This is a genomic window from Bradyrhizobium iriomotense (genome assembly GCF_018130765.1).
GTDB lineage: Bacteria > Pseudomonadota > Alphaproteobacteria > Rhizobiales > Xanthobacteraceae > Bradyrhizobium > Bradyrhizobium iriomotense_A.
Window position 1 is genome coordinate 57672 of the sequence record NZ_JAFCJZ010000016.1, and the last position, 57671, is coordinate 115342.

A 57671-nucleotide genomic window follows, 5' to 3' on the forward strand; every position below is an offset into this window, starting at 1 on the left:
GGGGCGGGGGCGTCATGGTCGCGCGGGCAGGACGGGGCGAAGGGGCCACGATCGTGGCGCTGCGGATCGAAAAGGTCCCCACAGACCCTGCGAAACTGGCTGAGGCGCTGGTTGCATGCGACGGGATCGTCGCCGTGCAGATCGGCACGACCGACGAGGCGCGGACATCGGTGCGGACGGCCGAAAAGGGCATGCGGAAGCAGGAGGGCTTCTTCGCTGGGCTGCTGCTGATCGAGGCGCTCGACGTGCCCTCGTTACAGGGCGCCTTGCGCCAGGTGCGCGTGATTGCACCTGAGGTCCTGAGCCGGGCGAGCGAGCCGGAAGTCTACAAGAGCCTGTTCGCGCTCGACGCCCGCATCGCGTCGATGAGCGCGCGAGAACCCTGCGATCCCAACTGCTGAATGATTACGGGCCGTTTAACCAAAACATGCAGAAGCTGTGGGACGATCTCCAGGTGAATGATGGGCAAGTCCAGATCTAGTCATATCGGCTCGGTGGAGAGCGAGCCTGGATCCAAAAGCCCGTACGCAATTGCAGGACGAGCCGTGTTGTAAAAATCGCGATGACGATTTCGACCCGAGATCATCGCTTCTTAGGCTTCCTTTCGCATAGAAATGCGCCTTCCGATGCCCTCGGGGTATCTTGTGCGTCGATGTCCTTCCGCAATGATCCGGAGGTCGGACTGCATTTCTGCAGGGAACGCGACAACTCTGCGTAACGTTAGATCGACGTGAAGCGACATGTTCTCCGATGTCGCCGACAGCCATCCGTGGTGGGCATGTTGGAGCAGTCTGAATGTGTGGAGACGTTTCTCATCTGCGGCCAAAAGGAAAATTGAGACCCGCACAGGATCGTTAGCGTGAAGCTCCCGCAGATAGCGAATGTGACATTCGGCTGTAAACGTCGAATGCCTCGTCGTTTCGACATAGCGCGGACCTAAGCCGAATTGGAGCCAGAACTCATCAGCGGCGCGATCCAGTAGGACATGGTAGTACGCCATGTTGAGATGGCCGTTGTAGTCGACCCAACTTGGGTCCACGATCATTTCGGAGGAAATGAAGGGGGCTCTGGAATTCATTTCGAAAGAGTCCTCGATCGGCGCGGCTAACGGTTGTCTACCCGCGCGACTTGATATTGGCGCCGAGCGAAAGGGACTTGGCCAGCGCGCCTGCAGCTGTGCGCAAGGCCTGCAGTCGCAGAGCCATCTTCTTATCCGTGACGCGTTCGGTCGGACCACTGATTGCCACGGAGTAAAAGACGCTGCCGCCGGGCAATATGATCGGGCATGCGAGCGCGGCAGATCCTTCATAGATCTCGCCGACGCATGTTGCGTAGCCTTGTTCGCGAACTGTCGCGAATTCCTTCTCGATCCAGCGCCTGTTGTTGTGTGTCAAGGAGGTAGGCGTCGGTAACTCGTGGGAAAGAGCTTCCGCGATCAACTCCTTTGATTGATATGCCATGATCGCCTTGCCGGAAGCTGCAGCGTTGACAGGCATTTCGAGGCCCTCGGCGACAAGCTGTCGCCATTTTACATCCGGGGCCTGCGACACCACGACGAAAACGCGAGCGCCCACGAGGCGAGCCAGGAAGCACGCTTCAGAGGTTGCCTCAGACAGTGTGCGAAGATGCGGGCCGGCGAGCGAAGCGAGCCATCCTTCTTCGGCGCTTGCATGAAGCAATCGTGTGATGCGCTCTCCCAATTGGTAGGTCCGCCCTCCGTCGCCTTCCTGAGCGAGATTGGAGCGAACGAGCCCCTTCAGAAGGCGATGCGCCGTTGTCTTGGGAAGATCAAGGAGAGACGAAACGTCGGCAAGCGTGATTGCTCCGGAGAAGGAGGCGATCAACTCGAGAACGTCGAAGTAACGCGTTAGCGGTCCAGGAGAGTCGTCTTTTTCAACCATCGGTTTGATCGCGAGGAGTGAGGTCAGCCTTCGTCTGACTTAGGCGAGTTCGATTTCGGTCGCAACAGTGATCAACCTATCGACAGGGACCCGCGGACCGTAGCCGCTTTGCGCCGCTGCGGTGCGGGAGTTTTGGGCCATCTGCGCACGAGCCTTGCCTCGCTATGCGGCTTGACTCGCAAATGAGATTGAGTCTATCGTTTCGATATTCGGGAAAAAGTTCCGGAAACCGGAACAGGCGCGCAGGAGGACTTAGGATGCAGATCACTCGAAAGGCCTTTCTAAAATCGATCGCCGCGCTGTGCGTTGCGCCGATGGCCGGCGTTCCCGCCAGAGCCGAAGGGGGTGGTGAAATCCTGGTGGGTGCGACAGTTCCAATGACGGGCCCGCTGTCGCTGACCGGCCTTCAGTATCTAAATTCCCTGCGGCTGGCGGAAGAGAACATCAACAAGACCGGCGGGATCAATGGGCGCAAGCTCAAGATCGTGTTTGAGGACACGCAGGGTTCGAACAGCACGGCCGTCAACGCATATGTGAAGCTTGCGCAAGAGACGAAGCCTGCGTTCTTTTTCTTATCAAGCTATTCGACGCAGAACCTCGCGGTGTCGCCGGAGGTGAAGAAGGTTCAGGTGCCGGCGATGTATGCCGGGGGGGCGGATGCAATCGCGGAAGGCGGCAACGACTGGATGTTCCGTCTTCGGCCCACGGACAGTGTGGCCGCGGCCGGAATGGTCGCGTGCGTGACGACTGTCCTGAAAGCCAGGAAGGTCGGTATTCTCTACATCCAGAACGATTTCGGACAAGGAGGCGCCGCGAGCGCGGTGAAGGCGCTCGAGGCGCAGAGTGTCGTCGTCGTCGGCAGGGAAGCCTACGGCCAGACCGACAAGGACTTCTCCGCGCAGATCATCAATCTGCGCAACAAGGGGGCCGAGGCCGTTCTGTTGTTCAATTATCCACAGGATGGGGCGCTGGTGCTCCGGCAATACAAGGCGTTGGGGATGAAGGCGCCCTTGGTCGGCTCCTCGTCACTTTACGTGACTGCCACGATGCAACTGCTGTCTCCGGCGGATCTCGAAAATACGTTCTGTGTCCTCGATACCCTGGTCGATCCCGCCATGAGTCCAAGGATGAAGGACTTCATCGAGCAGTATCGTGCAAAGTTCGGCAACGATCCGGATCCCTATGGGCTGGCCTACTATGACGGCGCCTTCCTGATGGCCGATGCGATGCGCCAGGCAGGCCTAGATCCCGCAGCGCTCCAAAAGTGGCTGCTGACGCAGAAGAGCTGGGACGGAATTGGTCACAACTACGCCTACGACAGCAAGGGCAACGGTGTCCACGAAGTGGTGATCGTCAAGACGAAGGCCGGGAGCAAGGCGCTCGAGCTCGTCAAGAAGGTCACGCTAAGCTGAACTTGGTGCGGTCACGGAGCAATCGGAGCGCTCATGGCGGATTTCTTCCAACTTGCGATTAATGGCTTTGCGATTGGCGGCGTCTACGCTCTTGCCGCCATTGGCTTCGTGATCGTGTACGAGGCGACGGGGGTCGTGAACTTCGCCGCCGGGCAGTTCGTGATGTTTGGTACGTTTGCCGGCGTCGCTGCTTTGGTGAATGCTCAGCTGCCATGGCCCATAGCGTATGCAGCGGCGTTGTTCGCCATGGCAGCGTTTGGCGTGCTGTTCTTTCTGCTCGTTTATTGGCCGCTCAAGCTTAGTCCCGCAGTAACTGTGATCATCGGAACGGTCGCCATCAGCATCACGATGCAGAACGCCGCCCTGCTCGTGTTCGGATCCTGGCCGGTGCGGATCCCGTCACCACTCGAGGGGATGACGGTCGAGGTCGGTGGGGCTGTGGTCTCGGTGCACGCGTTGCTGACCATGGCGATAACGGCGCTGCTGGTCGGCGGTCTGTGGTTCCTATTGCATCGCACCAGCTTCGGGATCGGAATGCGGGCGGTGGCCCAGGACGTTCAGGCCGCGCGGCTGATGGGACTGAAGGTTGGTCGCGTTCTCGCGATGTCATGGGTTCTCGGCGCGTTGCTGGCCGGTGCCGCCGGCTTGTTGCTCGGGCCAATGTGGTTCGCCGATGTAAACATGGGCGACCCCGTGGCACTGAAGGCGTTTGCCGCCACGATTATCGGTGGATTCGGTAGCTTGCCGGGCGCGGTGGTTGGAGGCATCTTCGTCGGTTTGAGCGAAGTGCTGGGTGCCTCGTACATTTCGTCGGCTTACAAGGACCTCATCTCGTTCGGCATCATGATCGGATTCCTGTTCGTTCGTCCGCAAGGGATGTTCGGCGAGAAAATCCAGGATCGGGGGTGATCGATGCGCATTCTTCGATCATTTGGCCTGGCGCTCTGCATTCTGGCGGCCGGCGGCGTCCTGTCTCTCGTCCTGCCGGAGTATCACCTGCGGCTGCTCAATCTGTCGGTCGTTGCCTCGATCGCCGTCATCGGTCTTAACATCGCCTTTGGCTATGTGGGGCTCATCTCGCTGGGGCACGCCGCGTTCGTCGGGCTCGGTGCCTACATCATGGCGATCTCAACGACGCGCCTTGGCCTTTCGCCGTGGCTTGCGATGCCGGCCGCCGTCGCGGCGACCGCTGCATTTGCGGTCGCGATCGGGTTGCCGCTCCTGCGCCTCAAGGGGCACTATCTTGCGCTCGCGACGCTTGGGCTCAACGTTTCCTTCGTTATCGTTGCCTCGAACTGGCTCGAGATGACCGGCGGCACCAATGGTATCGCGCAAATCCCATCGTTTTCCATCCTCCATCACGCCATCTCGGACGAGCGGTCATTTCTGTGGCTGGCGCTGGTCAGTCTTACGCTGGTGGTCGTCGTGGCGACTCTGCTGCACCATTCGCGCTACGGACGCGCTCTCATCTCGGTGAGAGATGACGAGCTCGCCGCCGAGATGACCGGCATCGACACCACGAGGCTGAAAATCATGGGATTTGCGTTCTCGGCTGCCTACGCCGCCTTCGCCGGCTGCTTGTTCGCAAGCCACGTCCGGTTCATTTCGCCCGAAGATTTCTCCTATGCGCACTCCATAAACTATCTGGCGATGCTCATTGTCGGAGGGGAGGGCACCATCGTCGGCGCCATCCTGGGTTCCGTGCTGCTGACGTTCCTGCCGGAGTGGTTGCGGTTCCTCGGCAACGCCTATCTTGCGTTGTTCGGACTTCTCGTCTTTCTCGTTCTTGTGTTCCTTCCGACTGGAATCGTCGGTCTTCGCAAGTTCGTTCGAGGGCCGTCGCGGGTCGACCGCTCCGTGCAGGCCGCTGCGGAGGTGCGGCCATGACCATCCTCGACGCACGTAACATAAGCAAACGATATGGCGGCCTGGCTGCATTGACGGATGTCGACATGACGGTGTCGGCCGGAGAGTTTGTGGCGATAATCGGCCCTAACGGGGCCGGCAAGTCCACACTGCTCAATGTGTTCACTGGCCTGGTCGTGCCCGATTCCGGCGCGGTGCTTCTCGCAGGCAACGATGTCACGCGACACGCGACCAACAGGCGGATCAAGGCGGGGTTGGGCAGGACATTCCAGCACGGACGGACGTTTCCGCGGCTCACGGTGCTCGAGAACGTCATGGTCGGCGCCGCGATCTGTCCGACTCTCGGCGAGAGGGCGCTGCGCGAAAGCGCGTTGCAGATCATCGAGCAGATGGGCCTTGCGGATATTGCCGACAACGCAATCAGGACGCTGTCCTACGGGCATCGCCGCATGGTGGAGCTTGCCCGCGCTGTCGCTTGCAACCCGAAAGTATTGCTTTTGGACGAGCCTGCAGCCGGTCTGAATTCGGCCGAAGTCGCGCAGCTGGTCAAGCGCCTCGCTCACCTGCGTGAGAAGCATCAACTGGCGGTTGTTCTGATCGAGCACAACATGGGAATGGTCATGCGATTGGCCGAACGCATTGTGGTGCTGAATTTTGGTTCGAAGATCGCGGAGGGAGCGCCTGCGGAAATCCAGGCCAATCCTGCGGTGCTTTCGGCCTATCTCGGCGAGGGATACGCTCATGCTCGCGTGTAACAACCTAACCATCGCTCACGGCGACGTCGTTGCCGTTTCCGGCGTCAACCTGCAGGTTGGAGCTGGAGAGACGGTCGCACTTATTGGCGCAAACGGCGCCGGGAAGACGACGCTGCTGCATACCATCTCAGGCCTGAACAAGGCACGCAGCGGCGACATTCAGCTCGACGGCACGTCGATCCTGCGACTGTCGAGCGACCGTCGCGTGGCGCTTGGTATTGCTCAGGCGCCGGAGGGGCGGCGCATCTTCCCGGGGTTGACGGTCGAGGAAAACCTCGTCGTCGCGACGGCTAACTGGAAAAAGATACGGCAGTCGTGTGCGGACGATCTTGACCGCGTCTTCCAGCTCTTCCCGCGCCTAAAGGAACGCCGAACTCAGCTCGGTTGGTCGCTGTCCGGCGGGGAACAGCAGATGCTTGCGATCGGGCGCGCGTTGATGGCGCGTCCTCGGCTCTTGCTGCTGGACGAGCCGTCGCTGGGTTTGGCGCCACGGCTCGCCGAGGAAGTTTATGAGCGCGTCAAAGTGATCGCAAGTGCAGGCCTTACGATCCTTGTGGTCGAGCAGAACACTGTCCTGGCGCTCGCTGTGGCTGATCGTGCCTATGTGCTGGAGGCCGGACGGGTCGTTCTGGACGGTAGCGCGGCAGAACTTCGGAACGACTCCCGCGTTCGCGAGGCCTATTTAGGGCGCTGAGAGGCGACGAGTGCTTCGTGAACACCGACAACGACGACACCACGATCAAGCCCACACCCAACGTCATCAACACGCCCGCAAGGTCAGCGATGAAGCCAACTGTCGATCCCATCACCAGATCCGTAGTTCAGCACCGTCTCACCTCGATAGTCACTGAGATGGGCGAAGCGATGCTGCGGACCTCCTATTCGCAGATTCTCAACTCCAGTCGGGACTTCTCGATCGCCATCTGCGACACAAGCGCCCGGCTGGTCGCGCAAGCGGATCATATCCCCATTCACGTCGGGGCGTTGCCTTGGGCGACACGAGCCGTCGAGGAGCGATTCAATGACATCGCACCGGGCGACGTCGTCCTTCTGAACGACCCCTATCATGGCGGGAGTCATTTGCAGGACATGACGATCCTTGTCCCGATCTTCGATCAGGGGCGGCGATTGTTCTGGACGATCGTGCGCGCCCATTTGAGCGATGTCGGTGGTGCCACTTATGGTGGTTACAACCCGCACGCCAGCGAGATTTGGCAGGAAGGAATCCGTGTCCCGCCGATCAAGATCCACGAGGCCGGAAAACGCCGCGACGACATCATCGATATGCTGGCGCTCAACGTGCGCAATCCACGCGATTTCCACGGCGACTTCGCTGCGATGATCGGCGCCGCCCATCTCGGAGAGCGCCGGTTGGCGCGCTTGTTCGAAGAGCTCGGCTCCGCCGTTGTCGAGGAGGCGATCGAGATGATCCTCGATTCTGCCGAACGGCGGACGCGCCAGATCGTATCGAATTGGAAGGACGGGATCTTCCGCGGTGAAGCGTTCCTCGATGATGATGGCCGCGGCCGCGAGAACATCAGGATCGTGGCGAAGGTGACAAAGAAGGGGTCCGATATAGCGATTGATTTGTCGGAGTCGGATCCGCAGACGTCAAGCTTCGTCAACTCCTCACACGCGAATATGCAAGCCGCGGTCGTGATGGCGTTTGCCTATCTGATTGACGCCGACATTCCGAAAAACGCGGGGGCGCTCCGCCCGCTAAAAGTGACCGCCAGGAAAGGAACGGTGGTTTGGTCCGATCCCGGGTTGCCGGTGAGCTTCTGCACGAGTCATCCGTCAAATGAAATTATCGAAGCGATCGTAAAGGCAATGTCCCGGTGCTGTCCGGATCGCGCCATGGGAGGCTGGGGCCGTCGCTTCCGAATCGCGATCCAGGGCGAGAATCCGCGAACGGGGCGCCAATTCATTTGGCATATGTTTCAGGCCCGCCCGGGTGGTGGTGCTTCGTCGGCTGGTGACGGGTGGTCTTCGATCGGCGAATGGCATTCGGTCGGCGGCATCAAGTTTGGCAGCGTCGAGGTCGCAGAGGCACGGTTCCCGCTCCTCTTCCGTCACCACGAATTTCTCGCAAATTCCGGTGGCGACGGTCAATTTCGCGGTGGCCTCGGTGTAGCGCTCGACCTTGAAGTCAGGACTGAGAAGCCGGCTATCGCCAACACGGCTGGCGAAGGTGTCCGCCATGGATCTTGCGGCCTTCTCGGCGGGAGCGATGGCGCTCCGCATCGTTACAGCTTGGTTTCTCCCGGCCGCCCGCCGCGAGAGTTGAAAACGAAAGATGTCGGCATCGAGGTGTTGCCAGGCGACTGGTTCGAGGTGCGTTCGGCCGGAGGCGGCGGATGGGGGCCCCCTGAACAGCGGTCGGAACAGGCGCGACGAGAAGATCGCCGACTGGGCTTTGTGAACTAACTTTCAGCAGCAAGCAGGTTCAATATCATGTTGACCATCGGAATCGATGTCGGCGGCACGTTTACCGACCTCGTGGCCATCGACGACACTGGCCGGACGATCTTCGCTAAATCGCCTTCGACACCGCAGGACCAATCTGTCGGCGTCATGGTTGGGCTCGAAGAGTTGGCGCGGCGGCTCGGCCTGTCGCGCGAAGCGATGCTCGGCAAGACAGAGCGGATTGTCCACGGGACAACCGTTGCAACCAACGCGCTTCTGGAGCGAAAGGGCGCCAAGGTGGCGCTCCTCACAACGGAAGGCCATCGCGACGTCATCGAGATGCGTGAGGGCCTGAAGGGCGACCGTTATAATCTCAGGTCCTCGCCACCGGCGCCCCTGGTGCCGCGCGACCTGCGCTTTGGCGTGCGGGAGCGGATTGGACCCCAGGGCGAGGTCATTGTACCGCTCGATGAGAACGCGTTGGATGAAGCGGTGAAGGCCATCCGTGCCTCCGGCGCGACGTCGGTCGCGCTGTGCTTCCTGCATTCCTATAGCAATCCAGCGCATGAAATCGCGGCAGCTGAGCGTCTCGCGCGCGAGCTACCGGAAGTCGATGTCTCACGATCCTCCGACGTGCTTCCGCAGATCAAGGAGTTCGAGCGGGTATCGACGACCATCGTCAATGCCTACGTCGGTCCGGCTGTTCGACATTACCTGACTGGTCTCGAGCAGCGGCTGGGAGCGGCGGGTTTCACAGGCAGCTTGTTCATTATCCTTTCGCATGGCGGCATGGCGCCGGTGGAAGAGGCTTGGCGCCTTGCTGCAGCGACCGTCTTGTCCGGTCCGGCGGGCGGTATCTCCGGCAGCCGGCGCTGCGCCGAACTCCTTGGAGTGCCCGATCTCGTGCCGTTCGATATGGGAGGCACCAGCACGGATATTTCTCTCATCGCGGACGGTCGCGCCTCGCTCTCGGCGGATGGCGGGCTCGCCGATCAGCGGATCGCACTGCGCAGCCTCGACATCGCCAGCATCGCGGCCGGCGGTGGATCGATCGCAAGCATCGATGCGAGCGGGGCTTTCCGCGTGGGCCCGGAAAGCGCGGGCTCGGTGCCCGGTCCAGCGTGCTATGGCAACGGCGGCAGCTCACCGACGGTAACTGATGCCAATCTGATTCTGGGTTATCTGGATGCGACGAGCTTCATGGGAGGACGTCGGCCACTTGACCAGCGTGCGGCAGAGGCTGCTATCGACCGGCTCGCCGATAAACTTGGACTAACGCGCGAAAAGGCGGCGGCCGGCGTTTTTCGCCTGGTTAATCTCGCGATGGCTGACGGCATCCGCCTCATGACGCTCAAGCGCGGCGTGGATCCTCGTCACTTCGCGCTGCTCAGCTTCGGGGGGGCTGCCGGCATTCACGCCGCGGAAGTCGCCCGGGAACTGGAGATGTCGCGCATTATCGTTCCGACCGAAGCATCGGTGTTGTCTGCATGGGGCATGTTGACCAGCGACTTGCGTTACGAAATGAGTCGTACGCACTACCAATCGGATGACAAGTCGCCTGAAGCGCAGGTGCGTAATATGTACGCCGCCCTCGAGAAGCAGGCAACCGATCGGCTTCGCGCATGGTTCGCTGGTCCAATCGAGATCGAGCGGTCCGCCGAGATGCGATATGGCGAACAAGTCTTCGAGGTCGATGTGCCACTGACGGACGTCGATCTGAACGGATCCGATTTGATCGAGCAGATCGAGGGCCGTTTCCACCGCGCACATGAGGACCTCTATACCTATTCGTTGCGGGATGAAGAGGTGGTGCTGGTAAACGGACGAGCCGCGGCCGTCGGAATCGTGGCGAGAGCGGAGGACAGGATCGAGCCCGTCACCTCCGCGCCGGCGGCGGCCCACAAGCGGCGTAAGGCCTTTTTCAACAATGCGTGGACAGAGGTCGACGTCTATGCGGCCGAGAAGTTGAATCCAGGAAACGTGATCCACGGGCCGGCCATCATCGAAGCCGAGACCACGACCGTCATCGTCAATGTCGGCGACCGGGCCACCGTCAACGCACGTCGCTGGCTCGACATCAAGGTCGCAACGGTCCAGCACGCGGAGAAGGAGCTCGCGCTATCCGCTTGAGCTGGATGACCGGCTCCGCGGCAGCTGTTCCTAGGAAATGACTATGAACTTCTCTCGTCCCACAATTGTCACTTGCGCTGTGACCGGCAATCTGACCCTGCCGAGCCAGAGCCCGTACTTGCCGGTCACACCCGCGCAAATTGCGGCGTCCTGTATCGAGGCCGCCCACGCTGGCGCCGCCATCGTGCACATTCATGTGCGTAACCCGAAGACCAGTGCGCCATCGATGGAGCTGGATCTTTACCGACAGGTCGTCGAGCGCATCAAGGACAGCGGTACCGACGTGCTCGTGAACCTCACGACCGGGCCTGGCCAGCGCTTCGTTCCGGGCAGCGAAGACCCGGCGGTTGCCGGTCCCGGAACATCCCTGATGCGGGGCGAGGCGAGGGTGGTCCACGTGGAGGCGCTGCAGCCGGAGATCTGCACCCTCGATCTCAACACTATGTACTCTTTCGGCTCGGTCGTCATCAACACGCCAGACTCCCTGCGCGTGATGGCGGCTCGCATTCGTGCAGCCGGTACCGCGCCCGAGCTTGAGATATTCAATCCCGGAGACGTGATCCTGGCGCGTGATTTGGCCGCAGAAGGCGTGTTGCCCGAGCGGAATTTCCTGCAATTCGTGCTCGGGGTGAAATACGCGACGCCGGCGAACGCCGAGATGCTGTCCGCTCTTGTCCGCATGCTGCCCGCGGGCTGGGAGTGGAGCGCCTTTGGCGTTGGCCGCATGTCATTCCCCACTGTTGCATTGTCGGTGCTGCTGGGCGGCCACGTGCGCGTCGGTATGGAAGATAATCTCCAGATCGAGAAAGGGGTACTCGCACGCACCAACGCGGAACTCGTCGGCAAGGCGGTCCGCATCGTTGCGGATCTCGGCTCTCGCGCGGCCTCTCCCAAGGAAGCGCGCGAGATCCTGTCGCTCCACAAATCCGGAAACTAGTTTGAGGTAGCCGTCCGCCCCCGACGATGGGCGTCGGCCTAAACTGCAAAGGCGATATGCATGACCACGATCGAGAGCCACGTGTCGGCGAATCAAATGCAGCGGAGTTCGAGTACGATTGTCCCCATCGAGGCGCTTCGCTCGGAATGGCTCGCCGAGTACGATCGCAAGCATGCGAAGTCTTCGGCGGCAAACCGCAAGGCCTCGGCTTCCATCGCTGCGACCCAGCGAACGCGCTTCAATTCGGGCATGCCGTTTCCCGTGTACGTCGCCGAGGGAGCCGGTGCCTGGTTCACGGACATCGATGGGAATCGCTTCCTAGACTGCAACGCAGGTTGGAATGCGTCATTGTTTGGTCGCGGCAATCCCGCGATCACGGCAGCCATCGCCGATGCCGGTGCCCGTCTAGGCGCTCCCGGCGGTGCAATGCACCCGAGCCTGGTCCGCGATGAGTTCGCAGCGATGGTCTGCAGCCGAATCCCAGGTGCTGAACGCGTCGTCTTCGCGCCATCCGGCTCCGAGGCGAACACCTATGCGCTACGGCTGGCACGCAGTGCCACGGGGCGCCAGAAGGTTCTCCGGGTGCGCGGCGGATTCCACGGGCAGAACGACCATCTGCTGCAAGGAGGGTCATCGCTGCGGGGACTGCCGGCCGGGCTCGCGGCGTGGCAGATCGATATGCCGTACAACGACACCGATCAATCGGTCAGGCTGATCGAACAGCATGCTTCGGAATTGGCTGCCGTCATCGTCGAGCCGATGATGACCATTCCGGGCGCCGTCCATCAACGCAACGGATACCTTCAGGAAATCCGGACCGCAGCTCTAAACAATGGGGTGCCGTTCATTCTCGATGAGATCATTACCGGAAACCGCTTTGCTGTTGGTGGCGCGGCGGAGTTGCTCGAACTCTCTCCGGCGCCGGACCTAACGGTAATCGGCAAAATGCTCGGCGGTGGCCTTCCCGTCGCCGCAGTGGTCGGGCGGGCGGAACTCGTTGAGCAGCCGATCAGCGCCTCGAACACGCACGCGCAAAATCCCGTCGCTCTGGCCGCATCGGTTGCCAACATGAAGCTGGCAACCCCGGAGGTCTTCGCGCGCGTGTGTGCGCAAGGAGCGCGCCTGCGTGACGGACTTCGCAAGGCCGTGGAGGATCTGCGGATCCCTGTGCAGGTGACGGGCGAAGGTCCGTGCGTCGGCATCCACTTCACGGACGAGGATGTCGTTGACGCCGACACCGCCGAGCGCGGCAACCAGGATCTGTGGCGCTTGATGTGCCTAGGAGTGACCAATCGCGGCCTGGCGATTACGTCGCGCACGTTAGGCCCGATCGCGCCGTACACAGGCGAGGACGTGGAGCACGTCATCGGCGTCTTCACAGGTACCTTGCGCCAGATCGATCAGGCAGCGGCCGTTTGACGCCAACAAAGAACGAGGTTGTCCGATATGAATGAAGAATCTCACACACAGATCGTCAGCGAGGAGTTGCCAGTGCCGCGTGGTCACTTCAGTCACGCGGTGCGGGCTGGCAACACCGTCTATGTTTCGGGCCTGCTGCCCTTCGACGACGCAGGCGCCGTCGTCGCTCCAGGACAGATCGGGCCGCAGGCCGATCGGATCTTTGAGATCCTGGCGCGCGTCCTGCGCTCGGCCGGAGCCGGCTGCGCGGACGTTGTGCAGATGACGTCCTATGTCACCGATATAGCCAAACGTGCGGAGGTTAATGATGCCCGGGCACGGGTGTTTGGGGCAACGAGGCCGGCGAGCACGCTCGTCGAGGTGTCGGCGCTTGCCGCGCCTGGAGCGCTGATCGAAATCGACGCGATTGCGGTGATTCCCGGTTGAGGTTTGGCCACGCCCGCCGGCGATCTTGCGGCTGGCGTCGACGCGGTTCGTTCGACAATCAGAAAGGCAATTCGAGGAGGACTCATGAATCCGTCGCTTCAGCTCGATCCGAAAACCGCGGAACGTGATATCGAGGCCGCGCTGACTGCAGCACGCGCTAGCTATCTCCGCGCCAACGCCAAAAGCCGGGAGGCGTTCGAGCGGGCGGCCGAGTATCTGCCGGGAGGGACAACCCGTACCGGTCTTTTCAACTCACCGTTTCCCATTTTCGTCGCGCGCGGCCATGATGCCTACATCTGGGATCTCGACGGCAAGCGCTACGTCGATGCCCTCAGCGAGTTTACGGCGGGTCTGCTCGGACATTCCAATCCGGTGGTGCTGCGGACCATGCGTCAGGCGCTGGACGATGGTCTCAGCCTTGGTGGACAGATTGAGGACGAGGCACGCTTTGCCCGGCAGATCGTTGAGCGCTTCCCGTCGATCGAAAAGGTTCGGTTTGCGAATTCCGGAACGGAAGCCAACGTCTCGGCGATCGCCACCGCGCTACATTACACCGGCAGGTCCAGGGTCATGGTGTTTGAAGGCGCCTACCACGGCGGCAGCCTGAACTTTCCGATCAACGGTCCTTCGCCACTGAATACGCGCCTCGATGTCGTCCAAGTGCCATACAACGATGCCGAAGCCGTCCGCGTGGCCATTCGGCGGGAGGGCGATAAGCTGGGTGCCGTGATCGTCGAGCCGATGCTGGGCGCGGGAGGCAGCATTCCGGCCGACCGTGAGTTTCTGGTCGCGGTGAAGGAGGAAGCGGCTAGGGCTGGCGCCATTCTGATCTTCGACGAGATCCAGACTTCGCGCCTGGCACCAAATGGAATGCAAGGATACTGGGGCATCACGCCTGACATTACCACGCTCGGAAAATACCTGGCCGGCGGCCTGTCGATCGGCGCATTTGGCGGGCGAGAGGATATCATGGCATTGTTCGATCCGCGCAAGCCATCGTCGCTCGTTCTTTCCGGCACATTCAACAACAACAGCCTCGGTATGCGGGTCGGCGCAGCCGTGCTGTCGGAGGTTGCGACGGCGGCGGCAATCGAGCGATTGTCGGCGCGGGGCGATAAACTAAGGCAGCAGTTGAACGCTAAGCTGGAGGACGCTCGGATTGCAGCACAATTCACCGGCTTTGGCTCGATCCTTGCGATTCACTTCGTGCAAGGTTTGCTCAGAGATGCGCGTGATGCCGCAGCATCCGATTCCAAATTGCGCGAGCTGTTCTATCTCCATATGTTGGAGGAGGGCATCTGGATCGCCCGGCGCGGCATGATGGCGCTGTCGTTAGCGCTTTCGGAGATCGACTTAGATCAGATCGTCTCGGCTGTCGAAGGATTTACGGAGCGCTGGGGGCACCTTCTGCCGAAGCGTTGAACCTAGGTCGACGGGTGAGAACTCCAATCGAAATACTGCGGCGAGCCACAGTACTTGTCCGCACGCGGAGGGTGTGATGTCAACGATCAAGATGCGCGACATTCCCGTGCAGAAGAACTCTGCGCCGGAAACCAATGCGCAGAGGGCAGCGCGATACTACAATTCTGGCACGGCATTTCAGATAGAGCAGAGTGCTGTACCACCAGCTACGTTCGTCGACGAAGCTAAGCGAGCGCTCGATCCCGATGCTCTTACAGCAGTTATCTGTTGCGATAGCTCGTCTGCACTGGGACTAAAGGCTCCGGCTACCGCACCGAATGTTCTGGCGCGCTATGTCGTAATTCGGCCTGGAGAGCAATTGGAACTCGCGGCCGAAGCGTCAACTATGATTTTCTACTGCATCACTGGCTCTGGACAGATCGGAGATCAGGAAGCGATCCTTGAGTGGCAGACAGGGGATGTCTTTCTGATGCCTGGAGGTAAGGCGATCTGTCTGCGCTCTCGGGGTGATCGTAATACCGTCCTATGGGTGGTCGGTGACGATCCGCTTGTCCGCTTTATGGATCTGAACGCAAAGGCGCCGACGAACTCATCGATTTCTCCTGTTCATTATCCAGCAAAGGATATCAGGCGCCAAATCGACCTGATCTATTCGGCGCAGCAAGAACCGGATACGGCCGGGCGAGCGGTCATCTTTTCGAGCGATAATCATGACAAGAGCCGGAATATCGCTCCCGTGCTTACACTCGCCTTGAATACCCTTGATCCAGACACGGAGACACGACCGCACAGGCACAATTCTGTAGCCGTGATGCTCGTTTTAGAAGGGGAGAGCTGCCGCAGTTCCGTGGATGGAAACATTAAAGAATGGTCCAAACTCTCTACTACAGTCACTCCGCCGTTTGCTTGGCACTCGCATCACAACAATGGGAAAGTTCGCGCGGAGCTGTTGATCGTTCAAGATGGCGGCATGTTCACACACTCGAGAGTGAATGGGTTCAGCTTCGCCTAAGCGCGGCTCATGCAAGTTCTCGTAGGAGTGCAGGCATCGGCCTTGAATGCTAAAAGTGGCAGGGGATCCACGCCGGGACTCGGGGCGCGGTCCCCGCTCTAGAGCACGGCGGCCGATCCATGGTTGCTTTCCCGGTGGACCACATTTCCGAAGTGAGATGCTGGCGCTATCCTTCATTCAGATCCAGTCTTTGCATATCCATCGGGCCGCTTTCACGTTTTGGCAGTAGCCTGCCGCAGGTTCGGCTCCCTGATGTTGCGAGCTCACAGGATGCCGTTCATTTCCTTTGTGAAGGGCTTCGGTGCAGTTATGAAATTCTGTAACCTTCAGGCTGCTCGTCGAACACACTCAATAGGTCAGTTCCAGGCACGAAATGTTGGCGTGGGGTTGCCAAAGAGCGAATATGCGCTGTGGCGCATACCTTTTCGGCATACGCTCAAATGAGACAGATGTGAGGATAAACGCGACGTTTGTCTTCAAGGGGGTCGCCGTGAACAAAGGGATTGTCGTTGCCGAACAGCCGGATGCGGTGGAGGTTGGTGCTCGCATCTTGATGGCCGGTGGCAACGCTGTAGATGCTGCTGTCGCATGCGCTTTTGCACAAGGCGTGGTCGACCAGATGAACGGCGGCGTGGCCGGGTACGGATGTGCCCAGGTTTATTTTCCGGCACGCGGCATTCATGACGGCTTGAGTTTTCTTTTTCAGGCGCCTGCTGCGGTTGTTCCAGGCATGTGGAGCCATTTGCTGGAACGCGAGACCCCGGATGGATTCGGATTCGTGTTGAAGGGATACGTCAACGATTTCGGCTATCAATCGATCGCGGTGCCCGGCGCTGTCAAGGGCTGGTACGATCTGCAGCGGCGCTATGGGGTTCTGCCATGGGGTGATGTCGTCGAGCCTGCACTGCGTCTCGCCGTAGGCGGATATCGCATCACGCCAGCCGTTCGCGAGCAATGGTTCGTCGTCGATGACGCCGGCCGGGCGGACAACATTCATCGTCTGCGTCAGACGCGAGCCTATGCGCACCTGTTCTTTGCGCCTGATGGCTCCGCGCTGAAAACGGGTACCGTCGTGCGCAATGCCGACTACGGTGCGACCCTCGCGACCATTGCCCGCGATGGCGCAGCCGGCTTCCATGCGGGACGCGTCGCAGATGCGATCTCACAGGATATGGAAAGAAACGGCGGCTTGTTGGGCCGAGTTGATCTCGAGACCTATGAGGCCGAGCCTGTGACCCCGTTGTGGGGCGATTACCGTGGTCACAAAATAAGTGTGCTGCCGCCGCCCACCAGCGGAGCGATGCTCTTGCGCATGCTGCGCACGCTCGAGCATTTCGATCTTCGAAGCATGGGACACAATACGCCGGACTATATCGCGACGGTCGCTGAAGTCATGAAGCGCGCACAACTCGCCAAAGAGACGCTGATCGGAGATCCGCGGCACGACAACATCGATCCGGCCGCGATCTTCGATCCGGCGATTTGCCGCCAGGAAGCGGATGAGATCAAGCGCGGGGAACGTGTTCACATTGAGCGGGTGGGGGATCGCGAGACCAAGACCACGACCCATGTCTCGGTGATGGATAGGGATGGAAATGCCGTCACCATGACCCACTCGCTTGGGGCCCAATCGGGCGTCCTGACCCCCGGCCTAGGCTTCATGTATAACGGCGCTATCGGAATGTTCGATCCTCGGCCGGGTAATTCCCGTTCGCTCGAACCCCATCGGCGCCGTGTGACATCCATGACCCCCGCCATGGTATTCGCCGGAAACCGATTGCGGATGCTGCTTGGTGCGCCCGGCGGCTCGCATATTCCGATGGGAATTCTCCAGGTCATCCTCAATGTTCTCGACCATGGCATGTCGATCTCCGACGCAGTCGCGGCGCCGAGATTTTCGGCGCCCGGCGAGGTAATTGATCTGAGTGCCCGGATTCCCTCCTATATTTGCGATGCGGTAGCCGCCCGGGGTTACCAGATTGCCAGATCGGCGCAGAGTTTCACCGTCGCCAAGGTTCACGCCATTCTTTACGGCGATGGGGAATCCCAGGGCGCGGCAGATCCCGGCGGCGGCGGGATGGCGCTCGCGGTGTAGGCCGCTCCGGCGCTCCGCAGGACAGCCGTGCGCTCGCCTGCAAGCTCGTCCATCGCTTATTCCGATAGACCGTGCCCTGTAATTTGAATTTCCAAAGGCCGATACCCCTCCATAAGCTTGCTCATTGTGTGAAACCCGCCGGTCCCCAGTCAGGAGCGCACCATGGATAGTTCTCGCCGTTTTGCCCCGCATGCGTCATTCGGAAGTCTCACCCGACGTGAGGCTCTACTCGGGGCAACGGCTGCGCTGATCGGGGCCGCGATTCCGGCCGAGGCGGCCTCGACCAAAACCATCCGGGCGGTCATGCACGCGCCGCTGCGCCTGATCGACCCGATTACGACGACGGCCTACATCTCTCGCGATCATGGTTACATGATCTACGACACGCTGGTTGCCGCTGACGAGAACTTTCAACCTCAGCCGCAGATGGCAGAGTGGGTGATCTCTGACGACAAGCTCGTCTATACCTTCAAGCTTCGCGAGGGTTTGGCTTGGCACGACGGTCCGCCTGTGACCGCAGAAGACTGCGTCGCCTCTCTCAAGCGCTGGTGGCAGCGCGATACCATGGGGCAGCTGTTGGCGAGCTATACGACGTCGCTGGATGCCTCCGATCCTCGGACCATCGTCCTGAAGTTGAAGCAGCCCGCTGGCTTTGTGCTTGATGCTCTCGGCAAGCCTTCATCGAACGTTCCCTTCATGATGCCAAAGCGGGTGGCCGACACGCCGGCGACCCAGCCGATCACGGAGACCATCGGGTCAGGACCCTTCAAATTTCTGAAGGAAGAGTTCCAGCCCGGAGTCCGTGCAGTCTACGTCAAGAACGAGAAGTATGTGCCGCGCAAGGAGAAGCCGAGTTGGACCTCCGGTGGCAAGGTCGTAAAGGTCGACCGCGTGGAGTGGGTCGTCATGCCGGATGCTCAGACCGCCATCAATGCTCTGGCGAACGGCGAGATCGACTACATCGACGAGCCGCAGGTTGATCTGCTTAAATTATTCGAGGGCAGCAATGATGTTGTCGTCAAGAATAACAACAAGTTCGGTCTCCAGGTCCTCGCGCGCATGAACTTCCTTGCGCCGCCGTTCACCAACGAGAAGATCCGGCGAGCGGCAATGCTCGCGTTCAAGCAGGAGAATTTTCTCGCTGCCATGGTGGGAGATCCTTCCGGCTATAAGGTGTGCGGGGCAATGTTCGTGTGCGGCACGACACTGGCTACCGACATAGGCTCCGAGTCGCTGGTCAAGGGCGACGGAATGGTTGAGGCTCGCAGGCTCCTCAAGGAGGCGAACTATGACGGGAAGCCAATCAGGATCATTCAGCCTACCGACGTGAACACGCAGAAGGCGCAGCCTATCGTTGGGGCGCAAGCCCTGAAGGACGCTGGCTTCAATGTCGAGCTCCTGCCGATGGACTGGCAGACCGCCGTGGCGACGCGCAGCAATGCCAAGCTGGCCCAGGAAGGCGGCTGGCACATGTACTTTACTGCGCTCGGCGGCGCCGAAATGTCCAATCCGCTGACGAGCGCGCCCTTAAATGCAATAGGCGCGGCTGGCTACCCCGGCTGGCCCGACGACAAGGAAATTCAGGCGCTCCGGATTCGTTTCGCAGAAGCGGGGAGTCTGGACGAGCGCAAGAAGGTCGCGGCCGAATTGCAGAAGCTCGCTTACGAGCACGTGATCTACGTCCCGTTAGGCCAGATTGCGACGCCGGCGGCATGGAGCGCCAAGTTGACCGGTGTCCTGGATGGGCCGGCCGTGCCCTACTTCTGGAACATGGACAAGTCCTGATGGAGACATCGCCCTTGGTTGATCCAAGCGGCTTCCTCTGCACCGGAAATGGCGGGCATGCGTTAACGCCTCGCAACGAAGGCTCTCATGTTTGGTTTCATTCTGCGACGCATCTTTGCCTCGATCCCCGTCATGTTCGTCGTCACGGTGACGATCTTCATGCTGCTTCGGCTGACGCCCGGTGATCCCGCCTCCGTGATCGCTGGCGACAATGCGACCGCGGAGCAACTCGCTCGCATCCGCACGCAGCTTGGGCTCGACCAGCCGCTGCAGCAGCAATTCTTCGATTGGATGTGGCGTCTCGTTCATGGAGACTTCGGCACCTCGATCATCTCCGGTACCCCGGTTACGACGCTGATAGCCGATCGGATCGAGCCGACCCTCAGCCTCGCGCTCGCGACCATCACGCTATCGGTCATCGTTGCAGTACCGCTGGGTGCTCTGGCAGCGGCACGGCATGGGACTTGGGTGGATCGGGCGGTCATCGCGCTTTCGGTCCTCGGCTTCTCGATTCCGGTCTTCGTCATCGGCTATGGATTGATCCAGATTTTCGCCATCGAGCTCCGCTGGCTTCCGGTTCAGGGTTTTCGCAGCATTCGGGATGGTCTGGCGGAATTCGGTACGCGCATGATCATGCCAACGCTTGCGCTCACCTTTCTCTATGTGGCGCTGATTGCCCGTATCACACGGACGAGTTTGCTCGAGGTGCTTGGCGAAGACTACATCCGCACGGCGCGCGCGAAGGGAATCTCCGAGCGCACCGTATTCATGCGCCATGCGCTTCGAAATGCCGCTGTACCGATCATAACGGTGATCGGCATCGGCTTTGCACTCCTGGTCAGCGGCGTCGTAGTGACCGAGAGCGTGTTCAATCTGCCTGGTGTCGGTCGATTGACGATCGACGCTGTCCTCGCGCGCGACTATCCGGTGGTGCAGGCCGTTATTCTCCTGTCGAGCCTGCTCTACGTGATGATCAACCTGGCCATCGACGTGATCTACGTACTGGTCGACCCACGGATCCGATATTGATGAGCCTCAATTCCCATCTCGAACCGGTCGAGCCGAGGCGCTTCAGCCCCTTCTATCTTGCGCCTGCGCTCGCGCAAGCTCCGCTGGTGGCACTATCCGGTACGATCCTGATCGCGATCCTGGTCATGGCGCTGCTGGCGCCCTGGCTCGCGCCGCACGACCCCGGGCTGCTCAGCCCACTGATGCGGCTGAAGCAGGCGAGCGCCCAATATCCGCTCGGAAACGACGCTTACGGCCGCGATCTGCTCTCGAGGGTCCTTTACGGCGCGCGCGTGTCGCTCGGCATCGGTATGGGCGCCGCACTTTGCAGCGTCGCGATCGGGCTCACCATCGGTCTTCTTGCCGGATTTATCAGATGGCTCGATTCCATCGTGATGCGCGTGGTGGATGGCTTCATGGCGATCCCCAACGTATTGCTTGCGATCACCATCGTCACTCTGTCGGGGGCAAGCCTGACGACGGTGTTGATCGCAATTACCGTGCCGGAAATTCCGCGTATCATAAGGCTCGTACGTGCGGTCGTATTGACGGTGCGCGAAGAGCCTTACGTAGAGGCTGCGATCGCTCTTGGCACTTCGACCCCGCGTATCTTGTGGCGGCATCTCATGCCGAATACGTTCGCCCCCCTGATCGTCCAGGGTAGCTATGTATGTGCATCCGCCATTCTGACCGAGGCCGTGCTTTCCTTCCTCGGCACGGGCATCAATCCGGTTACCCCCAGTTGGGGAAACATCATGGCTGATGGGCGGAGTTATTTCCGCCTGAGGCCGGAGCTCATCTTCTGGCCGGGCGTGTGTCTGTCGCTGACGATCCTGTCGATCAACATTCTCGGAGATGCGTTGCGCGACAAGCTCGACCCTCGTCTCATCAAGCGCGGGGAAGGACGGTGAACGACTTGTCGCTACTTTCTTTGCGGAACTTGTCTGTGGTCGATGCACCGGGCCGGGCGGTTGTCGGCAATATTTCGATTGACGTTCGCCCCGGTGAAACGATGTGTCTGGTTGGCGAATCTGGATCGGGAAAATCGGTCACTTCGCTTGCCGTCATGGGGCTGCTTCCGCGCGGCGCGCTGCGGCCGGCGGGAGGCGAAATCCTGCTGGCCGGAGAGAATCTGCTCGCAGCCAGCGAAACTCGCCTGCGCGCATTGCGCGCGACCAGCATGGCGATGATCTTCCAGGAGCCGATGACGGCGCTTAATCCGATCGAGCGGGTCGGCGACCAGATTGACGAGGTGCTGCGAGCTCATACCTCCCTGGGGAAGCGCGAAAGGCGTTCCCGCATGCTGAGCATGCTGGAGGAGGTCCATCTGCCGGACGTCGAACGCATTTGCCGGTCCTTTCCACATGAGATGTCCGGCGGTCAACGACAGCGCATCATGATCGCGATGGCGCTAATTCTGCGGCCGCGGCTGCTCATTGCCGATGAGCCGACCACCGCGCTCGATGTGACCACGCAGAAGCAAATCATCGCTCTGATACGAGAATTGCGGGAAAATCACGGGACTGCCGTTCTCTTCATCACCCATGACATGGGCGTCGTCCGGGAGATCGCCGACCGCGTCACGGTCATGCGAAACGGGGCGATCGTCGAGAGCGGGTCGGTCGAGGACGTATTGGCGACGCCGCGAGAGGAATATACCCGCCGCCTCCTTGGCGCAGTCCCAAGCCTCGTGCCGCGCCGCCCCCGTCCCGAAAATGACGCTAAAGTCCTGCTGCAGGTCCAGGGCCTTGGCAAGCGTTACGGAATCCGTTCGATGTGGGGAGCCTCGCGCGAGGTCGTGGCGGCTCGTGAGATCGAGTTCTCGTTGCGCGCCGGACGTACGCTGGGAATCGTCGGCGAGTCGGGCTCGGGAAAGTCGACGGTGGCGCGATGCGCGATCAGGTTGACGAACCCCAGCGAGGGCGCGATCCACCTCGATGGACAATCGGTGACGGGCGGATCTCCGCGCGATCTCAAGCTGCTGCGCCGTCGTGTGCAGATGGTTTTCCAAGATCCATACCGGTCGCTGAACCCGCGAATCCGCGTCGGGGAATCCATCGTCGAGGGGCCGACGAATTACGGTGTTCCTCACGCAGAAGCCATGACCGAAGCTCGTCGGCTCCTGGAACTGGTTGGACTTCCGGGTGACGCGGTCAAGCGGTATCCGCACCAGTTTTCCGGTGGACAGCGCCAGCGCATCGCGATCGCGCGGGCGCTGGCGATGAAGCCGGAGGTCCTCGTCGCCGATGAGGCGGTCTCGGCACTCGACGTCTCGGTTCAGGCCCAGGTGCTCGAGCTATTGCGCGACGTCCAACAGCGATTTGGACTCGGAATCCTCTTCATCACGCATGACCTGCGGGTAGCGGCCCAGATTTGTGACGACATCATCGTGATGAAGAGTGGCTGCATCGTCGAACAGGGCTCGGCAACTGCGGTGCTCGGCAAACCTCAGGCTGAATACACCCGCCTGCTGTTCGAGGCCGCGCCTGGCCGGAATTGGGATTTCGCGAACTGTTGCCCGCTGGAGCCGGAGTCGACGCTCTCGATCGCGGCGGAATGACCGCGATCATTCAATAACTGCTTCCAATCCAAGACAAGGATGCTTTGTGTCTCGTTCGTATCGCATTTCAGTTACTCCCGGGGATGGTATCGGCAATGAGGTCATGCCCGAGGGCGTGAGTGTGCTCGAACGCGCGGCGACCCTCTTTGGCTTCACCCTGAAGCTGGACTGGTGCGATTTCGCGTCATGCGACTACTATCTCAAGCATGGCACGATGCTGCCCGACGATTGGAAAGAAAGAATCGGAGGTTCTGACGCGATATTCTTCGGCGCGGTTGGATGGCCCTCGAAGGTCCCCGACCACATATCGCTGTGGGAATCGCTCCTCAAGTTCCGGCGCGAGTTCGATCAGTATGTGAATTTGCGACCGGTCCGCCTGATGCCCGGCGTGCCCTGTCCGCTGGTCGGCCGGAAACCCGGCGACATCGACTTCTGGGTCGTCCGCGAGAACACCGAGGGTGAATATTCCAGCGTCGGCGGATGCATGTTCCCGGGAACGGACCGTGAGATCGTGATGCAGGAAACGGTCATGAGCCGCCACGGTGTTGACCGCGTGCTGAAGTTTGCCTTCGAACTCGCGTCCCGGACGTCTCGGCGGCATCTGACGTCGGCGACCAAGTCGAACGGAATCTCGATCACGATGCCATACTGGGACGAGCGGGTTCGGGCGATGGCTAGTCAATATCCTGGCGTGCGCTGGGACCAATACCATATCGATATTCTGACCGCGCACTTTGTTCTCAATCCGAACCGCTTCAACGTCGTGGTGGCGTCAAATCTGTTCGGCGATATCCTGTCCGACCTCGGGCCAGCCTGCACCGGCACGATAGGCATCGCGCCGTCCGCCAATCTCAATCCCGAACGGAGATATCCGTCGGTGTTCGAGCCCGTCCACGGTTCGGCGCCGGATATTTTCGGTCAGAATATCGCCAATCCGATCGGACAGATCTGGTCGGGTGCCATGTTGCTGGAGCACCTCGGTGAGACAAAAGCCGCCCAATCTATCGTTGCGGCGATCGAGCGGATACTGGCCGAGCCGTCGCTCAGGACACGCGATCTCGGCGGCGACGCCAGCACGCAGGAGTGTGGCAAGGCCATTTGCGAGGCCCTGGAACGCTGATCGTCAGGATGCCGCGGCCAGGCCATCCAGCATCAGGTACTTCAATTCGGTGTATTCCTCGATGCCATGACGCGATCCCTCGCGTCCGAGCCCACTTTGCTTGACGCCTCCGAAGGGAGCGACCTCGTTCGAGATGGCACCGGTATTGATTCCGATCATGCCGTATTCGAGGGCTTCGCAAACGCGGAAGATTCGGCCCACGTCGCGCGAGTAGAGATATGCCGCGAGGCCGGAAGTCGTGTCATTCGCGGCGGCGATCGCCTCGGCCTCGGTCGCGAAACGGATGACCCCGGCAACGGGGCCAAACGTTTCCTCTTGCGTTATACGCATCCCGGCTCTCACGCCGGCAAGTACGGTCGGTTCGTAGAACGTGCCTCCGAGATCGTGTCTTCGTCCGCCAATCACCACCCGTGCGCCGGACCTCACCGCATCGGCGATGTGCTCTTCCACCTTGTTGACTGCGTCCATTGTGATGAGCGGCCCCTGGATGACGTCACCGTCGAGACCATTGCCGACCTTCATCTGTCCGACGCGTTCCGCCAGCCGGGACAGAAATGCATCGTGAATACCGGACTGCGCATAGATCCGGTTCGCACAAACGCAGGTCTGTCCCATATTGCGGAACTTGGAGACGATAGCTCCCTCGACGGCGGCATCGAGGTCGGCATCGTCGAAAACGATGAAGGGTGAATTGCCGCCCAGCTCGAGCCCGACTTTCTTCACCGTCGAGGCGCATTGACGCATCAACAGCTTGCCCACCTCCGTGGATCCCGTGAAGCTGACCAGTCGAACGGCGGGGTGGCTCGTCAATACGCCACCGATCTCGACAGCGTCGCCGGTGATGATGTTGAGCACACCCGGGGGAAGCCCGGCTCGCTCGGCGAGCTTTGCAAGTGCGAGTGCCGAAAGAGGGGTCTCGGGTGCCGGCTTTACCACCGCGGTGCACCCGGCCGCCAGCGCAGGTGCGACCTTCCGTGTAATCATCGCTGCAGGAAAGTTCCAAGGCGTGATCGCTGCGATGACGCCCACTGGCTGCCGGACAACCATGATGCGAGAGTCTGGGCGCGGCGAGGGAATAGTCTCGCCGTAGATGCGTTTGGCCTCCTCGGCGAAGAATTCGATGAAGGATGCGGCGTAGTCGATTTCGCCACGCGCTTCTGACAGCGGCTTGCCCTGCTCGAGTGTCATAAGCAGCGCAAGGTCCTCGCGGGCGGCGATGATGAGCTCGAACCAGCCTCGAAGTAGTGCGGAACGACCTTTTGCGGTGGTGCGTGACCAGGCCGGGAAGGCCTCTGCCGCGCAGACAATCGCCGTGTTGGCCTCTGCAGCTCCAAAACGTGGAATGTGGGCAATGACTGTTCCGGTTGCCGGATTGGTGACCGGATCGACGGCATCGCCGCACCACTTCCCCGCGACGAAGCAGCGGTCTGCGAGGAGCGTCGGATCACGCAAGGCAATATTGGAGGTCATGATTCCGCCGACGATTGGAGGACCTCACCCATGGCGGCGAGAAAGATGTCGGCGTCCTCACGCGAAAAGGGCAGCGGCGGGCGGATTTTCAGGACATGACCATCGAGGCCGGACGCACTGATCAGAATATTCTTCCTTCGCAGGTCATTGACGAGGCGCATTGCGACTTCCGGAGCGGGAGTCTTGCTTTCCCGATCGCGGACGAAATCCGCGCCGATGAAGAGGCCGGCACCGCGAACGTCGCCGATGCAATCGTGCTCACGCGCCAACTGGCGTAGCCCGGCCTTGATGTAGTTGCCGACGTCGAGCGCGTTGCGCTGCAGCTTCTCCTCTGCGATCACGTCAAGCACCGCGAGGCCGGCTGCGCAAGAGACCGGATTACCGCCAAATGTGTTGAAATAGCGTGCCTTGGAAGCGAAGTCGTTCAAAACCTCAGGACGTGCGACGACGCCGGCGAGCGGAATGCCGTTGCCCATCGGCTTACCCATGATGACGATGTCGGGTACCACCTTGTGGCGCTGGAAGCCCCACATGGCATCACCGGTTCGCGCAAAGCCGGGCTGCACCTCGTCCGCAATGAATACGCCCCCGGCGCGCCGGATCACGTCAACCGCGGGAGCGAGGAAACCTGCGGGATCAGACAGAATACCATCACTGGAGAAGATGGTATCGGTCACCAGAGCGGCCGGTTTGATGCCGTGCCGCCTGAGATCGTCGACAGCGCGCTGCACGTGATCCGCAAAGATCTCGCCGACCTGAGGGCCCAACCGGTAAGAGTCCGGTGCTGGCACGGTTCGGACATGCTGGCCAAGCGGGACGCCCTCCCCGAGAGAGGGAGAAAACTCTGAAACCGCGGCGGTAATGCCGTGATAGGCGTTCTCCGTCACGATGATGCCGGCGCCTCCGGTGAAGCTCTTGGCGACCCTTACCGCGAGATCCGAAGATTCGCTTCCCGTGCAGGTGAACATCACATTGGCGAGTTCATTGGGAAAGGTGGCGATAAGGCGCTCGGCATAGGTGATCACGACCTCATAGAGGTAGCGCGTATGTGTGTTCAGCGTCGCCGCCTGGCGGGCGATCGCCTCAACGACGCGCGGATGACAGTGACCGACCGCCGGCACGTTGTTGTAGACGTCGAGATACTTCGTCCCGTCTGCGCCGTGGAGCCATACGCCTTCGGCGCGGATGACATGGACCGGGTCTTCGTAGAACAGCTTGTAAGACGGTCCGAGGACGCGCTTGCGGCGTTCCAGCAGCGCAGCGACGTCGTCGGCCAATTTGGCGGTTCGGGCCGGATCGAACGCATTGACCATCAATGGACGTGACATGGTTTCACCTGGTTCTGTTGGTGCGTAGCATCCGCTGCGCGGTTCCCGGAGAGATGTGGGCGAGGCGGTCGAGGCCGTCCCACGCCGCACCGTTGTTCTTGAGGATATACGTGCTGTTTTCCGGATAGCGCTCCGCACGCCAGCCGGTGATCAGAACCGTAACGAGCAGCCGCGTGGCGATCAGATCGGGTAGCAGTTCGATCTCTTCGGGATACAGCGGCGTGATTTCCTGGTAAGCCTCGACAAATTCACTGGGGCCTTGAAGCGGATCCGGACCGGCGGCAATGTGATAGGCCGCGCCGATCGCGACGTCGTTGACGAGCTGAGTGCGAATGATGTCACCGAAATCGAGTATTCCCGAAACCTTGTCTGTGTCTGCGGCGTCGACCAGGACATTGTGTGTATTGAGGTCGTTGTGCACGACCTGAGTACGAAGTCCACTCATGCATGGCTTGGCTATCGTTCGGAAGCGCTCGAGGGCAATCTGCGCGAGCTTTGCCTTCTCGCCGTCCCGAACATATGTAAGCAACGGCTGTAGCCGATCCGCGTTGGCGATATCCCAGGCGAGCTCGTAGCTGTCGGACGGATGGCGGAAGTCCGCAAGCGCGCGGGCAAGCCGCGCGAGCGTCTGGCCAAGCCCATGGCGCTGGTTCGTCGTTCCGACAGTTTCTGACAGCGGGCGCCCCTGAAGAAAGCTGAAAAGGCGCACGGTACGCAGCGGGCTCTCGCCGATCGCAAGGCGCAGTTCGACTGCGCCGTTTCGCGCGGTACGGATGCGCTGGACCGGAAGACCTGGATCAACCTGTCCGATCCATTGCAAAGCCGCCGTTTGCAAATTGGTGACTTCCGGAGGTTCGGCGGGGTTCGTGAATTTGAGGAGATATTCGGCCCCGGCAGCATCGCGGAGGCGGAACATCCGATCCCGTTCGCTTGCCAGTTTCTTCGCTGTCGTCTCGAGACCGTAGTGCTGCCGCGCGATCTCGGTGGCCTGCTCGTCGGAGACGTCAGGGGATGGCGTGGACAAAATTGAGGACAGGATGGGGTCGGTGAAGATCCCCATTCGGTCGATGCTCACGATGAGACTCCAAATGCGACCCCGTCGTGCCCCGGGTCGGCGCCGCCGTCGAGGCGGCCGTCGACCAATCTGATGCCGTGGACGGCCGCGAACCCAAAGCCATACGGCGAACGGATGATCTCACAGCCGTCGCCTTCCAGCTCCCTTGTCACATGCCGCGAGATGCGGTTGGAGACATCGATGGCGTCGCTGGTCGACGAAAATCTGGGAGCGCTGACGGCCTCCGTCATGGTCATCCCGAAGTCGATCACATTGAGGATAGCCTGGAGCACACCCATGGCGATCTGCGTTGCACCGGGAGCACCGATTACGAGGTAAGGGCGTTCGCCACGGAATAGGATGCTGGGGCAGATCGAACTGAATCGCGACTTGCCCGGTGCAATGGAGTTAGCATGCCCCGGCCGCGGGTCGAATACCGCCATGCAGCCGTTGTACATGAAGCCGAGGCCGTCGGTGATGACGCCCGACGGCTGGCCCAGCGAGTGAGTCATCGACACGCAACACCCGTCCTTGTCGACTACCGACAGGTGGGTCGTGTCCTTGGTCGGGAAACCGCCACGCAGGCGGGTCACGGTAGACCGCTTGCCAGATCGGATGTCCTCGGCAATCGTCGATGCGTAGTCCTTGCTCAGTAGCCTGTCGAACGGGACCTGCACGAAGTCGGGATCGCCAACGAAGCGGTCCTTGTCGGAAGTCGCACGCTTCATCGTTTCGCTGACCACACGAAGGTATGCCGCCGTGTTGTGACCGAGCGAGGCGAGGTCGAAATTCTCAAGGATGTTCAGCATCTCGACCAGCATGAGTCCGCCACCTGGCGGATGGTTGGTCGAAATCTTGTATCCACGGTAGTCGCCCCAGATCGGTTGGGCCAATTTCGGCTGGAAGGCTGCGAGATCACCAAGCGCAATCAGTCCCCCCTTGGCCTTCATGTCATCGGCGATCGCGTGCGCAATCTCGCCCTTGTAGAAGACGTCCGCCCCGTCTCGAGCAATCAGCCGCAGGACTTGCCCAAGATCCCGGTTTACGACCTTGTCGCCGACGCGCTTCGGCGCGCCGTCCGCTCGGCAATAGAGATCTCGACCGGTCTTGCTGAAGGCAATGCGGGCATGATTGGGAGCGCGACCCATTTCACCCTCGTCCGACCAGAACCAGTGCACGTGCGGCCGCACGGTCCAGCCGCTCTCGGCATAAGCGATGGCCGGTTGAATGATCTCAGACCAGGGCAGTCGTCCGTGGGCGCGGTGCGCCGCCTCGTAGGCGCGTAGCGAGGCCGGGACTGCGACCGAGCCGTAGCCGAGGTCGTTGACCTGCCCTTTCAGAACAAATCCAAAGCCGTCACGCGTCTCGTCGATGATCAGGTCGCTCCACATGTCTGGCCGTGCCGCTGCGGGCGCTGGCGCGTGGAAGTCGAAATAGCCGTGATGCTTGCCTGGAGCATAGACTGCCATGCTGCCGAAGCCGGCGATGCCACACATCAGGGGATCGACGACCCCCTGCACGAAGGCACAAGCGATCGCAGCATCGACGGCATTGCCGCCGATGCGCAAGATATCTGCTCCGGCATCCGCCGCTTCGGGTTGCGGCGCGGCGATCATGGCGTTGATCTTTGACAATTTAGGCTCGCTCTGTTCGAGGTGATGCAGCTCGATCCTCGGCTGCCCCATTAGGGTTCATTTCACAGGAAGCTGAATCTTATAGAGATGATGATCGAAAAAGCGACCGTCGGATCGTGCGGTGAAGTTGCCCGTTACGATACCGCTCGCCCCCTCGAACCGGCCGCCACCGCCGATAATCGTCCACGAGATCGAGCCGGCGGCCGCACCTCCGGCCAAGTCGATGCTGCGGCCTGGATGTCGTGTTTCGACGATCAGATGACTGTGGATGCCCGGAAAATCGACGCGTCCCGCCTCCCAGAACTGACCGTCCTGGGCGAACACCATCGTATCGAAACTCGCCTGTCCGAGGACGTGTTCGATCTTTGCCTCCGGGGAGAGCCCTTCATTCTTCACGTCGAGGATAGTCCCGGTTGCTTTCGACCTCACAAACCCTTTGGCATCCGGCACCGGAGCGCCTTCGCCCTCAAAATGAACTAGCACGGTCAGGATATTCATGCTGCGTCGCCTCGCCAGAATTGCTGCCACGACACAACATAGGCGGCGGACAATGCTGACAGGGTATGAAAGCACGGCAAATATCAGCTCGGATTCGCTGAATTGGCCGATAATATCAGCGAATTCCACTGGCCGATTTGACTAGGTTGGGCCGCAAGGATATCGGAACCAACAAGGTTCATCATGATGCAAGCATACGACGTTGCGATTATCGGCGCCGGCCACAATGGGCTGGTTTGTGCAAACTATCTGGCACGAGCCGGGTTGAAAGTCGTGGTGGTGGAAGCCAGGCCGATTATCGGCGGCGCCTGTACCACGGAAGAGCTCATCCCCGGCGGCCGCTTCTCATCGTGTTCCTACATCCAGATGATGTTGCGCCACGAGGTTGTCGAGGATCTCGAGCTGAAGAAATACGGTCTCGTTTCGGTCGCACCCGAGATGCAGGAGATGGCGCTCTGGAGCGACGGTGATCACGTCATGCTTTGGCAGGAGATCGACCGGACGCTGCGCTCGATTGAAGCGCACAGCAAGGACGATGGCCCGAATTTCATGCGTTTCGCGACGCGGCTGCGCCGTTTTGGCGACATTACGCAGTCGGCGCTGCTTAGCGACCCGCCGACCGCCGACAGCCTGCGTCACGCGTTCAGCGAGGCCGGCGAAAGCGAGCTGTTCGAGGAGTTCATCCTGCTCTCTGCGGAGGAACTGCTCTCACGCTACATCAAGTCGGATCGTCTCCGCGGCTTCATGATGTTCATGGGCATGGTCTCGACATGGGGCAGTCCGACGACGCCGGGTACCGCCTACGTCTACGGGTATCACGCGCAAGGTGAGTTCGAGGGTCATTTCGGCCGCTATGGCCTGCCCAAGCAGGGCATGGGCATGATCGCCGAGGCGCTCGCAGCCGGTCTTCGCGCGCATGGCGGCGAGTTGCGCACTGGCGTGCCGGTGAAATCCGTGCGCATCGAAAATGGCGCGGCGACCGGCATTGTGCTGGCCGATGGAAGCACCCTTGCGGCCCGCACCATCGTCTCCGGCGCGGACCCGAAGCGATCGCTGGTGGATCTCCTGCCGGATGGTGCCCTCACTCCGCCGGTGGCTGCGAAGGCCAAGAACATCGACCAGCGCGGTTCGATGGCGCGAATTCATCTCCTGGTCGATGCCCTGCCCGATTATGTCGGCTTCCCGGCCGGGCGCGTCGGCCCGCAGCACCAGGGACTTGCCATTCTGGGTCCGACACCGGCGCTCTACGAGCGGGCCTGGCAGGCGCAGCAGCGCGGCGAGTTTGCCGACGACTATGTGATCGAGGCCCTGGTTCCCTCCGTGACCCATCCCGAGCTTGCACCCTCCGGCCAGCACACCTTGTCGCTTGGCGTCCAGCAGCTCCCGTTCGAGCTCAGTCGCGGCAATTGGAACGGCCGCAAGGAGGAGTGGGCCGACCAGGTGATGGAGATGTACTTCCGCTACGCTCCCAACCTGCGGAACCATATTCGCGGTCGCCACGTCATCACGCCACTCGATCTGGATCAGACCTACAACATCACGGGCGGCAACATCTTTCACTCCTCGATGGTTGGGCTTGAAAACCTGTTCGAGCAGCGCCCGATCGCCGAAGCTTCGAGTTATCGAACACCGATCGCCGGTTATTATCTCTGCGGTGCCGGAAGTCATCCGGGCGGTGGTGTGACGGGCGCGCCCGGCCACAACGCGGCCCACCGCATCCTGGCCGACCTTAACGGGCAGCGTGACCAGCGTGTTGTCCGCAATCCCCAGGACTACGAGGCGGGAATGCTCGACGGCCTGTTGAAGACCGACATAGGGCAGAAGCTCGGATATCAGGTGGCAAAATCGCGGGTATTTCGTTCCGTGACAGAATTGCTCAATCGGAATCGATAACGGCCGGCGCCTCTCGAGTTCAAGCCGAGCCGCGCGGGACGACCCTGCTAAACTGCCGCGCATAAACGTCATGCTCGCCTTCATAGGCCGAGATGCGGGTATTCACGACGAAGCTCTCGTCGTTGCTTGTCACGATGGCATCGACCGCGACCCTTGTCGACCAGTCGCCGCGGCTAAGCGTCCAGGTCGCCGAGGTCGTGCAGTGCGCCGACAACGGATCGTTCGCCACGATGCTGTACGTTCGTTTCATCGTTGATCCGAATGTGAGGCCATCTTTCTCTAGCCGGACCTCGCCATTGTCTTCATCGACAACGATCTCAAGGAGGGACGACACGACGTCGAAATTGCGACGGCGTTCGAGGCGCGGCGAGCGCAGCGTGGTCGCCGCAAGGCCGGGCTGCTTGTTCGCTATCGGGAGCGCTGGCGTAGCGCAGCGTTGACCCGGTTTGCGCAGCGGCAACGTCAGTTCGCAGTGTGCAAGATCGAAGGTCAGGGTCGTGTGGCGAGGGGCCGGCCAGACGATCGGGAAGTAGCTCGTTGAAATCGCGATCCGCAGACGATGGCCGGACTTTAGGCACCATCCGATCGGCGCAAGCGTAAGCTTGACATCATAGCTTTGGCCTGGTTCGACCGTCAGCGGATGCTCGTCGCCCTCGCGATGGCTGAGATTTAGAAAGCCGTAAGTCACACGGGTCGAAGTGCCATCGGGCGCGACATCGCAAAGCCGCGCCACGATCTGCCCGCAAGTCTGATCAGACGCTACGGCAAGTGAGAGAACGGGTGAGCCCAGCAACTCCGTGTCGCCTGTGACCGGCTCACCATCGAAGCACAGCGACAAGCCGTCGGCCTCGCGTTGATCTTCCGCAAGATGGGCGCCCAACCCGGCCGGATACCAAGGCATCCATTCTCCCGAAGTCGCGCCAACGGTCAGGGGTGATCGCATCGCCATTTTCGCATCCGAGTGCAAATCAGTTCCGAGCCGGCCCGGTGCCAGTCCGTAGCGCTGCATCTTGACCGACCGCGGCGGCCACATGCTTTCTTCGATCCAATAGCCTGGCCGCTCCATGAGGTCCGGCCTCGGTTCATGAGATTCGATCAGCCAGGCCGTGAGGGAAGGCCACTTGAGGGACTCGTCCGAGGATCCCTTGAGTGTGTGGTCAAACCAGCATGCAGCGAGATCAACAAAATCGAAGCCCGGCCCCGGGCGTGCCGTATGTGGAAAGCAATGCCCCCAAGGACCGGCAATCACAGAGCGTAGTGTGTTGGATTCCTTTAGCAGGGTTGGCAGGGCGACCGAATAACCGGTGTCGGCCCAGCCGACCGTTGCCAGAATCGGGCAAGCGATCCGATCGAACGCGCGTTTGGCCGAACCGGCGTGCCAATAGGAATCAAAAGTCGGGTGTGCGCCCCAGATCTCGAAATAATTCTGGTAGGCCGACAGTCGTTGGAGCCACATGTCGCGCCATCGCTCGCCGACGACCCAGGGCAGCGGAGGCCGCAGATGCATACCGCTGAGTTGCGCGCCGTGCCAGATCGCGTAGACAAGCAGGCAGCCGCCTTGGTAGCGGTTGAGGTATCGGTCGTCGGCGCCGTCGACGGGTAGAATCGCGCTCAGCGATGCTGGCTGGTTTGTTGCCACCATTAGGCTTGCATGCGCGGGCCATGACAGGCCGGTCATCCCGGTGCGGCCGTTACACCAGGGTTGTGCCGCGATCCAGGCGAGCGCTTCGACCGCATCCTCCCAGTACGCGGTATCGAACTGATCCGGGTGCAATCCATCAGAATTGCCAGTGCCGCGTACGTCGAGCTTGACGCAGGCATATCCGCGCGCGGCGAGCGGCGCGTAGATTGTCTCGTCCGCAAGAGCGCTTCCGTCTGAACTCCGATACGGGTGATAGTCGATGATGGCAGGCACGGGACGTTGCTCTGCGTCCGCGGGCCGCCACAGTCTTGCACCAAGCGCGATTCCGCCGGCTAGCGGTATGGCCAAGTGATCAATCCGCAAGACGTCTCCACCCGGTGCATTTGTACCCATGGCCACTCCCTTCTGGCCCAAAGTAACAGGCGGGAGAGACAGTCCTCACTATTCATTATCGGAAATTCAGGTCATTATGCTGTTTTGGGGTCTCAATCCGGGACCTTGGCGGCACGATCCGGAGGTGGATAGGCATCAATGCATCTCACGTTCAGGCAGATTTCCTATTTTGTGGCGACCGCCGAGGCGGGCTCGGTGTCCGGCGCAGCGACACGCCTGAACATTTCGCAATCCGCCATCACCGAAAGCGTTCGGGCGCTCGAGGCGCAAACCGGCGCCGTCCTGTTCGATCGGAGCTCCAAAGGCGTCACCCTGACCTACCAGGGTCATCAATTTCTGCGGCACTCGCGCCTGATACTTGCTGCCGTCGCCGATGCCGGGCGCGTGCTGAAGACGGGATCGGAGGCTGTCTCCGGCGTTCTCAATCTCGGTGTCACAAGCCTGGTTTCGGGCTATTTCCTCGCCGATCTCTTGGCGCGATTTCGCCGCATCTTTCCCAACGTGCAGGTCAAGGTTGTGGAAGAAGACCGCGCCTTCATCGAACACCTTCTGGTCAACGGAGAGCTCAACGTCGCGCTGATGCTTGTCTCCAATCTGGAGGATCATGATGCGTTGGAATTCGAGACGCTGGTGCGATCGCGCAATCGCGTTTGGTTGCCGGCCGGCCATAATCTGCTGGCGCAGGAGCAAGTCACACTGGCTGCGATCAATGAGGAGCCGCTGATCGGCTTGTCGATTGACGAGATGCCGCAATCGACCGCTGCGCTTTGGCAGTCCGCTCGCCTACGGCCGAACTTCGCGTTGACGACGTCATCCGTCGAGGCCGTCCGTAGCCTCGTGGCAACTGGCGCGGGTGTAGCGATCATGCCGGACATGACATTCAGGGCATGGTCGCTCGAGGGCGATCGTCTCGAAGCCCGCTCGATCCAAGGGGTCGAAGTTACGGTCGACGTGGGGGTTGCCTGGCGGCGTGGTTCGGTCATTTCGGACCAGGCCCAGATTTTTCTGCATCTGGCGCGCGAATACAGGAGCGAGAGGTAGAGCGACCGGCTTTTCCGATAGAGACCCGCCAGCTTTTTGTATTTCCCATAGTCTCGGCACCCTGGCTAGGGTTCTACCGTCAAGATTGATTGCTGAATGCTGGAGCCAGGCCGATGAATATCGCCCAACCGAACGTCATGACCAACCTGCTGATCGACGGGAAGCTGGTTCCAGGCGACGGGCCGGTCGAGGCCATCATCAATCCCGCCACTGGGAAAATTCTAGCGGAGGTCCCGGAGGCATCGTCCGATCAGATCATCGCTGCAGTGAAGGCAGCGTCACGCGCGTTTGAAAAGTGGTCGCAGACCACGCCTGCTTACCGGGCCGGATTGCTTCTGAAGGTGGCTGACCGCATCGAGGCAGAGGGCGAGGCATTCGCGCGACTGGAATCGCTCAACTGCGGCAAGCCCTATCTCAAGATGCTCGGCGACGAGATTCCGGCAATCGTGGATGTCATTCGCTTCCTTGCCGGGGCGGCGCGCTGCATGACTGGCAGCGCGGCAGGCGAATACGTCGGCAATCACACCAGCATGATCCGCCGGGATCCCGTCGGCGTCGTGGGTTCGATCGCCCCCTGGAATTTTCCGCTGATGATGGCGGCCTGGAAACTGGCTGCGCCGCTCGCGGTCGGCAACACGGTCGTGATGAAGCCTTCCGAGCAGACCCCGCTCACGGCTCTGAAACTCGCGATGATCCTCGCGGAACTGTTTCCGCCCGGTGTCGTCAACATCATTCCGGGGCGTGGCGACAGTGTCGGATCATCGCTGGTCAGCATGCCGGGTGTGCGCATGGTGTCCCTGACCGGCGATATCACGACAGGCCAGAAGGTTCTTCAGGCCGCCGTGAAAACCCTGAAGCGAACCCATCTCGAACTCGGCGGCAAGGCACCCGTCATCGTCATGGACGATGCTGATCTCGACGAAGTCATTGCGACCGTCAAGACCGCGGGCTTCTACAATGCAGGGCAGGATTGCTGCGCGGCTTGTCGTGTCTATGCGGCACCCAAGATTTACGACCGCGTCGTGGCGGATCTCGCGAGCGCCGTGAAGACCATCAAGCTCGGCGCGCCGGAGGACGAATCGACCGAGCTTGGACCGCTGATCACCGAGCGCCAGCGCGAGCGCGTGGCGAGCTTTGTCGAGCGCGCGAGCCAGCAGAAGCACATCGAGATCGTGACCGGCGGATCGCGTACAGATCGTGACGGCTTCTACTACCAGCCGACCGTCGTCGCGAACGCGCAACAGACGGACGAAATCGTCCGTCGTGAGGTCTTCGGGCCGGTCGTCTCAGTGACCAGGTTCAACGACGCCGAGCAGGCGATCTCCTGGGCCAACGACAGCGACTACGGTCTCGCATCTTCGGTCTGGACCCGCGATGCAAAGACCGCGCTGAAAATCAGTTCGCGCCTCCAATACGGCACGGTATGGGTCAACACCCACTTCACGCTGATCAGCGAGATGCCGCATGGTGGCCTGAAAATGTCCGGCTATGGCAAGGATCAGTCGATGTATAGCCTAGAGGACTATACCGTGATGCGCCATGTCATGATGAATTTCGGCTAAGGAGGCGCCGCCATGGAACAGGTCTGCATCAGTTCCATACGGCCGCTACCCGTCGAAGACGCTCGGTTGCGCCTCGATCGTCTCGACATCAAGATCCTGGCTGCATTGCAGGGCGACGGGCGGATGAGCAATCTCAAGCTCTCCGAACTCGTCGGCCTTTCGCCGACACCGTGCCTGCAACGGGTCCGGCGTCTTGAGAATGCAGGGTTCATTGTCGCATATGGCGCCACGCTCGACGTCAGAAAGATCGCTTCGCACATCACTGTTCATACCGACGTTACTCTTCGTCGTCGCACCGTCGAGTGCACACAGCAATTCGAGCGCTACGTTCGGGACGAGCAGTTCATCGTCGAATGCTACTTGGTGAGCGGAGGCTTCGACTATGTGCTCAAGATCGTAGCGCGAGATGTCGATCATTACCGCGAGATCATGGATGACATGCTTGCGGCGGAAGTTGGCGTCGACCGGTTTTCGAGTTTTATCTCTCTACAGCAAGTTAAGCAGTCTCGCGGGTTTCCGTTGGGGCTAATCAGTACTCCCTCCAGCCCGTCTGATCGCAAGGGACGTGTAATCCGGCGAGGCTAGGGAAACCGTAAGCATTTCTCAGCCCGACGGTCTCAGGAAATCTTGGACTGTTGCTCGTGACGCAGCACGGCTGCTTCTCGGCAAAGGCTTGTATCGCTTGTGGGTACGGCTACGAAGGGCAGGAATTCGTAGGCCATGGAAGCTCGAGATCGAGTGCGCAAGCTGCTATAATCCCACATTTGTGTATACCTTGCTCCCTGAAGTTGATGGAATCGATCACCCTGCCGACGTCGACTGCGACCCAGTCGCACACTCAAAAAGACGCAGGATGATTTGCTAAAGCACGTTGCGAAATCTGCCGTCCAGATCTGGCGCAGCATTCGACGTTGGACGGAGTGAGCGTCTCCAGGCCCGCAACGACATATACCGAAGGTTCTGTTTTAGGTAGTAGATATCGCCTTCGTTCCAGCGCTCTGGCTCGAGTTCATCCAGTTCAGGAGGAAGATCGAAGGGAATATTTGGTTCCGTGTTTCCTGTCCGATCTGGTTCGATTCCGGCGAGGAATCGGATGATTGTCCTGGTCAATTCATCGCCGTACATGCTGAGGACCTGAGCTGTATTTGTGGCGTGTTCTGGGTTGTGACGCCCGACGTAGTCAAAAAGTTGCTCGTAGCCGAGCTTTGAGGCTCGGTCGTCGGCTAACAATCGCCGTATGCCTTCGGCAACATTGGTTGGTCGTGGTGCTCTCTTGACGACAGGGGTAGCTGCGGGAAGATCCTCAAAGCTATCATTGATGGCCGCTATGATCTTGCCTGCCGCTGCATCCGGATCCGCGCGTACTTCTCGGTGATGCGGGAGTGCTCCGGGTAAAGATCGCCGAGCCACTTTGATCAACTCGTCCTTGCTTTGGGCAACCTTCGGATCGACGTGCAAGCGCGCCTGCCGTCCACGCGTCGCGACAAGTAACAGGGCGCTCCATATGCGTCGCGGATCGGTCGCCACCAAGGTCAGCTTTGCCTCCGCGTGTAGCTCGCGGGCTTCTCTTATGGAAAGCACGGCGGCCGGGCGAACGGCCGGTCCAGGTTTCAAATCAATCCGCCTGTTTTTGTCAGATGCGATGTCGATGGTGGTATTGACCCCGTCGACTGCGAGGACTCGTGCAAATTCAGTCCGCCCCAAGGTGGAATCGTTGGGTAGCGCTTCCGTCATGATCCATTCGCCGATCGAGAGTTCAAACTTTTTACCTAGTCCGGTAAGCGGCACTGGCTTGCCAATGCTCCCCGACCGGATGCGATCGGCCCGTATCGTTCGGCTTAGCTCTTCGATGCGGCGTGGATCGTCGCAGACGACGAACCTCGATGCATCCTCTCCGAAGTAGGGTAGGCGGCCAAATTCGAGCAAGCCTCTGTTCGCCATCTCCTCGACGGCATGCCGTACCAGACCGGCCCGCAACAGCCGCACGATGTCGCTTGTCCCCCGATCCTGCCTTTCGATGGGGTGAACTTTCGTCACCTGATCCGCAGCGTAGGCAGCGAGATGCCGGCACACCACGCCGGTTTGGCGGCTTTGAACGTGGCCTAGAATGAGTTCGGAGCCGACGTTATTGGCCGCCAGTATCAGTCGGGCGAGGCGCTGGTCGTCGATCAGTTCTGAGTGAGGCACGACTACTAACCGGCCGGGCTGAAGGTGGACGTCACGGTTGCGACCGAGTGCGCGAAGCTCTGACGAGCCTGTGACGGCCATATCCACCGTGCCGGCGATTGGGCCATAAGCCGCAAGCGCGGTTGTCGCGACGCTGCAGTCCGCGAGCTTGGCTCCAAGGATCAGAGGGCTCTCGTCCATTTGGCGGTTCGCACACGTAACCGAAATCTCCGAGACCACCGAATCCTCATCGGCAGCAGTGTAAGCTTTGATGTGGTTCTGTCCGGCTTGATCGATGAGGCGAACCGCGCGTGTCAGTAGTGACTGAATGCGACGGGTCGTCGCGTAAGTGGGCTTTAAAGCGCCGGGTATGTCGGTAAGAGTGATGACGTTCTGATCAAGCAAAATGCGCTCGACGGTTGCATTTTTATCTGTATCGCTGTCCAAGAATTTTGCACAGAGGCGCTCGAGCTCTGCTGTGCGCAATGAGGATCGTCCCCGCAAGAGCGTCTCGATCAGGTGGGTCGGGCTACCTTCAATCGCGCGGAGATTCTCTGCATAGTCCGCATCGCGGCTAGACGCGATCTGTTCGTTGGTCTTGTTGATGATCTTACCACTACCGTAGATGATCGGGCGCAAGTGCTTGCCAGGCTTGGGGGCAATAGGGTCGACGACAAGGTCGATCCCGACCTCGTGAAAGAACGTCTGATGGATTTCCCACGTCAGGTCCGGCCAGTTAACGCCTTCGACAACGTCCGCGCTTTCATTTCCGGTCGAGGTGTGGCGATGGCGCACGACAAAGTCTCGGAGTTTGGGGCCGAGTACGCCGTCGTTGTCCATGGGGCGCAGCGCGAACAGCGCATGCGCGTGACGGTTGATACGGGCTTCGTGGATCGCTGTGTGGATCGGGATCGCTGCCGACCCACGCGCCGCGAGGACGATCCGCCGGAGGATCTCTGCCGCTTCCTTCACGGAAACCTCCGTGGAGGGAGGAAGCGCCACAACGAGGGCCAATCCGACCTGCGGCAGTCGATTTCGTTCTGAAAGAGGGGTGCGGACCTTGCGACGTTCGGCCTCGTCAAGAGCGATCGCCAGCTTCGCGCGGTCGAGAAATGTAGCTGGGCAATCTACTGGAAGGATGATCTCCTCGTGCGCGAGATCACTGCGCAAATGCGAGTAGTCGAAGGGCTGCTCGAAGCGCGGGTCATGCACGGCATTCCGGGCGGCGTAGGCGATAGCACTGACGGCACCGCCGTGGTCGGCAAGGCGGACAGGAGCCAGAAACGCGAAGGGAATTGCCATCGAAGAGCGCCCAAGAACCATTTTGTATATTGAGCCCAAAGTTTCCGGAAACCCGCAAGCGACCGGTCCGGAGTTTCCCCGAAAACTTTTCCTTTTGCGCTTGCCGAGGCGTGTGATGGCCTACGTTCATCGATGAAGGAGGTCCCATGAAGCGTCGTACCCGTATTATGAAAGAGCTCGAAACGTCCGAGGTCGTGCTGGCGCGGTTGCGCGAGGAGCGCGCCCTTCTCGACGCCAAGATTGCGCAGCTGGAGGAGCGCCGCCAAGCAGATGTACTGCAGCTGATTGTGGACACGGCAACACGTTTCAATTTGGCACAGCTGCCGGCCGCGAGCATAGTCGCTGGTCTCGAACTGCTCGCGCAGAGCGCTTGCGTGGATCGTCCGGTCCTCGATCCCGGCGGAACCGATGCTGACAGCTCCGACGATCCTCAAGAGGAGCTCGTGCCCGTGATTGTCCGGCTGACGCGCAACACCTCGGCCGTCAATCGCGAGATGCTTGAGAATGCGGGCGTCCGCTGGAACGGGCGCGCTCGTGGATGGACCGGTCGCGTCACCCCAGACGCCTTGCGGCATCTGAACGAGATCTTCCCCGGTCGCGTCGAGGGACCCGCTCGGAAAAGCTCAGCAGCCCAGCAGGACGACAAGGCCGGCCCGGCGCTCGAAGCCGAGGGTTCGCCGATCACGTCGCCGGACCCTCCGCTGGCGAACGTGGAAGCTGAGGCCGTTGCCAAGACGGAGGGTGGCGCATTGAACGAGACCGCGGCCGAGGAGGGGGCGATCGCGCCCGCGCAGCCGGCGGTCTCCGCGGCTACGCGGCTGCTGACGCCGCAGTACCGGCCGGCACTGCCGCGCCGTCCGTTGCCGACCTAGTCTGCGAGGAGGTGCTATCCGAAACGGGTCATCGGACGCTCACCTTGATGGCTTGCGAGGTGGCGCACAGAGCTGCTACACACCTCTCGTGTCGCCCGGTTTTCTATAGCGATTTCAGGCGCCTGAGGGCGGCGACAATCTGGCTGAGTACCCTCCCGCCCCAGCCAGCTCTCAAGCTGTTGAGTTCATTCGGTAAACAGTTTCATCCCAGTCAGGTCTTTTGGGCGCGTTTGGAAACACAGATTCTAAGGCTCGGTCCAGAACGAACTAAACGGCGTGGCCATGCTGGCTTATCTCCGAGCTTCCAACCGAACATATACCGCGGAAGCTGCTCGGGCGGGTCTGTTTTGCCCTCATCGTAGAATAGGGTGCTACGGCGAACGAAGCGGACAACCGGTCGAGATGCGCTTGTGCGGAATTGCAGCCGTGCCGCAGTCCGCCTAGCCGCGGACTCGGGGGGCGGTTGTTGCCCCGCTACCGGCGACCATTACGACCGCAAATCGCGTGGCCTTCGTTTCCTTGGCCGACCGGAACGATGGAGGCCTCTCACTTCCTGCTGTTGAAAGAGCTCACTGCACACGCCACGCAGCCATTGGCTTGCCGGGTCGTGATGGAAGCGGGCGTGCCAATATTGCTTCACCGTAAAGCCGGTGATCGCCAGCGGGCATTCGAGCACGCGCAGTCCGTAATAGTGGGCCAGCGTTTCGCCAATGTGCCTTGGAAGGGTGGCGATCAGGTCAGTCGTCCCGACGATTGCGGGTAGCCCCAAGAAGCCGGGCAGCTCGAGCGCGACATCAAGGACTATCTGCTGCTTCTTCAGCGCGTCGGCGAGCAACTGATGTCCGGTGCCGGAACGAATGAGGACGTGCGCCTCACGCCTGAAATCCTTTGCGGTGATGCGGTCGCCGATCCGAACATGTTTTGCGTTCGCCAGGCAGACCCAATCCTGCGGAAAAAGTGCCTGTTGGAAGTGTCCAGCGTCGAGGTCCGAGATGTAGCCGAGCGCCAGATCGGCCTCGCCAGACTGCAGCATTCGCGGGGTATCGCCGCCGATCTGGGCCGCCTCGATGCGGATGCCTGGCGCAACGCGGCGAACGTGGGCGAGGATGGCCGGAAGCAGCGTGATGTGGCTCGCATCCGTCATGCAGATGACGAAGCGGCGCTTTGCGGTCGCTGGATCAAACTCAGGGCGAAGCTCAGCCAGACGACGCAGCATCTCCAATGCTTGTCTAGCCGTCCCGATGAGAGCCTCGGCGCGCGGAGTCGGCAGCATCCCCTCCGCCGCCCGGATGAAGAGCGGATCGTCGAGTTCCTTTCGCAGGCGCGCCAGCCAGATCGAAATGGTCGGCTGGCTTTGACCGAGCTTTTCGGCCGCTTTGGTGACGCTTCCCGTGGTGAACAAGGCGTCAAACAGCCGGAGCAGGCGCGGGTCCAGCAGGTTCGTCTCGGAGAGGCCCCGGTGCTTCATTGCGAACTAAAATAATGGATATAAGGATCATAGCATATCCGAATAAAGGGCGGACTGCTACCACGCCTCCGACGCCGAAAAAGGCGCGGGAGAAACGTTCGGATGAGGATCTGCTTTATCGGAGCGGGGGCCTTGGGCTCGACCATCGGCGGCACCCTGGCGCGCGGCGGTGCCGAGGTGTGGTTGATCGATCCGTTTCAGGCTCATGTCGACGCGATTAATGCCAGCGGTCTGCGGATGCTCGAGGGTGGCGCTGAGGCCACTGTAAAGCTCTCTGCGTGCACCTCCGCCGCCGAGGTCGGCATGGTGGCGGACCTCGTCATCGTCCTCGTCAAATCCTACCACACGCGGGAAGCTATCCGGGCGGCAGCGCCGATCATCGGGGCGCGCACGGTCGTGATGTCGCTTCAAAACGGTCTTGGGCACGAGGACATCCTGTCGGAGGAAGTTGGTCGTGACCGGATCATGGCAGGCAAGACCTACGTGGGTGGCGTGCTGCTGAGCCCTGGTCATGTGCGCTCCGGGGTCATCGGCAAGGAAACCATCATCGGCGAACTTGATGGGCGCTTGACGGAACGCGCACAGCGGATTTCCGAGACGTTCAATCGTGCCGGTATTCTCACGCTGCTCAGCGACAACATCCTGGGCACGATGTGGGACAAGTTGTTCATCAACGTCGCCGGAGGTGGAATTACCGCCGTTACCGGCCTGACCTATGGCGGCCTGTATTCTCTGCCTGTCCTGGAAGAGTGTGCGCTGGCCGCTATCTCGGAGGGCATCGCGGTCGCGCAAGCTGCCGGTGTCAAGATCTCGATTATCGACCCTCGGCGCGCTTGGACGATGGCATCCGCTGGGCTGCCGCCCGAGTTCAAGACCTCGATGTTGCAGAGCTTGCAGTCCGGCAATCTGACCGAGGTTGATTACATTCACGGCTCCGTCGTGCGTTGGGGGGCTAAGCTCAACGTGCCGACGCCCGTCAATTCGACCCTCGTTGCGCTGGTCAAAGGCCTCGAATACGCGCGCAGCGACTATCCGGGAAAGGCCTAAGACGATGTCGTTGCCCCGCGCTTACGTCGAACACGTCGCGATCCGCGTGCCGGACGTTGATCGTCACGTCGACTTCTTTCGTGAGGTGCTTGGTCTCACGATCCGCGACGAGCAACCCGCCGACGGCGAGCGCCCGCGTCAGGTATGGGTGCTCGGAAGCGTGCAACTCATCGAGGATCCGAGCTTCGTCGGACCGGAGGGGCGTCTCGCCCATCTCGGCATCATGGTCGACGATTACGAAGGTGTGCTCGCCCGTGCTGCCGCGTGGGGCGCCAAAGCACTGCTCGCCGGGCCGAACTGGCTCGAGCTGCCGGGCGGGCTGAACGTCGAAATCTTGCAAGCCAGTGCGGGTGCCGTGGAAGCGGCGCTGGCGATCAATCCACGGGCGTAAGGAACACGCGACATGACCGATGAGCGCTACTGGGACGATGCCAGGGTCGGCGACGAATGCATCACTCCCTCAGTGACGGTTACGGAAACGATGGTGAATGCCTACGCCGAGCTGACGGGCGATTTCACGCCGGTCCATGTCGACGAGGAATATGCCAAAACCACACCCTTCGGCACGCGCGTCGCGCACGGGCTGTTTGGCCTATCGCTGGCCGACGGTTTGAAGACGCGTGCCGACTACCGCTTCCTTCCGGGAATGTCGCTGGGCTGGACGTGGGATTTCAAGCTGCCGATCAAGCTCGGCGATACCGTGCACGTCAAGTTCCGCGTCGGCTCGATGCGCACCACGAAGCGGGAAGGGTGGGGCATCGTGGTGCTGCCCTCGGAGCTGATCAATCAGCGCGGCGAAGTGGTGCAGCTCGGCGAGCACCGGCTGATGATTCCGATGCGCCCGAAGACCAACGCCGCAGGAGAGCAGGCATGACCGTGCAGGATCTGCCGCTCAAAGGCATTCGCGTCATCGACTACAGCCATTTCCTGGCAGGCCCGTTCATGGGCCGCTGCCTCGCAGCGATGGGCGCCGAAGTCATCAAGGTGGAGCGTCCTAGGGAAGGCGATGCGGGCCGTGCCCATGGCTATTTCAAGGACGGACAATCCGGCTATTTCCTGCAGCAGAATATGGGGAAACAGGGATTGTGCATCGATCTGCGCGACACGCGTGGTCTCGACATGATGATGAAGCTGGTCGACACGGCCGACGTCCTCATCGAGAACTACCGCCCCGGCGCACTCGAGCGCCTCGGGCTTGGTTACAAGGCGCTATCGGCACGGAATCCCAGGCTGATCTACTGCTCGGTTTCCGCCTATGGCCACACCGGTCTCTATGCCGACCGTCCAGGCTTCGGACTGATCGCAGAGGCGATGTCGGGCGCTCTGGCGCAACTGGGCACTCCCGGCGAAGCGCCGCCGCTGCTGCGGATGCCGCTGGCCGACATGTATACCGGCATTCACGGTGTGGCTGCCATCAATGCAGCGCTGGTTGGCCGCGCGTCATCCGGACGCGGCCAGCATATCGATCTGGCGCTGTACGACTGCATGGTCTCGATGCACGACTATGCGGTTCAGCGCTACTTCCTCTCCGGCGGCATCGACCAACCGAAGCAGACCGGCAGCGGACAGCCGGATTCGACCGTCTACGGCGTCTTTCCGGCCAACGACGGCAATCTTGTCATTGCCGCCCAAGTCGATGATGCGTGGCGGCGATTGGCGAGCCTGATCGGGGGAGACACGCTGGCATCCGACGAACGCTTCACCACGCCTGCCGCGCGGAACGCCCATTATGCCGAAGCGATGGACATCGTGCGCACCTGGACGCTGTCGCAACCATCTCGGGACGCCTGTCTTGCGGCACTTGAGGCAGCAGCTGTGCCGTCGGCTCCTGTGCAGACCATCGAAGAGGTCGTGAAGGATCCGCAGATCCACGCGCGTGGCATGCTGGTCGAGCAGGAGCATCCTGTGCTCGGCAAGGTGACGCTACCTAACCTGCCGTTCCGCTTCTCAGACTGCGACACCACGGTGCGGACTCCGGCGCCGCTGCTCGGCCAGGACAATCGCCGCATTGCCGCCTCGCTGGGGGTGTCGGCCGAAGCCATCGAGGCGATGGTGCGTGACGGCGTCCTCTACAACGAAGTGGCAGTACAGGAGTGAGCGATGAGCGACCGTTATGCGGTGATCGGCAATCCGATCGGCTTCAGCAAATCACCTCTCATCCATGGCACTTTCGCCAGAATGACAGGACAGGACCTTGTCTACGAGGCGATCGAGGGCCCCCTCAATGGTTTCAACGAGCGGGTTGATCAATTCCGGACAGAGGGCGCCAAGGGGCTGAACATCACCGCCCCGTTCAAGCTCGATGCCTTCGCCTACGCAAACGAGCTTTCAGAAAGCGCCAAACGAGCAGGCGCTGCAAACTGCCTGAAGTTCGACGGCGATCGGATCGTTGCCGAGAATTTCGACGGGATCGGCCTCGTGCGTGACATCACCGTCAATCTCGGCGTCAAAATGACCGGCCGCCGCGTCCTGATGCTCGGCGCTGGAGGAGCAGCGCGTGGCGCGCTACTGCCGTTCCTGCGTCAGGAGCCATCCGAGTTGGTTCTCGTCAATCGTACCTTATCGAAGGCTGTGGCATTGGCCGAAGAGTTCGCCGGTTGTGGTCCCCTGATCGTCAGCGGCTATGCTGAACTGGCCGATCTTGCCGAAGGCTATGACGTCGTGGTCAACGCGACATCGGCCAGCCTGCGGGGTGAGATGCCGCCGCTTCCAGGCAACGTCTTCCGCGGTGCGGAGCTGGCGTACGAACTCGCCTATGGCAAGGGGCTCACTCCCTTTCTGCAAGCGGCCCGCGCCGAAGGCGTAACCAAGCTGGCCGACGGCGTCGGCATGCTGGTCGAGCAGGCGGCCGAAGCTTTTGCCTGGTGGCGCGGCGTTCGACCGAGCACGACAGAGGTCATCGCCGAACTGACCGTGCCATTGAGCTGACGCGATGCCGAGCATGCATCCCAAATCCAGCTTTCTCGTCGGCCTGATCGGCAGCGGCATCGCTGCGTCCCGCACCCCGCCCATGCACGAAGCGGCAGCTGACGCCGCTGGCATCCGCTATCTCTACAAGAAGATCGATCTGGCAGAGTTGAAGCTCGGCGTGGAGGCGTTGCCGGAATTGCTCACGGCAGCAAAGCGGATGGGCTTTGATGGGTTGAATGTAACTCATCCCTGCAAGCAGGCGATCCTTCCACTCCTGGATGAGCTTTCGCCTGACGCGGAGGCGCTTGGTGCCGTGAACACCGTGGTCGTCAGAGATGGCCGAATGACGGGCCATAACACCGACTGGTTTGGCTTCGCCGAGAACTTTCGCCGCAACATGCAGGGTGCATCGCTCGGTCGTGTCGTCCAATTCGGCGCCGGCGGCGCAGGAGCGGCGGTCGCTTTCGCGCTGATGAAGCTCGGCGTGCGGGAGTTGACCATCATCGACGTCGACTCGGCCAAGGCGCAGAATGTGGTCGACGGCTTGTCCCCGCGATTTGCAGAAGGGCGCTTGAGGGGCGGCCAGGATGTCGCGGCCGCCGTCGCTGCCGCAGACGGAATTGTCAACGCGACGCCGATCGGTCTGGACAAATATCCAGGCACGCCGCTGCCGACGGCCCTGCTGCGTCCCGATCTGTGGGTCGCCGAGATCGTCTACTTCCCGCTGGAAACCGCCCTGCTGCGCGCGGCGCGTGCCCTCGGCTGCCGCACCGTCGATGGTGGTGGCATGGCGATCTTCCAGGGGACCGAAGCATTTCGCCTGTTCACGGGCATCTCACCTGATCCAGACGTTTTCTTCGCCACTTTTGCATCCCTGGGAGGGTGACACCCGGCCGATGGGCGAGCGGCACGCACAACGCCCGAGAGGAAACGCAAGATGGGCTATACGCTCGATTTCTCGGTGGTTTGGCATGCGATGCCCGCACTGCTGTGGGGGTGTGTGGGCACATTGGGTCTGGCGCTTGCCGGCATGACTCTCGCAATGATGATCGGCGTCGCCGGCGTCGCGGCACGCGATTCGAAGGCGGCCTGGTTGCGTGCTCTCGTGATCGGATTCGTCGAGATCGTCCGCAATACGCCTTTCCTGGTGCAGATCTTCTTTCTGTTCTTCGCCCTGCCGCTGATCGGATTGAAGCTCAATCCGACAGCCACGGCCATTATCGCGCTCGGCGTCAATGGCGGCGCCTACGCCATAGAGATCATCCGCGGCGGGGTGCAATCCATTCATAAGGGGCAAATAGAGGCCGGTTACGCGCTCGGCCTGCACAAAGGACAGGTATTCCGGTTCATCGTGCTCAAGCCCGCCCTTCGCGCAATCTACCCCTCGCTCACGGGTCAGTTCATCATGCTGACGTTGACCTCGTCGATCTGTTCGGCGGTATCGGCCTACGAATTGACGTCGGTTGCGCAACGCATCGAAAGCGACACGTTCCGCAGCTTCGAGGTCTATTTCTTCGTCACCTTCCTCTACCTCGCGATCTCCTGGCTGTTGATGCTGGGCTTCGCGGTCGTCTCTCACCGCTTCTTCTCATATCCGACACGCTGAGGGAGCGATCATGGCACCGCATTTTGGCCTTCCTGAGTTCGGCTTCCTGCTGCGTGGTCTGCAATGGACGATGCTGCTTACGCTGGTTGCGTTTGTGGGCGGCTGCACGGCGGGTCTGGCTGTAGCATTGCTGCGTACCTGTGGCCATAAGGGCGTGGAATGGATCACCCGCATTTACATCGGGATATTCCAGGGCACTCCGCTGCTGCTGCAGCTTTTCGTCGTGTATTACGGATTGGCGCTCACCGGACTGAAGCTCGACGCCTTCGTGGCGGTGGCGATCGGCTTCACCGTGAATGCCTCCGCCTTCCTTGGTGAGATCTGGCGCGGAGCGATCCAGGCCGTGCCGCGCGGCCAGACTGAGGCGGCGATGGCGCTTGGACTGCACCATTCGTCTCGCATGCGCGACATCGTGCTGCCGCAGGCAATCCGCATCTCGCTGCCCGCGACCATCGGCTATCTCGTGCAGCTCATCAAGGGCACGTCGCTCGCCGCCATTGTCGGCTTCATCGAACTCGCCCGCGCCGGTCAAATCGTTTCGAACCAGACCTTCCAGCCGTTGCTCGTCTTCGGCGTGGTCGGCGCGATGTATTTCATCCTCTGCTGGCCACTGTCGTGGTGGGGCAGCCGGATGGAGGCCAGGCTCGCCCTGGCCAGTCAAAGGTAGGAACGGCGCACCTGCTCAATCACAAACAGCCATCACCAGGAGGAGATACTCATGTTGTTTTCACCCAACCGTCGCCAGCTCGGGGTCGCACTGCTGGCATTGGCGGCTATCGCCGTCGCAGGCAAATCGCAGGCCGGCACGTTGGAGGACGTGAAGAAGAAGGGCGTCGTCCTCATCGGTATTCAGGGCGATAATCCTCCCTGGGGCTATGTCGATAGCTCGGGGAAGCAGGACGGCATCGATGCCGACATGGGCCGCGCCTTCGCCGACTATCTCGGCGTGAAGGCCGAGTTCGTTCCACTGGCGGTGGCCAATCGCATTCCGGCGCTGACCACAGGCCGCGTCGACATTCTATTCGCGACAATGGCAATGCTGCCCGAGCGCGCGAAAGCGGTGCAGTATTCCAAGCCGTATGTCGCCAACGAGATCACGCTTGTCGCTGCCCAGGCGACCCCGATCAACGGCAATGCCGACATGGGCAAGTACGTCATCGGCGTTCCGAGGTCCTCCACACAGGATACTCAGGTCACAAATAGTGCTCCGGCAGGCACCGAAATCCGCAGGTTTGATGATGATGCGGCCACGATCCAGGCGCTGCTCTCCGGTCAGGTGCAGGCTGTCGGCGCAAACAGCTTCTACCCGCAGCGTCTGAACGCCGCAAAGCCGGAACTTGGGTTCGAGCCCAAGCTTCACTTCACCGCGCTGTATAACGGGGCCTGCACCCGCCTCGGCGACAAGGAGTGGAACGAGACGGCCAACAAGTTCATCGACCAGATCAAGTCGAACGGCAAACTGGCGAGCTTCTACGCCAAATGGATGAAGGCGCCTGTCCCCATCTTCCCGGACGCGGTTCCCGGCGTTCCCTTCACCGTTCAATAGCCATTGCGAGCGGCCGACGCGCCATCCGCGTTGGCCGCCGCCCGATAGCGGAGCCGAATCCATGCAGGACAATATCCTGATCGAAATGAAGGGCGTGCAGAAGTGGTACGGCGGGTACCAGGCTCTCCGTGACGTCAATCTCACCGTGCGCAAAGGCGAGAAGATCGTGCTCTGCGGTCCGTCCGGGTCGGGCAAATCGACGCTGATCCGCTGTATCAACCGTCTCGAGGCGATCCAGCAGGGCAGCATCGTGGTGAACGGTCATCGGCTGGACGACAGCATCAAGGCCATCGATGTGGTACGTCAGGACGTCGGCATGGTCTTTCAGAGCTTCAATCTCTTTCCGCATATGACGGTCTTGCAGAACTGCATGCTCGCGCCCATCCGCGCGCGCCGCATCGGCAAGAGCGAGGCGGAGGCGATTGCGCGAAAATACCTCGAGCGCGTGCGCATTGGTGACCAGGCCGAGAAATATCCGGCTCAGCTCTCGGGCGGTCAGCAACAGCGCGTCGCGATCGCGCGTGCGCTCTGCATGCAGCCCAAGGTCATGCTGTTTGACGAACCCACCTCGGCACTCGATCCTGAGATGGTCAAGGAGGTGCTCGATACGATGATCGGCCTCGCCAACGACGGCATGACCATGATTTGCGTCACCCACGAGATGGGCTTTGCCCGTCAGGTCGCCGATCGCGTCATCTTCATGGCTGAAGGCCAGATCATCGAAGAAGGCGCGCCTGACGCATTCTTCCGTAATCCCCAGCACGCCCGCACCAGGCAGTTCCTTGGCGAAATCCTCGCCCATCATTGAACGGAGTTCTCTCATGAGTCGTCTCGTCTACGTCCTCAACGGACCAAATCTCAATTTGCTCGGCAAGCGCCAGCCCCACATCTATGGCCACGAGACGCTTGCGGATGTGGAGCGAGACTGTCGGGCGCTGGGCAAGGAGCTTGGCCTGGAGGTTCGCTTCCATCAATCCAACCGGGAATACGAGCTGATCGACTGGATCCACGAGGCGCGCGAAACGGCTGCCGGGATCGTGATGAACCCCGCCGCTTTCACCCACACGTCGGTCGCCATCCTGGATGCTCTAAACACGTTCGAGGGGATGGTGATCGAGGTGCATATTTCCAACGTGCACAAGCGCGAGGAATTCCGCCACCACTCGTTTGTCTCCAAACGAGCTGATGGAGTCATCGCAGGCTTCGGCACGCAGGGTTATCTGCTCGGCTTGCGTCGCGTGGCCAAGCTGCTTGATGAAACGAAGGGATAGCATCGTATGAGCGCACCCGTCCGCCTCTCGGTGATGGGAGCGGGTCTCATCGGCAAGCGACAAATCGAGCACATTCTCACGCGGCCGGAGGCGATGCTGTCATCGATCGTCGATCCGGCGCCGGCGGCCCGAGAATTGGCGGTTTCGCTGAAGGTGGACTGGTTTCCGTCCTTTCAGGACATGCTCTCCGGAAATCGGCCGGAAGGGGTGGTTGTCGCCACGCCCAACCAGATGCATGTGGCCAACGGCATGGATTGTATCGCAGCTCGCATCCCAGCGCTGATCGAGAAGCCGTTAGCGGATGACGTCGCCGCTGCACAGGCCCTGGTCGAGGCCTCCGAGAAAGCCGGCGTGCCGCTGCTCACCGGCCATCATCGCCGGCATAACCCTATGATCCAACGCGCCAAGACGGAGATCGACAGCGGCCGGCTCGGCCAGATCGTGTCGGTGCATGGCATGTTCTGGCTGATCAAGCCGGACGATTATTTCGATGTGGCCTGGCGCCGCGAAAAAGGGGCTGGGCCTGTTTTCCTGAATCTCATCCACGATGTCGACCTGTTGCGATACTTGTGTGGGGATATCGTGGCAGTGCAGGCTGCCCAATCCAATCGGCTGCGTGGGAATGCGGTTGAAGAGACCGCGGTGATCATCCTGCACTTCGCCTCCGGCGCGCTGGGGACGGTCAATGTCTCCGACGCCGTCCAGTCGCCCTGGAGTTGGGAATTCACGGCTGGTGAGAACCCGGCCTACAGTCATACGCAGGAGACGTGTTACCAGATCGGCGGCACGAGGGCATCGCTGGCTGTTCCGCAACTGGACCTATGGCATCACCCAAGCAAGGCGAGCTGGTGGGCACCGATCGAGCGTGAGCGGCTGAGGTACGAGAAGGAAGACCCGCTCGGCCTGCAGATTGCCAATTTCTGCGGGGTCATCCGCGGTACGGCCGAGCCTGTGGTGAACGGGCGCGAAGGGCTGAAAACCCTCAGAGTGATCGACGCGGTCAAGCGCGCAGCGGAAGCCGGAGATCTCGTGTCGGTTTGATACCGGAAAGAACAGCGTCCACGCCGAGGTATCGGCGTCTGGAAATCTTGGCCACATCGGCAGTGTCGCAGGCTCTTTGCTTGCAATGCCGAAAAAAGGTTGAATCGCCGTCCTGACGTCGTACCGCAGTGCTTTCGAGCGCGGAGCTCCGAGCGCTGAAGAGCAATGTTACCATTGAAGGAATGCCCATTGTGCTCACTTGGAGGGGGACCCTTGTAGCGATCCTTGGCCTTCCGCACCGGTCGAAACGACGATCGATATCTGGTGAATATCGGCATTCATGACATTGCCGTTGAGCGCAATGGTTGCGAACATCGTGTAACGCCCCGCGCGCAACCGGTTCTTGAAATCGAAATGGAACGAGGAGTTCTTGCCGAGAGGGGCAGTGCCAGCGAGCACTACACGCTTTTGATCATCAACGACCGTGAACCGGCATTCCGGGGGCGTCCGTCTCAGCACATCCGGCGGTATGGATGAGAGCGGTACGCGCTTGAGGCGATACCTGCGCTGAAACTTGTCGATGATTTCGATGTCGCCCGACAATTGAACCTCATCACCCGTTGCGTCGACTGCTGTGATGAACCCACGCCGCGGGATAGCGTAAGAGTCATAGGAGCCCACGCCCAGCGGGTAGCTCAAATCCCTGAACGCAGAGAGCACGACGCTGTCATCCGACCAGCTCTTGAGCTGATAGGGCCCGTTGGTCACCAGAAAATGGCCATTGGCCTTGTAGAACGCGGAGAGCGCCGCCCACCGGCGACGTGCCTCGTCGACGCTGGCGAGCGGGCGCAACGCTTCGGGCCGGTAGCCTTCGCGCTCGAAGCTCTCGGTCAACGCCGACAGCCGCGCGTTCAGCGATTGCGAGCGGACAAGGTCCAGCCATTCGACGCCACGGCGAACCGCTTCCGTCTGCGAGAACGCCGCCCAGTTCCGGCCAACGGCTTCTTCCATCAGGACGAGAAGATGCCACGGCAGCGTACTCCAGGGCGGCGCCGGGACCGCCTCTTGTTCCGGGCTCGTCGGCGCGTTGGTCGTATAGACCTCGATCGTGAAGACTTCGCGGAGGAAATCGACGTCGCCGACCCTGACGGATTTGGAGGCGGTTTCGCTTCCCATGACCCGCAATCCGGCAAGCTCGCGACGTATCGGCGCGGTCGCTGTTCCGATTGATTGATCGAAGTGCGTCTCTCGGCCGTCGCCACCAATGCCCCAGCGATATGCAAAGATGTATGGGTACAGCAGATCGGCGGTTGTCATCCTCGTCCCGTCGTGGAACGAGGAGCCGAGCAGACGATAGACCAGTTTCGTCTTGGCGAATCTGCCGGGACCGACGGCCTCGAGCCGGTTGCCATCCTGGTCAGGCACTACTGCGTCCGCGGGGATCGCCATCATATTCTCCGCCACGGCCGATGGTTGCGCAGACGGCCTGCTGCGCTCTACGATGGGTTCGGCCAGGATCGACAGACTGACGAAGGTATAGGCCACCATCAGCGCTGTGAGCGGGATCTGAGAGGCCAACGCGAGCTTGTGCGTGGCAAATGTCTGCATTGCCTGCACATGCGCGAGATAAACTGCTGCGATATGCCCGAGAAGAACGGCCACGACCGCCGTGTACCAGGCGAAGCGGGCGCCCACGATTGCAATGTTCGGCCGGTAACTAGCGGTCCCGAACAGGTTCCAGCCGTAGCCGAAGGGATCGGAAAGCAGCGGAACGATGTATTGCCCCTGGACCAGAAGGTAAACGAGGTAATGCGCAAGATGATAGCCGAGCGCGATCGGGATCAAGGTGAGGGCGAAGCCCTGGGCGATCTGCCGCGGTGACAATCGCCACTTTGTCACCGCGCTCATGATGATGCTTACCATCCAGTAGGCCGACAGGAACAGGAGCCAAAATCCAACTAGGCCGACGCTGCGTAGGGCCACCGGGCCGAGCTCGGCAATATCCGATAATCGCGCGATGGCCGCGGATTCCGCGACCGACCATTCGGGAGTCGCAATCAGGCCGTCGTAAAGAACGCTCGACAGGAGCAGCAGCACGAATGCCATCATCGACGGCGAAATCTGCTCGCGACTGGTGAGGCCTGCTCCAAATCGTCGCAGCAGAAATTGGGGTTTGGGCTGGGCGGTGCGTATGTCCGTTGGCGCGAAGCGGGCGAAGGCGTCGAATACAACAGTAAAGAGCTCTCCGTGCCGCAGCCAGGTCTCGCTGCCGAACAGGAACATGCCGGTCCAGGTCAGTACGGAATAAACAAGTGCGAAGGTAGCCAGGTGCGACGGCACGGCGGGCGTCGGATAGACGAGTTCGGTCCAGGAGAAAGCCAACAGCAACAGCACGGCAGGCCAGAGGCCGAGTGCGTGGGGATACGGTTTGCCGAGCGCAAGGTTGCGGCCGCAAATGTACCTGTATGCCGCCTCCACCCCGTCGAAAACAGTCCGCCAGGGATTGATGAGCGGCCAGATATTTCCGACGAAGGCCGAAACATAGGCGAGGCCGACCCAGGCGATGATCCAGACCAGCGTGGGTGCAAGATTGCGGTAAGGATTTTGATCGCCAAAAAAACCTGCCGCCAGCATCGCGGCAAACAGGACGAGAGCGGTCAGCTTGAGCGGAACGCCCAATGCGGCGACGACTTTTACGAGCGGGTAGCCGAACAAATCAATCTGCGAAACGTCGCGTGCCGGCGGCGCGCGGCGCACGAACAGGCCGACGACCACGAAGGAAAGCACGACCGCGGCTGCGCCGCCGAAGAGATACAGAGACAAGGGCAGGGGGAGATCGTAGCGTTGGCCGAAACCGTGTGCGCCGGCTGGCGTGACGCCCATGAGAAGGGCCGCAGCCGCGAACAGCCAGCGCCGAGCTGTTATCGAGCGCTGCCAACGCGTTTTGCTATGGGTAGACCTCGACACGAACAAGTGGATTTCCCCCATGGGAGTGACCGCCGGGCCCGGGCGACCCGTGGATTTCCACCGGAAACCGCCCGGTGGCGTACGCGGTGAATTCCATCAGGCCAAAGGTGTCGGGCTCGACCTTCTTTTCAATGTCATAACCGTGCAGATGCAGGATCATTGATCGATCCGTGTGCCATCGCAGCTTGACGACATCGCCTTGTTTGATCCGGATGACCTGCGTGCTCTCCGCCACCCGCCCGCGCTCAATATGGAAGTCGAACGTGAGCTCCGCGGCGCCCGCTACGGTGATCGTCGTTCCGATTGCCCAGGCGAGCACGGCGCCGATGCGAGATGCACGAGAAACTGTGTTGCAAAGCATCGTTGCAATTCCTCATCGGGGTGGGGAAGCCTGGATCTCCGAGATCCGATTGGCCATCCAGGCCTGGTCATAGGGCGACGGCAACAGAGCCGGATCTGCGACGGCGGACCACATCAGTCGTCCGAATTTGTCGGAAAAGCCCGTAATGGGATTCCAGGCCGATGTCGGTCTCGCATCGATTCCGACACGGAGCCAGCCGTTCCAGGGAAAGTCCTTCAGCTTGACCGTGCGTAGGAAGATCGCTGCGTTGAGGCCCGTAAGGGAATCGAAAGCGATGTTCTCGATCCCTGCGGAGAATTCGCTATTGAAATATTCGCGCTTGAGCGTGTAGCCGACGACGATTTGACGGCAGTCACTGACGAGGGCTGTCACGACCGCTCGCTCCAGATTGATGCGATCGACCGGGTTGTTTACATCGCCGAACTGGATCCGTTGCAGGTCGGCTTCCACGCGCTCTCTTGTTCCGGCATCGATTGCGTCGCGCAGAACGAGATAAGCCTGGTACCATCCGCTCCTCGCCACCGTCGGGACCAGCCAGCCGTTGATCACAGTCGTTGCCGATTCAGTGAGTTCCAGCAAACTTGTTTCCCTGATTTCAACGTCCCAGTCCGATTCCGGCGCCGCCTTCTCGGTGCCGAGCAAGCGTTTCGCGGCGGCGTCGGCTGCCTTCAGCTTCAGCTCTTCAATTGCTGGCCAAGCCTCCGTGTTGGAGAGCAGGCGTCGCTTCGCCGCTTCGGCGAGATCCACATGGTACAAATAATCGCCGTGGAGCGGTGTGATCGGGTAGGGATGCCGGATCACATCCGGATTGCTCGAGCTGATCTTTCGGGTAACAGCTGATGCGACCGCGCAGGCGGTCGCATCAGCTCTTGCATATCGCGATTGTGGGTTAATGCGGACCGTCACCAGCGAGCCGAGCGATTCCACGGCACCGATCATATCCGGTGGAGAGCCCGAAAAGCGGAGCTCGCTTCCTAGAAAGACATGGATCTTGGACTGCCGCAGCAGGCTCTCCGCGGTCTCGGGAGCGACGGTGCTGATCTCGATCTCGTGCGGATAATAGGATGGATAGACCGGCAATTCGTGACCGCCTCGCACTGCGCCGGTCACAGTCAGGGTCGACAACAGAAATCCAAGCGTCAGGTGGCGTCTCATGATGCCATTCCAGCCAAACCGTCGGTTGCATCGTGCGGGCGCGTGAAGACGCGCAATTCATCCGCGCAAAGCTCTCATCACCCTCTCGTCGGTGCGCGCTTCCCTTGGCAAGCCGTGGAAGATGATCTCGCCTCGGTCGATCACATAGAGCCGGTCGCCGATACGGGACGCAGAGGCGAGATGCGATTCCGCCATCAGGATGGACACACCCATCGCCTTGATCTTCATGACGGCTTCCGTGAACCGATTGACCACGACCGGTGCCAGCCCCTCGAATGCCTCGTCTAGCAGAAGAAGAGACGGCGACAACATCATCGCGCGCGCGATCGCGACCATTTTGCGCTGGCCGCCGCTCAGATGCATGCCCTGGCGCTGCAGTAGACCCTGTACTTCGGGAAAGACCCCGAAAGCCTGTGCCTGCGGGTCCGGACGCATAGTCCCGTCCCGTCGGCGCGACACTTCATCGCCGAGCCAGCGGCTGATCATCAAGTTATCGTCGACTGACAGTTCCGGGAAGACGCCACAATCCTCCGGCGAATAGCCGATCCCGCGCTTGGCGCGTTCGTGCGGGGCAAGCCTGGTCAAGTCCTCGTTGCCAAATACGATCCGCCCTGCTCGCAGCGGCAGGAAGCCCATAATGCTTTCGATCGTCGTGGTTTTGCCGGCGCCGTTGCGGCCGACCAGGCACACCACCTCCTGCTTGTCGACCCGCAACGACACTCCGTTGAGGATGTGAGCGGGGCCGCGGTAGGTGTGGATCGCGTTGACCTCCAGCACAAGTCATTCCTTCCGTGAAAAGGCGTCCGGTCCTGAGGAGCCGAGAAGGATCATGGCGACCTGGTCATTGTTTCTGATGGCGTCCGGTGTGCCCTCGGCGAGGATCGCCCCCTGGTGCATCACGACAATTCGATTGGAATATTTGAAGACGACATCCATGTCGTGCTCGATGATCGCTGCGGTAATGCCTTCGGCACGCACGACCGAGGCAATGGTGTCCATGATCTTATCCTTGTCGCGGGTGCTCACCCCGGAGGTCGGCTCATCGAGAAACAAGAGCTTCGGCCGGAGCGCGTAGGCGAGGGCCACATCCAGCAATTTTCGCTCGCCTTGCGCCAGATCGCGCGCGATCTCGTTGCGCTTGCTCGCGAGCCCGAACTGCTCGAGGATTGTGTCGGCTTCGACAGCGACCGCGCGGTCGTGGTCGGCGAGCGCGGCCATGTTCCGGATCTTGCCATCGCGCGAAAAGATCG

General features: G+C 60.9%; 51 protein-coding genes (2 of these 51 cut by a window edge). 36 read left to right on the forward strand and 15 right to left on the reverse strand.

Translation table 11 applies throughout. From position 1 onward, the window contains the following. A protein-coding gene (locus tag JQ635_RS25440; protein WP_211412513.1) for a hypothetical protein crosses the window boundary here: on the forward strand, positions 1-401 show its 3' portion. It extends 283 nt beyond the left edge of the window; only the last 401 of its 684 coding nucleotides appear in the window; its start codon lies off the left edge, out of view; its stop codon occupies positions 399-401. A gap of 191 nt (positions 402-592) precedes the next feature. Here the strand turns inward: JQ635_RS25440 and JQ635_RS25445 are convergent, their stop codons facing one another. Continuing rightward, positions 593-1078, reverse strand: a complete 486-nt coding sequence (locus JQ635_RS25445; RefSeq protein ID WP_211412514.1) for a thioesterase family protein — start codon at positions 1076-1078, stop codon at positions 593-595. 37 nt (positions 1079-1115) lie between these two features. Continuing rightward, a complete protein-coding gene (locus JQ635_RS25450) occupies positions 1116-1901 on the reverse strand; it encodes an IclR family transcriptional regulator (RefSeq protein WP_211412515.1) in 786 nt (261 codons plus the stop codon). Positions 1902-2158: 257 nt separating this feature from the next. Here JQ635_RS25450 and JQ635_RS25455 point away from each other — a divergent pair, with 257 nt between their 5' ends. From JQ635_RS25455 to JQ635_RS25540, 18 genes are all read left to right on the forward strand, one after another. Then, entirely contained in the window at positions 2159-3313 is a 1155-nt protein-coding gene (locus JQ635_RS25455; protein ID WP_211412516.1) for an ABC transporter substrate-binding protein, read from the forward strand. A gap of 33 nt (positions 3314-3346) precedes the next feature. Further along, positions 3347-4222 (forward strand): branched-chain amino acid ABC transporter permease, encoded by an 876-nt coding sequence (locus JQ635_RS25460; protein ID WP_211412517.1) that lies wholly within the window; start codon positions 3347-3349, stop codon positions 4220-4222. Positions 4223-4225: 3 nt separating this feature from the next. Beyond that, positions 4226-5200 (forward strand): branched-chain amino acid ABC transporter permease, encoded by a 975-nt coding sequence (locus JQ635_RS25465; RefSeq protein WP_211412518.1) that lies wholly within the window; start codon positions 4226-4228, stop codon positions 5198-5200. Further along, a complete protein-coding gene (locus JQ635_RS25470) occupies positions 5197-5934 on the forward strand; it encodes an ABC transporter ATP-binding protein (RefSeq protein ID WP_211412519.1) in 738 nt (245 codons plus the stop codon). The genes JQ635_RS25465 and JQ635_RS25470 overlap by 4 nt, the downstream gene beginning before the upstream one ends. Continuing rightward, positions 5921-6628, forward strand: coding sequence for an ABC transporter ATP-binding protein (locus tag JQ635_RS25475; protein WP_211412520.1), 708 nt, complete (start codon positions 5921-5923; stop codon positions 6626-6628). Before JQ635_RS25470 ends, JQ635_RS25475 begins: the two co-directional genes overlap by 14 nt. A gap of 17 nt (positions 6629-6645) precedes the next feature. Continuing rightward, positions 6646-8361 carry a hydantoinase B/oxoprolinase family protein gene (locus tag JQ635_RS25480; protein ID WP_349631883.1) on the forward strand — a complete coding sequence of 572 codons (1716 nt, stop codon included), beginning with the start codon at positions 6646-6648 and terminating at the stop codon, positions 8359-8361. Positions 8362-8388: 27 nt separating this feature from the next. Continuing rightward, on the forward strand, positions 8389-10470 hold the full coding sequence (locus tag JQ635_RS25485) for a hydantoinase/oxoprolinase family protein (RefSeq protein ID WP_211412521.1): 2082 nt from the start codon (positions 8389-8391) through the stop codon (positions 10468-10470). A 43-nt stretch (positions 10471-10513) separates the two neighbouring features. Then, the gene (locus JQ635_RS25490; RefSeq protein WP_433996575.1) at positions 10514-11407 is read left to right on the forward strand and encodes a 3-keto-5-aminohexanoate cleavage protein; all 894 of its coding nucleotides are present in this window, start codon (positions 10514-10516) and stop codon (positions 11405-11407) included. 60 nt (positions 11408-11467) lie between these two features. Then, a complete protein-coding gene (locus JQ635_RS25495) occupies positions 11468-12826 on the forward strand; it encodes an aspartate aminotransferase family protein (RefSeq protein ID WP_211412523.1) in 1359 nt (452 codons plus the stop codon). Between the two features lie 27 nt (positions 12827-12853). Continuing rightward, positions 12854-13252: a RidA family protein gene (locus tag JQ635_RS25500; RefSeq protein WP_211412524.1), complete on the forward strand. Its 399-nt coding sequence runs from the start codon at positions 12854-12856 to the stop codon at positions 13250-13252. An 84-nt stretch (positions 13253-13336) separates the two neighbouring features. Beyond that, positions 13337-14674: an aspartate aminotransferase family protein gene (locus JQ635_RS25505; RefSeq protein WP_211412525.1), complete on the forward strand. Its 1338-nt coding sequence runs from the start codon at positions 13337-13339 to the stop codon at positions 14672-14674. Positions 14675-14750: 76 nt separating this feature from the next. Beyond that, positions 14751-15686: a cupin domain-containing protein gene (locus tag JQ635_RS25510; RefSeq protein ID WP_211412526.1), complete on the forward strand. Its 936-nt coding sequence runs from the start codon at positions 14751-14753 to the stop codon at positions 15684-15686. 490 nt (positions 15687-16176) lie between these two features. Continuing rightward, entirely contained in the window at positions 16177-17781 is a 1605-nt protein-coding gene (locus JQ635_RS25515) for a gamma-glutamyltransferase family protein (protein WP_211412527.1), read from the forward strand. A 162-nt stretch (positions 17782-17943) separates the two neighbouring features. Next, complete coding sequence (locus JQ635_RS25520; RefSeq protein WP_211412528.1) at positions 17944-19566, forward strand: ABC transporter substrate-binding protein; 1623 nt, start codon at positions 17944-17946, stop codon at positions 19564-19566. 87 nt (positions 19567-19653) lie between these two features. Further along, a complete protein-coding gene (locus JQ635_RS25525; protein ID WP_211412529.1) occupies positions 19654-20595 on the forward strand; it encodes an ABC transporter permease in 942 nt (313 codons plus the stop codon). Beyond that, a complete protein-coding gene (locus JQ635_RS25530; RefSeq protein WP_211412530.1) occupies positions 20595-21485 on the forward strand; it encodes an ABC transporter permease in 891 nt (296 codons plus the stop codon). Before JQ635_RS25525 ends, JQ635_RS25530 begins: the two co-directional genes overlap by 1 nt. Further along, positions 21482-23134, forward strand: coding sequence for an ABC transporter ATP-binding protein (locus JQ635_RS25535; protein ID WP_211412531.1), 1653 nt, complete (start codon positions 21482-21484; stop codon positions 23132-23134). The genes JQ635_RS25530 and JQ635_RS25535 overlap by 4 nt, the downstream gene beginning before the upstream one ends. A gap of 46 nt (positions 23135-23180) precedes the next feature. Further along, positions 23181-24254, forward strand: a complete 1074-nt coding sequence (locus JQ635_RS25540) for a tartrate dehydrogenase (RefSeq protein ID WP_211412532.1) — start codon at positions 23181-23183, stop codon at positions 24252-24254. Between the two features lie 3 nt (positions 24255-24257). Here JQ635_RS25540 and JQ635_RS25545 read toward each other — a convergent pair whose 3' ends face one another. The 5 genes from JQ635_RS25545 to JQ635_RS25565 all read right to left on the reverse strand — a co-directional run bounded on the left by JQ635_RS25545 (position 24258) and on the right by JQ635_RS25565 (position 30238). Then, positions 24258-25724, reverse strand: a complete 1467-nt coding sequence (locus tag JQ635_RS25545; RefSeq protein ID WP_211412533.1) for an NAD-dependent succinate-semialdehyde dehydrogenase — start codon at positions 25722-25724, stop codon at positions 24258-24260. Next, complete coding sequence (locus tag JQ635_RS25550) at positions 25721-27052, reverse strand: aspartate aminotransferase family protein (protein WP_211412534.1); 1332 nt, start codon at positions 27050-27052, stop codon at positions 25721-25723. The genes JQ635_RS25545 and JQ635_RS25550 overlap by 4 nt, the downstream gene beginning before the upstream one ends. 4 nt (positions 27053-27056) lie before the next feature. Further along, positions 27057-28127, reverse strand: a complete 1071-nt coding sequence (locus JQ635_RS25555; RefSeq protein WP_211412535.1) for a phosphotransferase — start codon at positions 28125-28127, stop codon at positions 27057-27059. Then, positions 28124-29722, reverse strand: coding sequence for a gamma-glutamyltransferase (gene ggt / locus JQ635_RS25560; RefSeq protein WP_246583764.1), 1599 nt, complete (start codon positions 29720-29722; stop codon positions 28124-28126). Before ggt ends, JQ635_RS25555 begins: the two co-directional genes overlap by 4 nt. Positions 29723-29797: 75 nt before the next feature. Continuing rightward, the gene (locus JQ635_RS25565) at positions 29798-30238 is read right to left on the reverse strand and encodes a hypothetical protein (protein WP_211412537.1); all 441 of its coding nucleotides are present in this window, start codon (positions 30236-30238) and stop codon (positions 29798-29800) included. Positions 30239-30421: 183 nt separating this feature from the next. Between JQ635_RS25565 and JQ635_RS25570 the strand changes: the two genes are divergently transcribed. Continuing rightward, a complete protein-coding gene (locus tag JQ635_RS25570) occupies positions 30422-32131 on the forward strand; it encodes a phytoene desaturase family protein (RefSeq protein WP_211412538.1) in 1710 nt (569 codons plus the stop codon). 19 nt (positions 32132-32150) lie between these two features. Here JQ635_RS25570 and JQ635_RS25575 read toward each other — a convergent pair whose 3' ends face one another. Then, complete coding sequence (locus tag JQ635_RS25575) at positions 32151-34166, reverse strand: CocE/NonD family hydrolase (protein ID WP_246583747.1); 2016 nt, start codon at positions 34164-34166, stop codon at positions 32151-32153. Between the two features lie 138 nt (positions 34167-34304). Here JQ635_RS25575 and JQ635_RS25580 point away from each other — a divergent pair, with 138 nt between their 5' ends. The 3 genes from JQ635_RS25580 to JQ635_RS25590 all read left to right on the forward strand — a co-directional run bounded on the left by JQ635_RS25580 (position 34305) and on the right by JQ635_RS25590 (position 37354). Continuing rightward, positions 34305-35207: a LysR substrate-binding domain-containing protein gene (locus tag JQ635_RS25580; protein ID WP_211412540.1), complete on the forward strand. Its 903-nt coding sequence runs from the start codon at positions 34305-34307 to the stop codon at positions 35205-35207. Positions 35208-35320: 113 nt separating this feature from the next. Further along, positions 35321-36769 carry a gamma-aminobutyraldehyde dehydrogenase gene (locus tag JQ635_RS25585; protein ID WP_211412541.1) on the forward strand — a complete coding sequence of 483 codons (1449 nt, stop codon included), beginning with the start codon at positions 35321-35323 and terminating at the stop codon, positions 36767-36769. A 12-nt stretch (positions 36770-36781) separates the two neighbouring features. Beyond that, a complete protein-coding gene (locus JQ635_RS25590) occupies positions 36782-37354 on the forward strand; it encodes an Lrp/AsnC family transcriptional regulator (protein ID WP_211412542.1) in 573 nt (190 codons plus the stop codon). Positions 37355-37630: 276 nt separating this feature from the next. Here JQ635_RS25590 and JQ635_RS25595 read toward each other — a convergent pair whose 3' ends face one another. Next, a complete protein-coding gene (locus JQ635_RS25595; RefSeq protein ID WP_211412543.1) occupies positions 37631-40237 on the reverse strand; it encodes a MobA/MobL family protein in 2607 nt (868 codons plus the stop codon). Between the two features lie 146 nt (positions 40238-40383). On the opposite strand from JQ635_RS25595, the gene JQ635_RS25600 reads away from it, so the two are divergent. After that, positions 40384-41109, forward strand: a complete 726-nt coding sequence (locus tag JQ635_RS25600) for a hypothetical protein (protein WP_211412544.1) — start codon at positions 40384-40386, stop codon at positions 41107-41109. A 487-nt stretch (positions 41110-41596) separates the two neighbouring features. On the opposite strand, the gene JQ635_RS25605 is transcribed toward JQ635_RS25600, so the two are convergent. Continuing rightward, positions 41597-42577 (reverse strand): LysR family transcriptional regulator, encoded by a 981-nt coding sequence (locus tag JQ635_RS25605; protein WP_211412545.1) that lies wholly within the window; start codon positions 42575-42577, stop codon positions 41597-41599. Positions 42578-42679: 102 nt separating this feature from the next. On the opposite strand from JQ635_RS25605, the gene JQ635_RS25610 reads away from it, so the two are divergent. The 12 genes from JQ635_RS25610 to JQ635_RS25665 all read left to right on the forward strand — a co-directional run bounded on the left by JQ635_RS25610 (position 42680) and on the right by JQ635_RS25665 (position 51998). Beyond that, positions 42680-43624, forward strand: coding sequence for a ketopantoate reductase family protein (locus JQ635_RS25610; RefSeq protein ID WP_211412546.1), 945 nt, complete (start codon positions 42680-42682; stop codon positions 43622-43624). Positions 43625-43628: 4 nt separating this feature from the next. Continuing rightward, a complete protein-coding gene (locus JQ635_RS25615; RefSeq protein WP_211412547.1) occupies positions 43629-44015 on the forward strand; it encodes a VOC family protein in 387 nt (128 codons plus the stop codon). Positions 44016-44027: 12 nt separating this feature from the next. Next, complete coding sequence (locus JQ635_RS25620; RefSeq protein ID WP_211412548.1) at positions 44028-44498, forward strand: MaoC family dehydratase; 471 nt, start codon at positions 44028-44030, stop codon at positions 44496-44498. Next, positions 44495-45721, forward strand: a complete 1227-nt coding sequence (locus JQ635_RS25625; protein WP_211412549.1) for a CaiB/BaiF CoA transferase family protein — start codon at positions 44495-44497, stop codon at positions 45719-45721. Before JQ635_RS25620 ends, JQ635_RS25625 begins: the two co-directional genes overlap by 4 nt. 3 nt (positions 45722-45724) lie before the next feature. Next, a complete protein-coding gene (aroE, locus tag JQ635_RS25630) occupies positions 45725-46552 on the forward strand; it encodes a shikimate dehydrogenase (RefSeq protein WP_211412550.1) in 828 nt (275 codons plus the stop codon). Between the two features lie 13 nt (positions 46553-46565). Next, a complete protein-coding gene (locus tag JQ635_RS25635) occupies positions 46566-47420 on the forward strand; it encodes a shikimate dehydrogenase (protein WP_246583749.1) in 855 nt (284 codons plus the stop codon). Positions 47421-47471: 51 nt separating this feature from the next. Further along, complete coding sequence (locus tag JQ635_RS25640; RefSeq protein ID WP_211412552.1) at positions 47472-48140, forward strand: amino acid ABC transporter permease; 669 nt, start codon at positions 47472-47474, stop codon at positions 48138-48140. A 10-nt stretch (positions 48141-48150) separates the two neighbouring features. Then, positions 48151-48807 carry an amino acid ABC transporter permease gene (locus JQ635_RS25645; protein WP_211412553.1) on the forward strand — a complete coding sequence of 219 codons (657 nt, stop codon included), beginning with the start codon at positions 48151-48153 and terminating at the stop codon, positions 48805-48807. Positions 48808-48858: 51 nt separating this feature from the next. Next, positions 48859-49686, forward strand: a complete 828-nt coding sequence (locus JQ635_RS25650; protein WP_211412554.1) for a transporter substrate-binding domain-containing protein — start codon at positions 48859-48861, stop codon at positions 49684-49686. A 61-nt stretch (positions 49687-49747) separates the two neighbouring features. Next, complete coding sequence (locus JQ635_RS25655; RefSeq protein WP_211412555.1) at positions 49748-50494, forward strand: amino acid ABC transporter ATP-binding protein; 747 nt, start codon at positions 49748-49750, stop codon at positions 50492-50494. A 13-nt stretch (positions 50495-50507) separates the two neighbouring features. Continuing rightward, positions 50508-50957: a type II 3-dehydroquinate dehydratase gene (aroQ, locus tag JQ635_RS25660; protein WP_211412556.1), complete on the forward strand. Its 450-nt coding sequence runs from the start codon at positions 50508-50510 to the stop codon at positions 50955-50957. Between the two features lie 6 nt (positions 50958-50963). After that, positions 50964-51998: a Gfo/Idh/MocA family protein gene (locus JQ635_RS25665; RefSeq protein ID WP_211412557.1), complete on the forward strand. Its 1035-nt coding sequence runs from the start codon at positions 50964-50966 to the stop codon at positions 51996-51998. 195 nt (positions 51999-52193) lie between these two features. Here JQ635_RS25665 and JQ635_RS25670 read toward each other — a convergent pair whose 3' ends face one another. From JQ635_RS25670 to JQ635_RS25690, 5 genes are all read right to left on the reverse strand, one after another. After that, positions 52194-54821 carry a hypothetical protein gene (locus tag JQ635_RS25670; RefSeq protein WP_211412558.1) on the reverse strand — a complete coding sequence of 876 codons (2628 nt, stop codon included), beginning with the start codon at positions 54819-54821 and terminating at the stop codon, positions 52194-52196. Positions 54822-54885: 64 nt separating this feature from the next. After that, the gene (locus tag JQ635_RS25675; RefSeq protein ID WP_211412559.1) at positions 54886-55266 is read right to left on the reverse strand and encodes a hypothetical protein; all 381 of its coding nucleotides are present in this window, start codon (positions 55264-55266) and stop codon (positions 54886-54888) included. Positions 55267-55278: 12 nt separating this feature from the next. Continuing rightward, on the reverse strand, positions 55279-56421 hold the full coding sequence (locus tag JQ635_RS25680) for a hypothetical protein (RefSeq protein WP_211412560.1): 1143 nt from the start codon (positions 56419-56421) through the stop codon (positions 55279-55281). Between the two features lie 57 nt (positions 56422-56478). Further along, positions 56479-57198, reverse strand: a complete 720-nt coding sequence (locus JQ635_RS25685; RefSeq protein WP_211412561.1) for an ABC transporter ATP-binding protein — start codon at positions 57196-57198, stop codon at positions 56479-56481. 3 nt (positions 57199-57201) lie between these two features. Next, on the reverse strand, positions 57202-57671 hold the 3' portion of the coding sequence (locus JQ635_RS25690) for an ABC transporter ATP-binding protein (RefSeq protein WP_211412562.1). It continues 412 nt past the right edge of the window; 470 of the gene's 882 nt are visible here — the last part of the coding sequence; its start codon lies off the right edge, out of view; it ends in the stop codon at positions 57202-57204.

Excerpts from the sequence above, each read along its gene's own strand:
- aroE (WP_211412550.1), top strand. The coding sequence starts at position 45,725 with ATGAGCGACCGTTATGCGGTGATCGGCAATCCGATCGGCTTCAGCAAA.
- JQ635_RS25525 (WP_211412529.1), top strand. The coding sequence starts at position 19,654 with ATGTTTGGTTTCATTCTGCGACGCATCTTTGCCTCGATCCCCGTCATG.
- JQ635_RS25500 (WP_211412524.1), top strand. The coding sequence starts at position 12,854 with ATGAATGAAGAATCTCACACACAGATCGTCAGCGAGGAGTTGCCAGTG.
- JQ635_RS25445 (WP_211412514.1), bottom strand. The coding sequence starts at position 1,078 with ATGAATTCCAGAGCCCCCTTCATTTCCTCCGAAATGATCGTGGACCCA.
- JQ635_RS25580 (WP_211412540.1), top strand. The coding sequence starts at position 34,305 with ATGCATCTCACGTTCAGGCAGATTTCCTATTTTGTGGCGACCGCCGAG.
- JQ635_RS25610 (WP_211412546.1), top strand. The coding sequence starts at position 42,680 with ATGAGGATCTGCTTTATCGGAGCGGGGGCCTTGGGCTCGACCATCGGC.
- JQ635_RS25645 (WP_211412553.1), top strand. The coding sequence starts at position 48,151 with ATGGCACCGCATTTTGGCCTTCCTGAGTTCGGCTTCCTGCTGCGTGGT.
- JQ635_RS25590 (WP_211412542.1), top strand. The coding sequence starts at position 36,782 with ATGGAACAGGTCTGCATCAGTTCCATACGGCCGCTACCCGTCGAAGAC.
- aroQ (WP_211412556.1), top strand. The coding sequence starts at position 50,508 with ATGAGTCGTCTCGTCTACGTCCTCAACGGACCAAATCTCAATTTGCTC.
- JQ635_RS25505 (WP_211412525.1), top strand. The coding sequence starts at position 13,337 with ATGAATCCGTCGCTTCAGCTCGATCCGAAAACCGCGGAACGTGATATC.
- JQ635_RS25470 (WP_211412519.1), top strand. The coding sequence starts at position 5,197 with ATGACCATCCTCGACGCACGTAACATAAGCAAACGATATGGCGGCCTG.
- JQ635_RS25650 (WP_211412554.1), top strand. The coding sequence starts at position 48,859 with ATGTTGTTTTCACCCAACCGTCGCCAGCTCGGGGTCGCACTGCTGGCA.
- JQ635_RS25640 (WP_211412552.1), top strand. The coding sequence starts at position 47,472 with ATGGGCTATACGCTCGATTTCTCGGTGGTTTGGCATGCGATGCCCGCA.
- JQ635_RS25565 (WP_211412537.1), bottom strand. The coding sequence starts at position 30,238 with ATGAATATCCTGACCGTGCTAGTTCATTTTGAGGGCGAAGGCGCTCCG.
- JQ635_RS25570 (WP_211412538.1), top strand. The coding sequence starts at position 30,422 with ATGATGCAAGCATACGACGTTGCGATTATCGGCGCCGGCCACAATGGG.
- JQ635_RS25485 (WP_211412521.1), top strand. The coding sequence starts at position 8,389 with ATGTTGACCATCGGAATCGATGTCGGCGGCACGTTTACCGACCTCGTG.
- JQ635_RS25635 (WP_246583749.1), top strand. The coding sequence starts at position 46,566 with ATGCATCCCAAATCCAGCTTTCTCGTCGGCCTGATCGGCAGCGGCATC.
- JQ635_RS25595 (WP_211412543.1), bottom strand. The coding sequence starts at position 40,237 with ATGGCAATTCCCTTCGCGTTTCTGGCTCCTGTCCGCCTTGCCGACCAC.
- JQ635_RS25575 (WP_246583747.1), bottom strand. The coding sequence starts at position 34,166 with ATGGGTACAAATGCACCGGGTGGAGACGTCTTGCGGATTGATCACTTG.
- JQ635_RS25550 (WP_211412534.1), bottom strand. The coding sequence starts at position 27,052 with ATGTCACGTCCATTGATGGTCAATGCGTTCGATCCGGCCCGAACCGCC.
- JQ635_RS25680 (WP_211412560.1), bottom strand. The coding sequence starts at position 56,421 with ATGAGACGCCACCTGACGCTTGGATTTCTGTTGTCGACCCTGACTGTG.
- JQ635_RS25510 (WP_211412526.1), top strand. The coding sequence starts at position 14,751 with ATGTCAACGATCAAGATGCGCGACATTCCCGTGCAGAAGAACTCTGCG.
- JQ635_RS25675 (WP_211412559.1), bottom strand. The coding sequence starts at position 55,266 with ATGCTTTGCAACACAGTTTCTCGTGCATCTCGCATCGGCGCCGTGCTC.
- JQ635_RS25585 (WP_211412541.1), top strand. The coding sequence starts at position 35,321 with ATGAATATCGCCCAACCGAACGTCATGACCAACCTGCTGATCGACGGG.
- JQ635_RS25460 (WP_211412517.1), top strand. The coding sequence starts at position 3,347 with ATGGCGGATTTCTTCCAACTTGCGATTAATGGCTTTGCGATTGGCGGC.
- JQ635_RS25545 (WP_211412533.1), bottom strand. The coding sequence starts at position 25,724 with ATGACCTCCAATATTGCCTTGCGTGATCCGACGCTCCTCGCAGACCGC.
- JQ635_RS25605 (WP_211412545.1), bottom strand. The coding sequence starts at position 42,577 with ATGAAGCACCGGGGCCTCTCCGAGACGAACCTGCTGGACCCGCGCCTG.
- JQ635_RS25665 (WP_211412557.1), top strand. The coding sequence starts at position 50,964 with ATGAGCGCACCCGTCCGCCTCTCGGTGATGGGAGCGGGTCTCATCGGC.
- JQ635_RS25495 (WP_211412523.1), top strand. The coding sequence starts at position 11,468 with ATGACCACGATCGAGAGCCACGTGTCGGCGAATCAAATGCAGCGGAGT.
- JQ635_RS25615 (WP_211412547.1), top strand. The coding sequence starts at position 43,629 with ATGTCGTTGCCCCGCGCTTACGTCGAACACGTCGCGATCCGCGTGCCG.
- JQ635_RS25465 (WP_211412518.1), top strand. The coding sequence starts at position 4,226 with ATGCGCATTCTTCGATCATTTGGCCTGGCGCTCTGCATTCTGGCGGCC.
- JQ635_RS25520 (WP_211412528.1), top strand. The coding sequence starts at position 17,944 with ATGGATAGTTCTCGCCGTTTTGCCCCGCATGCGTCATTCGGAAGTCTC.
- JQ635_RS25455 (WP_211412516.1), top strand. The coding sequence starts at position 2,159 with ATGCAGATCACTCGAAAGGCCTTTCTAAAATCGATCGCCGCGCTGTGC.
- JQ635_RS25490 (WP_433996575.1), top strand. The coding sequence starts at position 10,514 with ATGAACTTCTCTCGTCCCACAATTGTCACTTGCGCTGTGACCGGCAAT.
- JQ635_RS25475 (WP_211412520.1), top strand. The coding sequence starts at position 5,921 with ATGCTCGCGTGTAACAACCTAACCATCGCTCACGGCGACGTCGTTGCC.
- ggt (WP_246583764.1), bottom strand. The coding sequence starts at position 29,722 with ATGATCGCCGCGCCGCAACCCGAAGCGGCGGATGCCGGAGCAGATATC.
- JQ635_RS25620 (WP_211412548.1), top strand. The coding sequence starts at position 44,028 with ATGACCGATGAGCGCTACTGGGACGATGCCAGGGTCGGCGACGAATGC.
- JQ635_RS25655 (WP_211412555.1), top strand. The coding sequence starts at position 49,748 with ATGCAGGACAATATCCTGATCGAAATGAAGGGCGTGCAGAAGTGGTAC.
- JQ635_RS25530 (WP_211412530.1), top strand. The coding sequence starts at position 20,595 with ATGAGCCTCAATTCCCATCTCGAACCGGTCGAGCCGAGGCGCTTCAGC.
- JQ635_RS25450 (WP_211412515.1), bottom strand. The coding sequence starts at position 1,901 with ATGGTTGAAAAAGACGACTCTCCTGGACCGCTAACGCGTTACTTCGAC.
- JQ635_RS25600 (WP_211412544.1), top strand. The coding sequence starts at position 40,384 with ATGAAGCGTCGTACCCGTATTATGAAAGAGCTCGAAACGTCCGAGGTC.
- JQ635_RS25670 (WP_211412558.1), bottom strand. The coding sequence starts at position 54,821 with ATGGGCGTCACGCCAGCCGGCGCACACGGTTTCGGCCAACGCTACGAT.
- JQ635_RS25625 (WP_211412549.1), top strand. The coding sequence starts at position 44,495 with ATGACCGTGCAGGATCTGCCGCTCAAAGGCATTCGCGTCATCGACTAC.